The sequence below is a fragment of the Acinetobacter sp. CAU_H_78 genome, assembly GCF_058599365.1.
Genome location: NZ_CM178652.1, coordinates 2,648,218 through 2,705,888 on the forward strand (window position 1 = coordinate 2,648,218; position 57,671 = coordinate 2,705,888).

Here is a 57,671-nt window from a genome sequence, read left to right on the forward strand (position 1 = left end):
AAAGACAATATTGCAACTTCTGTCAGCCTTTCGGGTCGAACCTGTTAATCAAAATCAGTCATAAAAAAACGCAGCTCAAGGCTGCGTTTTTTTACATGAAACTAATGAGTAACTTAGTTCAATGCAGTTACAACTGCCTGACCCATTTCCACCGTACCCACTTTAGTCATGCCTTCAGACATGATGTCAGCAGTACGCAGACCTTGGTCTAGAACATTCCCTACTGCATCTTCAATGGCTTTTGCGGCTGCTTCTTCACGGAAGGTATAACGCAGCATCATGGCTACAGACAGAATGGTTGCCAATGGGTTTGCCAGGTTTTGACCTGCGATGTCTGGTGCAGAACCATGGCAAGGTTCGTACATGCCTTTACCATTTTCATCTAATGATGCTGATGGCAACATACCGATTGAACCAGTCAGCATTGCAGCTTCATCAGATAGAATGTCACCGAACAGGTTTGAAGTCACAATCACATCAAACTGCTTAGGCGCACGTACTAATTGCATCGCAGCATTGTCTACATACATATGAGACAGGTTAATGTCCGGATATTGCTCTTCTTTCAGTGCAGTCACGGTCTGTTTCCAAAGCTCAGTCACTTCAAGTACATTGGCTTTATCGACTGAACATACTTTACCACCACGCAGACCAGCAAGTTCGAACGCAACCTTGGCAATACGCTTGATTTCAGACTCTGCATAAACGTCAGTGTTGAAACCTTGTTTTTCGCCATTTTCCAGTTCACGGATCCCGCGTGGCTGACCGAAGTAAATACCACCAGTCAATTCACGTACGATCAGGATATCCAGACCAGAGACGATTTCCGGTTTCAAGCTAGAGGCATCAGCCAATTGCGGATAAAGAATTGCTGGACGCAAGTTCGCAAAGAGATTCAATTCACTACGTAGTTTTAACAGGCCACGTTCTGGACGGATTGAACGCTCAATCGTATCCCATTTTGGACCGCCTACAGCACCGAGCAGAATTGCATCTGCTTTTTTCGCCTGTTCAGACGTTACATCTGGATAAGGTGAACCGTGTGCATCAATCGCAGCACCACCCAACAGACCTTGTTCCCATGTTAAACCCAGATTGAATTTTTCATTAACTCGTGTAAGCACCTGTTCTGCGGCTTTTACAATCTCAGGACCAATACCGTCACCAGCTAAAATCAAAATTTGTTTAGACATGAGCTTTTCCATTTATAAGGTCAGGCATCCACCTGACTAGGTTAAATTTTTTTTTCTACAAACTCTGCAATGCCATTGATGACATTATAGGGTTTGCAAAAACGACGAATCACTTTCTGCTCTTGCAACAGGTCCACACACAATGGATCAGGTGCAGAGGCATTTAATAAACTGGTGCTACGTGCATTTCGGTCACGGAACATTGTCAAGGTATAGCGTTTATTCGCCTTAAACTGCTGGAACAGATGCAAGGTCTCAGCCTTATCCTTGCTAATCGGATAGAAACGCACCACCAGTTCATGCTGCCCTTCCGGCACAGATAAATAAATCGGATTATCCTGTTTCAGGTTTTTGGCCTGCAAACGAACCAGACGCTGATCCAGCGCTTCTGGGCTGATTCGCTTGGTGGACTCATCCACAATCATGGTCCGATCTAAACGTTCAAACTGACAATCCGGTGTGCCTGCACAATAAATCAAGGCATTGGATTTGCTTTCTGCATCTTCTTTGGCGTGTTTAAGTTTGAAGGTATCAATGCTTTGACACGCGGTCATCAGCACTGATACTGCACTTAGAGCAAGCCACTGTTTCCAATACGTTGCCATGATGTCTGTATTAACCTATCAAAAAAAATTAATAATCTTCTGATATTAGCAAGGCCTTCGCAGTCATGCCATGACAATTTTTGCTGTTTTATGAATGAATTTCAGCAAATACCCATGGGCGTGATTGTTTGGTTTTTTCTTCGTAGGCACGAATATCATCTGCTGCCTGCAAAGTTAAGCCAATATCATCCAAACCATTTAACAAACAATGCTTACGGAATGGGTCCACTTCAAACTTGAAGCTTTCGCCATTTGGTGTACGAACTTCCTGCGCTTCCAGATCAATCGTTAACTGATAGCCTTCAGCTGCTGCACATTCCTTGAATAACTGATCAACCGTTTCTTCCGGCAAGATCACCGGCAACATGCCATTTTTAAAACAGTTATTAAAGAAAATATCAGCAAAGCTTGGCGCAATCACAGTACGGAAACCGTATTCATTCAATGCCCACGGCGCATGCTCACGACTTGAACCGCAACCGAAGTTAGCACGTGAAATTAAAATCGATGCACCTTGATAACGTGGCTGGTTTAACACGAAGTCCGGGTTAATCGGACGAACCGAGTTATCCTGACCCGGATAACCTTCATCCAAATAACGCAACTCATCAAACAGGTTTTCACCGAAACCGGTACGTTTGATCGATTTCAAAAACTGTTTTGGAATAATTAAATCTGTATCGACATTGGCACGGTCTAAAGGTGCAACAATACCTTGTTCAACGGTATAAGCTTTCATATTTCTGCTCCTGCGTACCAATTAAAATGAACGGACATCAACAAAGTGACCGGCAATCGCTGCCGCCGCCGCCATGGCTGGACTCACCAAGTGGGTACGACCGCCATTACCCTGACGACCTTCAAAGTTACGGTTTGAAGTTGAGGCGCAATGTTCGCCTGGCTGCAATTTGTCAGCATTCATTGCCAAACACATAGAACAGCCTGGTTCACGCCATTCAAAACCAGCTTCGATAAAGACTTTATCCAGACCTTCAGATTCTGCCTGCTGTTTCACCAAACCAGAACCCGGAACCACCATTGCCTGTTTAATGCTAGAAGCCACTTTACGGCCTTTGATCACTTCAGCCGCAGCACGAATATCTTCGATACGTGAGTTGGTGCAAGAACCGATGAATACACGATCTAACTGAATATCTGCTAAAGCCTGACCTGCGGTTAAGCCCATATATTGATAAGCACGGTTCCAGTCATTGCGCTGTACATCATCTTTGGCCTGTTCCAAAGTTGGAACCGCTTGAGACACCGGAATCACCATCTCAGGAGAAGTCCCCCAAGAGACTTGTGGTTCAATCTCTTCACCTTGCAACACCACGACTGTATCGAAGTGCGCGCCTTCATCAGAATGCAAGGTATTCCAGTACGCAACCGCCTGATCCCATTGCTCGCCTTTCGGTGCATATGGACGGTCTTTGACATACTCAATGGTTTTTTCGTCGACTGCAACCATACCGACACGTGCGCCCGCTTCGATTGCCATGTTACACACGGTCATACGGCCTTCGATCGACATGTCACGGAACACCTGACCACCAAATTCAATCGCGTGACCTGTACCGCCAGCAGTTCCAATTTTACCGATAATGGCTAAAACAACGTCTTTCGGTGTTACGCCCTGACCTAATTTACCGTCAACGCGCACCAACATATTTTTCATTTTCTTTTGAACAAGACATTGGGTCGCCAATACATGTTCAACTTCTGATGTTCCAATCCCGTGTGCCAAGCAGCCAAATGCACCATGTGTTGCAGTATGTGAGTCACCACATACAACGGTCATACCTGGTAAGGTTAGGCCCTGCTCAGGACCTACCACGTGCGCGATCCCTTGACGAATATCGTTAATATCAAATTCAACAATATTGAACGTCTTACAGTTGTCATCCAGGGTTTGTACCTGGATACGTGAAGTATCATCTTCAATCCCAGCCACACCCTGCTCACGCTCTTTTTTAGAGGTCGGTACGTTATGGTCAGGTGTTGCGATGTTGGCACTTAAACGCCATGGCTTACGGCCAGCAAGTTGCAAGCCTTCAAAGGCTTGTGGTGAAGTCACTTCATGCAATAAATGACGGTCGATATAAAGTAGAGCTGAACCATCATCTCGTTGTTTTACTAAATGGTCATCCCATAACTTATCGTATAATGTTTTTGCTGTTTGGGTCTCGCCTGCCATGTCGATGTGCTCCACTGGACTGGGTAAATTCTTTCGCTAATTTTGATTATATCGCTGCATTCACATAAATCTAATTTATCATTTTTATTAGTTAAAAAACTTTTTGGAATCTTTTAAAACTTAAATTAAATCATGGTTTAGCTCTCTTTTCAAAAATCTAATTTTCCGATTAATTTATCAAGAATATTCGTTTTTACAAATTAAATGAGAGTTATTATTATTTCCTCATCGGCACAGATCATTTGTTTTGAGGAAGATCAACATGGCACATATTCAACGTTTCGTAGACAACAATCAGCGCATGTTCAAAAAGACATTTAGCTATTACATCATGCACATCACTGTCGCGATGTTAGTGGGCTATTTTGTCACAGGCAGTTTAACCATGGCGATTGCCTTGAGTTTATTAGAACCGACTGTACAGGCGGTTGCTTTCTTCTTCCACGAGAAAATCTGGGAAGCAAAAAGCCAGCAACAGGATGAGGAAATCACCGCATAAATTTTTGTCGATCTTCCTCTTTTAGCCACCTACCCTCGGTGGCTTTTTTTATGACATAAAATAAAACATTTAAAAATGTGTATTAATTCAACATTAAACCAATAGTTCTATATTTTTACTTTGATTTATTCTTAAATTATTACAATAATAAACTTAAGCATAAAAAAACTTTATAGGTGATCAAGATGAATCTCGCAGCTTTTGAAGCCTTTGTAAAAGTCATGGAAACAGGTTCGATTTCTTTGGCTGCAGATCAGCTTTTTATTACCCAACCAGCTGTGACCAAACGTATTCACAGTCTGGAAGAATATTTCGGGGTGAAATTATTTGAATCTGCGGGCCGTGGTGTACAGGCCACTCATGCAGCACATTCCCTGCTGCCTAAAGTAAAAAACTGGCTGAACGAGCTGGGTGATATTCACTATACCCTGAGTCATGAACAAGGTCAGGTACAAGGCAAACTGAAAATTGGCACCAGCCATCATATTGGTCTGCATCATTTACCGAGCCATCTGCGTGAATATGTACAGCAATATCCGAATGTGACCCTGGATGTACATTTTGTAGATTCTGAACAGGCACATGAACAGGTCATTGCCGGTGATCTGGAACTGGCTTTTCTGACGCTACCGCCGCATGGGGATGAGCGCCTGAAATATGTCACTATCTGGAATGATCCTCTGGTTTTTGTGGTAGCACCGTTCCATCCGTTGGCTCAGCAAAAAAACCTGTCTCTTGAAGATCTGGTGAATTACCCAAGCCTGCTGCCTTCTGCGCAGACCTATACCACGCAGATTACGATGGCTGAGTTTGAAAAACAGGGTATCAAGCCGAAAACGACCATGAGTAATAATCCGCTTGAATCGATCCGGATGCTGGTTTCGATTGGTTTAGGCTGGTCAGTCTTGCCCAAAACCCTGGTCAATCATGACCTGCAAGAACTGGATCTGAATCTGGAAATGAACCGTCAGCTCGGGATGGTCTGGCATCCGGGTCGTACTCAATCGAAGGCGGCTGAAGCATTGGTTCAACTGATGCAAGGCCCGTCAATTTAAAATTAATTTTCACATTTCTCTGCTGCAGCCATATGGATGCAGCATTTTGTTACCTAAAAACATCGCATCAGTTGCTTCCTTTCAAGTACTTTTAAAAGTATCAAATTCATTTTCCTGAAGATGAAAAATTAAAACGTATTCAAGGAAGCAAAGAATGCAGATCAAATCTTCTGACTCCAAAACTTTATTATCTTCTTCTCATAAACTGCTCGAAGAAATGGGTTTATGGAAACCGCTTAAACCAACGCTACACCCGACTCCCAATCTTGATTTTGAAGATGAACCGACAGCGCGTGCCGTATTACGTGATTATTTCCTAAATACCTTTGACACCTATGAGCAACTGTTTGACTGCCTGAAAAATGAAGAAGCCTTTTATGTCAAACCGATTGCCTTACGTCATCCGCTGATCTTTTATTTTGGTCATACTGCCACTTTTTTTATCAATAAGCTGTTGCTGGCTCAACTGATCCCGGAACGTTTGAATCCGCATCTGGAAAGTATCTTCGCGATTGGTGTAGATGAAATGAGCTGGGATGATCTGGATGAACAGAATTATCACTGGCCTAGCATTCAGGCGGTACGTGATTACCGGCATCAGGTACGTGCCCTGGTCTTGAAAGTGATTGAACATGCGCCGCTACAACTTCCACTGAACTGGCACAATCCGTGGTGGACCATCATCATGGGCATTGAGCATGAACGAATTCATCTGGAAACGTCTTCGGTTTTAATCCGCCAGCATCAGTTACGTTATGTACAGAATCATCCGCAGTGGCGTGCCAATGTCATTACCAGTATTGCACCTGAAAATAGTCTGGTAAAGGTACCGGCAGGTCAGGTCAATTTACATAAAAATTTCGAACATGCTTTTTATGGCTGGGACAATGAATACGGCCACCATCATGCCGAAATTGCAGAATTCGAAGCCTCCAAATATCTGGTATCCAATAAGGAGTTTTTAGCCTTTGTAGAAGCAGAAGGTTATCAGACAGCTGACTACTGGACTGAAGAAGGCCAGCAATGGTTGGCATTTTCTCAAGCCACACATCCTACCTTCTGGGTCAAAACGGAACTGGGTTGGTCATTAAGATTGATGCTGGAAGAAGTTCCGATGCCTTGGGACTGGCCAGTCGAAGTGAATTATCATGAAGCCAAGGCTTTCTGTAACTGGAAATCAGCACAGACCGGAGAATCCATTCGTCTGCCAACTGAAGATGAATGGTATCGACTATATGCAGTTTCAGGACTGGATCCCAAATTGCCAAGTCCTGAGCAAGCCAATATTGAATTAAAATATGGCCCTAGCTCTTGTCCGGTGGATCATTTTCAGCATGGCGATTTTTATGATGTTCAGGGCAATGTCTGGCAATGGACCGAGACCCCGATTTATCCTTTCGAAGGCTTTCAGGTCCATCCCTTCTACGATGATTTTAGTACCCCTACTTTTGATGGCCAACATCATCTAATTAAAGGCGGTTCCTGGATTTCAGCCGGTAATGAAGCCCTGCACAGTTCACGCTATGCATTCCGGCGACATTTTTTCCAGCATGCCGGTTTTCGCTATGTTGCCGCGGAAGAGACATCACCGCAGTTTCACTCGCAATATGAAAGTGATCAGCTGATTTCCCAATATCTGGAATTCCAGTATGGAGCAGAATATTTTGCTGTTCCAAACTTTGCCCAAAGCCTGATTCAATTAGCTCGTCCTTATTTTCAAAACATTCCGTGTCATAAAGCGCTGGATATCGGGTGTGCAACCGGACGCGCCAGCTTTGAACTGGCCCAAGATTTTGATCAGGTCACCGGTCTAGATTTTTCAGCCCGTTTTATTCAGCAAGGTGTGGTGCTGGCGCAAGGAGAGACCCTGCGCTATAGCATTCCTGTTGAAGGTGAACTGGTGGAATATAAATCCTGCTCACTGGCAGAACTTGGACTTGAACAGGTTGCCAATAAGGTCGAGTTTTATCAGGGCGATGCCTGCAACCTGAAACCGCAGCTTAAAGATTATGATTTTATTCTGGCAGCTAACCTGATTGATCGTCTGCATCATCCTAAAGCTTTTCTGAGTGAGATTCATAATCGCCTGAATATAGGCGGCATTTTGATGCTGGCCTCGCCTTATACCTGGCTGGAAGAACATACAGCACGCAGTGAATGGATCGGCGGATTTAAGCAGGCGGGAGAAAACCTGAGTACCTTAGAGGGCATCAAAGCTTTACTCAGCCCACATTTTGAAATGCTGGACGAACCTGTGGATATGCCTTTTGTGATCCGGGAAACAGCGCGTAAATATCAACATACCCTGTCCCAAGTAACTTTATGGAAACGGATACAGTAATGCCCCAAATGAAAAAAGCCAATCAGTTGATTGGCTTTTTGTTCACTACTCAATTCCGCTAGTGGCATCCTCATGCAGAGATTCATTGAGCTGATCCACCACAATGGCCCATTCTCCATCTGAAGCAATTTTTTCAGCCAAGAACTGGCGCTGCGCATCTGACCAGTACGGCGCCTCCATCAGGTTCACATCTTTGGGTAATTGATGCTCATGAATAAATTGGGCAATCCCTTCTGCACTTGAATCCAGACCTAACTGTGCAAATAAATGAGTCATACGCGGTCTAACTTGGGTCATTTTCATTACCTCAGCGCTTGCTATCGTTATTGTCGACTTGCTTTATTTGTTCTAAGCATAGCATGTTTATTCAGCAACGGGCATGTCAAAAAGTACCCTCTTCTGCTTATAAAAAAGCACAACCGAAGTTGTGCCTGATTAAATCGAAAGAACTGCTTAAATCGACCAGTCCTGAATTTCCCAGCCCTGTTCTTTGGCCAGTGCTTCCAGACGATCATCCGGATTCACAGCAATGGCATGATCTGCATGTTCCAGCAGAAAACGGTCATTGATTGAATCTGAATATGCCCAAGACTCGGTCACGTCACGACCTGCCAGCCATTGTTCCAGACGGGTCAGTTTACCTTGCTGATAGCAGGCAATATTGGTCACCTTACCGGTATATTTACCGTCAATGACTTCAGCATTGGTGGCAATAATTTCAGTAATGCCAAACTCACGGAAAATCGGTGCGGTAATAAAGTCCGAGGTTGCAGTAATGCCGACAATGTCATGTCCCGCATCTTTATGGCGCTGAATCGCTTTAAAACCTTCCGGACGCATCTGTGGGCGAATGACTTTTTGCATGAACAGTTGATGTAATTCGGTCAGATAATCATGGTCATGTTGGGTCAAAAACTGGAACACAAATTCATTATAGGCATAGGGATCCAGTTGACCCTTTTTATAGTCCTCATAGAACTTGTCATTCATGGCGCGGTGATGAACGGGATCCACCAGACCTTCATTGACCAGGAATTCCCCCCAGGAATGATCCGAATCGGTGTTTAACAGGGTGTGATCGAGATCAAATAGCGCCAATTTCATGAAAATACTCGTAAAAACTGAAATTTAAGAAAAAAATTGTAAATCTATCTCCGCTAGTCGATAGAAATTCGTTAAGATCATAGCAATTTTAACATTTTTAAACTTTGCTTTTTTTCGAGTTGGATAAAGAAATAATATTCCCCGAAAGCAAAGGCATAAATTAAACAATTTTAGGTAGCCAAATGATCGACTCAGAAGGTTTCCGACCGAATGTCGGGATCATTTTGGCAAACGATGCTGGACAGGTTTTATGGGCAAAACGCATTGGTCATAATGCATGGCAATTTCCACAAGGAGGTATCCAATATGGAGAAACCCCTGAGCAGGCACTTTATCGTGAGCTGAGAGAAGAAGTTGGCTTACTGCCTGAACACGTCCAGATTATCGCGCAGACCAAAGGATGGTTGCGTTATCGTTTGCCGTATCGATACATTCGCACGGATTCAGATCCGGTATGTATCGGTCAAAAACAGAAGTGGTTTTTACTCAAACTGACGGCGCCCGTACAGAACATTCAACTTGATCTGTCCGATCCGCCCGAATTTGATCAATGGCAATGGGTCAGTTACTGGTATCCATTAGGCCAAGTGGTGAATTTTAAACGCGATGTTTATCGCAAGGCCATGATTGAACTCTGTCAGCAATTACCACAACAAAAACCTTAAAAAAATCGCGTGCATGTGCAGATTTTTTGCTCGGCTATTGTTATAAATAAACTAAATTACCGGACTTCTAAAAAAATACGGAGCAGCTCCCATGTCGAATATGCAACTGGATGCCCTGAGACGCATTGTCCAAGAGATTAATGCGTCTACCAGTTTGCATGAATCACTCGATATTATGGTCAATCAGGTCGCTGAGGCCATGCATGTGGATGTTTGCTCCATTTATCTGCTCGATGAACGCAACCAGCGCTATCTGTTAATGGCATCTAAAGGCCTGAAGCCTGAAGCTGTCGGTCATGTTTCTCTACATACCGGTGAAGGCCTGGTTGGTCTGGTGGGTCAACGAGAGGAAATCGTTAACCTCGACAATGCCCCTAAGCATGATCGTTTTCTGTATTTACCGGAAACGGGCGAAGAAATTTATAATTCCTTTCTGGGCGTTCCGGTCATGTATCGCCGTAAGGTCATGGGCGTACTGGTTGTCCAAAATAAAGAATCCCAAGATTTTAGTGAAGCGGCTGAATCGTTCCTGGTTACGCTATGTGCCCAGCTTTCGGGCGTAATCGCTCACGCCCATGCAGTCGGCAATATTGATGTATTCCGCAAGCCAAATAATTTACCGGCATATAAAACCTTCCAGGGTGTATCCGGTTCTGGCGGTATCGCACTCGGCCGCGCCATTGTGCTTTATCCACCTGCAGATCTGGGTGCCGTTCCGGATCGTGAAGCAGATGATATTAGCGAAGAACTGGCTTTACTGGATAATGCCTTAAATTCGGTACGTGAAGAAATTCAGTTCCTGGATGACAAAATGCAGGATGCGCTGATGGCCGAAGAACGCGCCTTGTTCAGTGTGTTCCTGCGTATGCTGGATGAAAATGCTTTGCCATCGGAAATTAAAGCCTTGATTCGTGATGGTCACTGGGCGCAAGGTGCAGTTCGCATCGTGATTGATAACCATGTCGCGCAGTTTGCGCAGATGGAAGATGATTACCTGCGTGAACGTGTCGCTGATCTGAAAGATCTAGGGCGCCGTATTCTGGCCAAATTACAGGAAGCTGATGAAAGCCATCGCGAACTGACGGATGAAAGCATCCTGATTGGTGAAGAAATTTCAACAGCTGCGCTGGTGGAATTACCTGTCGATAAGATTGCAGCAATTGTCACCACTGAAGGTGCCATGAATTCACACATGGTGATTGTGGCACGCGCGCTGGGTATTCCGACTGTCGTGGGTGTGACCGAACTGCCAATCAACACCTTGGATGACGTCGAGATGATTGTCGATGCACATCAGGGCCGCATCTTTATTAATCCACCACGCCGTTTGCGTACCCGTTATAAAGAGATTCAGAAAGAAGAAGAACAGATTGCCAAAGATCTACGTCAATACGAGACCAAAGATGCAATTACACCGGATGGGACTGCTGTACGTCTGTTTGTAAATACCGGCTTGATGATTGACGTGGTTCGTGGTGTACAGCGTGGTGCCAAAGGTGTTGGCCTGTACCGTTCTGAAATTCCCTTCATGTTGCGTGACCGCTTCCCGGGTGAAGAGGAACAACGTGCCATTTACCGGCAGCAGCTCAGTCACTTTGCCAATAAACCGGTGGTGATGCGAACACTGGATATTGGTGCAGACAAAGACCTGCCATATTTCTCGATTGAGGAAGAAAATTCAGCATTGGGCTGGCGCGGTATCCGCTTCACCCTGGATCATCCTGAAATCTTCTCTTCTCAGATTCGTGCCATGCTAAAAGCCAGTATCGGCCTGAATAATCTGCATATCCTGTTGCCAATGGTCACCAGCGTCAGTGAAGTTGAAGAAGCACTGTATCTGTTAGAACGTGATCATCATGCCGTTCAGGAAGAAGAACAGGTCAAAATTACCAAGCCGCAAATCGGGATTATGGTGGAAGTACCAAGCGTACTGCATCAGATTGATGAGTTTTCTGAACTGGTCGATTTCTTTTCGGTCGGTTCTAACGATTTGACTCAATATTTACTTGCCGTAGACCGGAATAATCCGCGTGTGGCCAACGTTTATTCACATTTGCACCCAGCCATTCTGCGCGCCCTGACCCGCTTGGTAGAAGACTGTCACCGTAATAACAAACCGATCAGTATCTGTGGTGAAATGGCTGGTGATCCTCTATCGGCCGTACTATTAATGGCCATGGGATTCAATACCCTGTCCATGAGTTCCAGTAATATATTGAGAGTCCGAAAAACGATCTGTCATGTACCGATGCCTGATGCACAGGAATTACTCAAACATGTACTAAAACTGGACAATCCACTCATGGTAAAAAGCTGGATGGAGCATTATTTTAGAACACATGGTTTAGGAGATATGGTGAAATCCACCACCCGTATGGTCAGCGCTTAAGGAGGAACTTTTCCAGGTTCCTCTGCATCAGTCGAGGTACTTATGGAATTTGTGCTTATCCTGCTTATGCTAGCTGCAGCGTTTTATTTTATTATTGTTGCACCAGCCTTACGTTCACAAAAATCCAGATATACATCTTCTCGTGATCGTAATAATGTCAGCTCGAGTCACCAGTATATCCGTGAAACTGAACGTCCTAAAGCCTGTCCCTTATGGGGAATTGAAATTTCTCGTACCCAGCAATGGCGTTTAGGCAAGAATGATCCATCGGTCATTGCGGCGAAACTGTATCGGCAACAGCTAGGAAAATTTGCCAGTTTTCAGCAGACTCGGCCTATGGCTGATGCTGATCCAAATAGATCTTCGAGTTCTGCGACCCTGCCCCGTTTTTTTCAAAATATGTTTCCCGAAGAAGCTTCTTCAACTACCCGACAAAACTCACCGCATTCTTCGAAAAGAAATTCATCTTTTAACTATACCCCACAGAATCCCTTAAAATCAGCTCCCGTCCAGAACAGATCCACTTCTTCCTGGCCGCCCTAAGCTGCCCATAAAAAAGGGCGATCATCTTGTTGATATCGCCCTTGTTTGTGCTTGGTATAACCACGTTTTGCATTTTTCTTCCGATCTACAAAAACCTGGCTTTTATTGACTTCATGCATATGTTTGGCCACGAAGTTTGGCATGACTGCCTCTACAGCTTTTTTCTTTGCCATCTTGCTCTCTGTTTAATTTGGGCTAAGGAAATGATCCGCTCGGGATGTGAAATGATTATAAGGGCGACTGGCCAATTTTCAAGCAGATCAGCACTTAAATATTTTCCAGAAAATAGATAATTTGGTAGATATTCTTGCTGTAAAAATCAGAAAATTGTGAGCAAGAGAATGCTGATTTAACTACCTGTTTAATCTTTATATTTTAATCTTAAATCTAGCTACTTTAAAAATATTTATATAATTAATAACTTACTCAACAATTTATAAAAAATAAAAGAAATATTGAAGCATTTTTCTGACTTAGAGAAGACATCTTAAATTCTGATTTTCTTATTTAATCATTTTAAACTGAGTGAAAAATTTGCATATTTTAACATTGTCACATTTCTAGAAATATCTTATGTTCAAATTAGATTATTTATTTTCAATGACTTAATTTTTATTCATTTAGGCAGTATTTTCTGAAGTTACAGAAAAACCAAACTTATTGCCAAAACACCCAATTCAACAACTCACTTAATTAAAAATCTGTTGGAAATAAAGCCCCTAATGTTATTCCTGCGCTTATAGATGATTTTTTTGAATGCTGGAATAACGAATAAAATTCTCAACGCTTGGAGAGAAATATGAGCCAAGATATGAAAAAGTGCCCTGTCACCCATCTAACTACTGAAGCTGGCGCACCTGTAGTCGACAACCAGAACAGTATGACGGCAGGTAGCCGTGGCCCATTGCTGGCCCAAGATTTATGGCTGAATGAAAAACTGGCTAACTTTGTTCGTGAAGTGATTCCTGAGCGCCGTATGCACGCAAAAGGTTCAGGTGCATTTGGTACCTTTACCGTAACCAATGACATTACTGAATACACTCGAGCGAAAATTTTCTCGGAAGTTGGCAAAAAAACCGAAATGTTTGCCCGTTTTTCGACCGTCGCCGGTGAACGTGGTGCAGCTGATGCAGAACGTGACATTCGTGGTTTTGCCCTGAAGTTCTATACTGAAGAAGGTAACTGGGACCTAGTCGGTAACAATACACCTGTATTCTTCCTGCGTGATCCACGCAAATTCCCTGACTTAAACAAAGCAGTAAAACGTGATCCGAAAACCAATAAGCGTAGCGCCACCAATAACTGGGATTTCTGGACTTTATTGCCGGAAGCTCTACATCAGGTCACCATCGTAATGTCGGATCGTGGGATTCCGGCTGGTTACCGTCATATGCACGGTTTCGGCAGTCATACCTACAGTTTTATCAATGCCCAAAATGAACGCTTCTGGGTAAAATTCCACATGCGTACCCAGCAAGGTATCAAGAATCTGACTGATGCTGAGGCAGCAGAGCTAATCGCTAAAGACCGTGAAAGCAGCCAGACTGACCTATTTGATGCAATCGAACGTGGCGACTATCCAAAATGGAAAATGTACGTTCAGATCATGCCTGAAACCGATGCCGAGAAAGTGCCTTATCACCCGTTTGACCTGACCAAAGTCTGGCCGAAAGGTGATTATCCACTGATTGAAGTAGGTGAATTTGAGCTGAACCGTAATCCGGAAAACTATTTCCAGGACGTAGAACAGGCTGCTTTTGCTCCAAGTAATCTGGTGCCAGGTATTAGTTACTCACCGGATCGTATGCTACAGGCACGCTTAGTCAACTATGCTGATGCTGCTCGTTATCGCGTGGGCGTGAATCATGCCCAGATTCCGGTCAATGCCGCACGTTGCCCAGTACATTCAAATCACCGTGATGGTTTAGGGCGTATGGATGGTAACTATGGTTCATTGCCGCATTATGAACCGAACAGTTTCAGCCAGTGGCAGGAACAGCCAGAATTCAGAGAGCCACCACTCAAAATCACGGGTGATGCAGATTTCTGGGATTATCGCAAAGATGATAATGACTACTTCAGTCAGCCACGTGCCCTGTTCAACCTGATGAATGATGAGCAGAAACAGGCTCTATTTAATAATACCGCAGCCGCAATGGGTGATGTGCTTGATTTCATTAAGTACCGTCATATCCGTAACTGTTATGCCTGTGATCCAGCCTATGGTGAAGGTGTTGCCCAAGCTCTTGGGATGAGCGTAGCTGATGCCCAGATGGCTCGCGCAACTGATCCAGCCAAAGGCTTACCAAGCTTTCTCTAAGTTTTTCGGCTTGATTTGAGCAAATAAAAAAACCACCCGAGGGTGGTTTTTTATGGATATTAAATTAAAGCATCAGGAATATGAATGGCATTTCAATTTAAGCGGCTTCACGTTGATGTTTAACATCATAACGGTCAGCGTTCATGACTTTGGTCCAGGCTTTGATAAAGTCACGTACAAATTTTTCCTTATTGTCATCCTGAGCATAAACTTCAGAATAGGCACGTAAAATTGAGTTGGAACCAAAGACCAGATCGACACGGGTTGCAGTCCATTTCAGGTCATGTGTTTGACGGTCACGGATTTCATAAAGGTTTTCTTCTACCGGCACCCAGACATTATTCATATCCATCAGGTTCACAAAGAAATCATTGCTCAATACACCGACCCGATCAGTCAGTACGCCATGCTTGCTTCCACCATGATTGGCACCTGTACCCTTCAGCATAGGATTTAATCCCATAGAAATGAGAGTTCCTCTCTATGCTAGCTAACGACTCAATCGTTATACAGGAATGACCTGAAGCCCTTAGACAATAATCCGCTTGCCTTCACGAATACAGTAAAACGGGTTAATCAGCTTGGAGGAATGCTGGATAATATGCTGCAATTCATTTTCAGGCTGGTCACGTGCTTCATCGGTGAGCTGGAACGTTCGATAATGAATTGCCATTGAACACCGTGCCATTAAGTCCTGATGGGCATGGAAAGCATCTTCCGGATTCATATGAATATTGCGCATCAATTCACGTGGTTCATAGGCACCGATCGGTAACAGCGCAATTCGTGGTGGCCCCAAGCGTTTGCGAATTTCCTTGAAATGCGGTGCATAGCCGCTATCCCCGGCAAAATAGCAATGATCCTTGCCATTCAATAAGGAAAAACTGCCCCATAATGCGCAGTTCTGATCGCGCATGCCACGTCCTGAAGCGTGCTGTGCTGGCGAATAGACAATCTGAATATCTTCAAAAAATGCGTTTTCCCACCAGTCCATTTCAATGACATTATAGTCTTTAGGCAGGTACCAGCCATTGCCCAGACCGGTATAGATCGGCATTTGATAGGTCTGATGCAACCAGGCCAAGGTCGCCAGATCCATATGATCATAATGGTTATGGCTGAGCAATACGGCATCAATATGCGGCAGCTCATCCAGGGCAATGCCAGCAGGAATAACGCGCTGTGGCCCTCGGGATGCAGAAGGACTGGCATATTCACACCAGACCGGATCAGTCAGAAAATTATACGGCCCGATCTGGATCAGGGCGGTGGCATGCCCAATAAACCAGATTTGCCAGTCATCTAAAGTGGCTTCCGGCCGATTTTGTGGCAAGGCACGCGGACGTGAAAAAAACTCGGCATGTTCCTGTTCCAGATTCACTTCCCAGGTGCTGGATTTTCTGGTGAATAACCATTTATACAAGTCAAAGCGACTCTGCTCGAGCGAATGATGCTCCAGATTCTTAAACCGCTCACCATCAAAATGATCGGAATGTAGATAATCAAATACCGGCTTGGACCAGAGATGTTTCCAACTGGACTCAGTCTCAAGCTGAAATTTTTTAGTCTTGAAAAGATCTTGCATAAATATCCACTATTTATTATTTGTTATATGCAAGACAGCATCCACCTGGAATTTTCAAACGGAGCATCTCTTTAAATCGCATACAAACTTATATACTTCGGTATTTCAGCATAGTATGAAATACGTGCCTAAGATTCATTTATGTTTTTGTTATTTTTAGCAAAACATCGAGCCCATGGAAAGACTAAAACCGATGAAAAGCTTCTAAAAAAATGAATACTCGAGATCAAGTTTGTGCCCATTCTGCTTTCTAAAAAGACTGGAGAATGATCGATATTCATCCGATAATTCCCACTCCATACCTGACTGTACATGACTTCATGACCTAAATTTTTATCCCGTATTCATGTAATCACGCTTGATGCCCTTCTGACTATCCGACGAAAGTTATCTACTGAAATCTTCACTTCCTTAAATACGACCTTGAGTCCGTTCCAGCCATACCGCTTTGGTTTGAGGTTTCACAAACAGGGTAATAATTTCCGGGTGTAGCTGTTTGATCTGTGCTTCAATCCGGTTAACGCACGCTTCGATTTCATCGGAAGTCAGGTCATCTTTGAATTCCAGACTTAAGGAGGCAATCACCTGATGCGCGCCCATTTGCTCGGTTAATACACCATTGGCGCTATAGACCGCAGCATCCTGCTGGGCAATGTTAAGTACATTTTCACGCAGTCTAGGATCTGCTGTTTCACCCAGCAATAGACCTTTGGTTTCACGTGCCAGTAACCAGGCCGATACCGCCAACACGACACCAATCAAAATAGAGGCAGCACCATCCAGCTCAGGGATATTCAGTTGATGAGCCAGGAAAATCCCGATCAGGGCAATAAAAAGACCTACTAGCGCAGCAGTATCTTCAAATAATACGGTAAAGGTGGTCGGATCTTTACTGCGCCTAAAAGCTTCAAAATAGCCCATCTTCCCTTTCATTTTACGGAAGGTTCTTAAAGCCACTGTCCAGGAGAATCCTTCGCACAGAATCGCAATGCCCAGCACAATATAGTTGATCATCGGATCCTGCATTTCTTCAGGATGAATGATGTGCAGGATGCCTTGATAGATGGATACAATCGCACCCAGTGCAAAGACCATCAAGGCCACAATAAAGGCCCAGAAATACAGTTCACGGCCATAGCCAAAAGGATGGTGGGCATCTGGACGCTGCTCTGCCTTTTTCATGCCGTACAGCAACAGAATTTCATTCAGGGTATCGACCACCGAGTGAATCGCTTCACTCAGCATCGCAGAACTATTGGTAATATAGGCTGCGACGAATTTAACCAGCGCAATAGCCAAGTTACCAAATAACGCTGCATAGACCACAATTTTATTAGATTCAGATGACATTCAAAGTTGTCCTAGTTTTTCCTCAAACAGATGGATCTATTTGATTTTTCATTTTATCTCTTTGCATCTTAATAAACTGCTGCGATAAATTGTTTATTGTTTTGTTGTTCTCATTTTTAATCGGAATCTTCATGCCTGTGATTGTCCCTACTTCTGCCGATCAGCATCCTCAGCTCCTAGAATTGTGGGAGCAGTCCGTCCGGGCTTCTCATCATTTCCTGAATGACGAGAAAATCCTGAAGATTCGCCAGCAGATTATTCAGCATAGTTATTTTGATCAGGTGCAACTGTTCCATGTGGAACATCAGCAGCAGGTTCTGGGCTTTATGGGCATTGCCGGCCATAAACTGGAAATGCTGTTTATCTCCTCTGATGCTTTCCGGCAAGGCATTGGCAGTCAGTTATTGCAATATGCACTTGAGCTGGGTGTGACTGAAGTGGAGGTGAATGAGCAGAACCCTGATGCGACTGCTTTCTATTTAAAACATGGTTTTGAGATCATCAGACGCTCAGAAACCGATAGCGAAGGTAATCCCTACCCGATTCTGCATCTACAATTGAAAAACTAGAAAGGAAGCCAAAGCTTCCTTTTAGGTCTAAATTTAACTCGAACAATCTATTTTAAGATTTAGAAAAATACTGCTCGCGCCATTCTTTCCAGAAGTACATCACGATCCCGAACATCACCACGGCAATTCCGGCAAAGGCATGACTGCTGATCACTTCGTTATTCAGGGTTGCACCGAGAATCAGGGCAATGATTGGCGTCATCACATTGCTGAGGGATACGGTGGATGCGGCCAGACGGCGAATCAGCCAGAAATAGCACAGCATCGCCACAATCGAAGACAGGATCATGGTAAAACCAAAGCCGAACAGTGCCTGCATACTTGGCATTTGTGTTGGGAAAGATTGCCAGATAAAAGGAATGATTAGTAATGATCCCAATGAGGAAACAATCAAAGAACCGGTGGCTTGGGACATCGGTTTTAAAGGAGCATTGATCTGCTTCACCCAGAAAATCGAGCTAATATAAGACACCATGCTAATCAGCATCAGTACTACACCCCACGGATTCACCTTACTATCTGCTGACTCCGCAAAGACAAAACTTAAACCACCGACTGCCACAGCCATACCAGCCCATTGCAGCCAAATCAGACGATTGGTTTTCAGGATGACATGCCCGATCAGACCTGCAACTAGTGGTGAGAAACCAAAAATTAAAGCCATTAAACCTGAAGTTAAATAGTTCGCAGCCAGATAGATAAATAACTGCGCACCAATGAGGTTCAGACTACCTGCTACATAGCTCATCATGGAGGTTCGATCAAATGGCAATGGATTACGCATGGCAGCCAAGATCACCAAAGCCAGCACAGAAGCACCGAAATAACGAATGATCAGCACCCACATCGGATGAACTTCTGCAACGCTCCAGACAATCGCCAGTGGCGTCGCTGCCCAGATCAGCACCAGCAAGGCATAAATACTTGCCGTCACCAGCATGGGAGATGAATTTGAATTCATAAAAGACTCAATTAAATTTTAATCAGAAAGAATTGAACTAACTTCTCGCTCAAATCCACAATCAACAATACTGATGGCGGCAGGGATGCCGCCGCTAAACTGGGATATAGGGATATATCCTTAAATCATCAAAAGATTTTTGTTTTGCGAAGTCATACTTCTCATCACCTTTGAAAAGTAAGAATCACTTACTCAAAAAATACCCATTCATAATGTAATTAGCGACAGTAATTTTACTAAAACAATAGCCATAAAAAAGCAGACCCAAGTTGCCTAAGGTCTGCCCTTTTGTAAACTTATCAATAAAGCAAATTATTTCACAAGTTTACGAAGATCCTGGCTTAGATCTAAATATTTATCTGCTTCAAACGCTGCATTCTTGCTGATCAGCTTTTTCAGGTGACGCATTTCTTTTGCCGCATTTACAGTAATACCGCCAACAATAACGCCATCAGTCACACCAAACATCACGAATGATGAGTCAGCGCGAAGCTCTGGATTGATTTCACCACGAACTTGCCATTCAGCAGCCGCCATATCACCTACGAACTGGTAATTGATATCCAACTGATCTGTCCAGAACCAAGCTGGATTTGGAGTCGGATGTTCAACGCCCATCACATGACGCGCAAAGATCCCTGCTTGCAGATTGGCATTTTCCCAGGTTTCGACACGACGATGGTTACCACATTTACGAAGTTGAGTTGCTACATCACCCGCTGCATAAATATCTGCATTTGAAGTCTGGCAGTTTTCATTCACTTTAATCGCGAAATCAACATCAAGACCTGCTTCAACTGCCAATTGTGCATTTGGCACGATACCAATACCATAAACTACAGCATCAGCGCGAAGCTCTTCACCACCTTCAAGGGTAATCACAACTTCTTCACCGTCAAGTTTGCAATCTACAATCTTGGTTTCCAGGCGAACGTCGATACCAGCCAAACGTTGTTGTTCAAGCAGGAACTCGCTCAGAATACGTGGCGAACAGCGACCCATGACCATAGGACCCATTTCGATCACAGTTACCTGACACTCTTTGAAACGTGCAGAAGAAGCCAGTTCCAGACCAATCACACCACCGCCGATCAAGACAATACGACGGCCTGATTGCAATACTGGGACAAGTGCTTGTGAATCTTCCAGGTTACGCAGCGTATAAACGTGTTTGCCCAACGCATCGAAGTTTGGCAGACGACGTGCTGCGCCGCCTGTAGCAAGCAACAGTTTGTCATAAGCAACAACGTCACCATTTTGAAGTTCAACCGTTTTCGCTTCAGCGTTGATTTTTTTCACGCCATTGCCACGAATGGTTTCTACACCAAGTTCCGCCAGTTTTTCTTCTGACAAAATTTCAATCTTGGTTTCTTCAGGTTTTAGAATCACGTCTTTAGACAGTGGTGGACGCTCATAAGGAAGATGCGTTTCATCACCGATCAGAATGATTTTACCTTCGTATTTGTTGCCACGAAGTTCTAAAATCGCGCTTGCACCTGCCTGGCCAGCACCTACAATTACGATGGTTTCGATGTTGCTCATGTCTTTAACCTTTTAACTCTGCAGATACGATGCCGAAGCCCGCAATCCATTCACTGATTTCTTCATAACAGTGCGTTGTCATTTCGTACTCGCCCATTTCGCTTAAAGCAGCAAATGCCGCCATCCACGAACGAACTTCCTGCCCACCACGGCCACCATCACGGCGGATTTCAGCTTCAGTCATGGCTTCCAGTGCAGCGAAGTCGGCATTCTTGAATTTTTCAAGCAATGCGATATCCCATTCGGCATTCAGAGGAACTGCAACAGAGGTGTCGCCTGCTGCCAGTTTCTGGCCCACAGCAATGATTTTTGACTGACGCGCGTTACGTGCTTCAGGTGTCGGGTTACGACCAGCAATCAGGAACTCTTCCACTTCTGGTGGTACAGAGCCCATTTGTGGTGTCGGTGGATCATGTGACAGACCACCTGTACCCAGAACAAGTACACGCTCATTTTCAAGGTTCAGAGATTTGATGAACTGACCTACAGCACGGCCTAAAGCGATCGTACGCTTAGTCGTTGGCATTGGTGCTGCAGCGCCATTAATGAAAATTGGAATCGTGGGATAACGATCCAGTTTGCCGTCGCACAGGAAGTGCAATGGCTGAGTCACACCATGGTCGGCTTGCATACGGTAAGAATACGCAACGTCCACACCTTCATCGAGTACACGACGCACTAAGCCCAGTGCTTTGTCTTCTGGTACATCAATGTGGTCATTGTCTTTACCGTAGTCCCAGTCCCCTGCAGCAGTCGCGCGAATCCCCACGCAGAAGCTTGGCATCAGATCATAGAAGAAACCATTGAAATGGTCAGGACCAAAGGTAATGATCAGGGTTGGGTCGTAAGCTTTTACTTCAGCAGACAGTTTTTCAAACGCTTCACGAACGGCCTGTTCTTTGCGTTTTTCCTGCGGCGAAGCAAATTCCATTAAAGGACTGTGCGAAGCACAAATAAGTTTAACGGCCATGAGAGACTCCTTGAAAGGAAGGCAGCCAAGAACAGGCTGCCGAAAAGTCCATTTCAGACTAGATTTTTATTCGTCAAAGAAACCGGCACGTGGCTGACGTAAGCCGCGAATACCCAGACCGCATTCTGCATTGATCAGAACACCAGTCAAAGGACGGTTATTTTGACGAGATGCCAAGAGCACATATGAACCTGTCATATCTTCTGGCTCAGGTAAGAAATTCAGTGGCATGCCACGTGCGATTTTCTCAGGATCACGTGCATCTAACAGGCCAAGATTTTCCTGACCTAAAGATGCAGCACCTTTGATATTCACATTCATACCCGATGGCGCAACGGCATTGACTCGGACTTTAGGTGCAAGTTCGTAAGCCAGTTCTTTCATAATGCCTACACCCGCATGTTTCGATGCAGTGTAAACCGGACCGCCACCTGCAGAATACAATGCAGAATTTGACAGTGTGAAAATGATCGAACCTTCAGATTTTACCAACTCATCAAGTGCAGCTTTCGCACCTAAGATCAGAGATTTGGTATTGATGCCCATAATCTCATCAAAGGCTTTTTCCAGCTGCTCACCAGAAGTATTGACGATATCTGCATAGTGATCCCAGATACCGGCATTACCTACGAAACAGTCGAGTTTACCGTAACGCTCTACAGTCGCTTTAACAGCACGGACGTTGTCTTCATAGTTGGCCACATCACCGGCAATCGCAAGCACGCGGTCACCGAAATGTGCGTTCAGTGCATCGACTTTAGACTGTGAACGTTGAAGAACTGCCACTTGTGCACCCTCTTCAAGGAAACGTTCTACCAGTGCCCAACCGAGGCCTGAACCACCACCAGTGATCAGTGCAACTTCGCCTTGTAGCCAACCCATGATTACTCTCCTGCCATCTCTACGTATAACGCACCATCTTCAAGTACAACCGGGAATGTTTGAATTGGGTCAGTTGCTGGTAAGCAAAGTGCCTGACCTGTTTTCAAACAGAAACGAGCTGCATGAAGTGGACATTCCACTGTACCGTCGTCTTCAAGGTAGCCTTCAGACATAGAAGCATTACCGTGTGAACAGCGGTCGTTCATTGCGAAGAATTCGCCACCGTTGTTGAATACTGCAAGCGCTTCGATACCGTTTACGCCGCAATCCACTTTTAACGCTTCGCCTTCGTCTAATTCGTCAACTTGGCAAACAAAAATCTTATTCATTAGAAGAACACACTCAGGTTATGTGAGTTATAGGTAACTTGGTCAAGAGTGATCTTACGGTTGAAGATCTGGAAGCCCAGGCCGCCTTCAACTTTGCGGATCTTGTCATGACGTTTACCACAATAAATCGTAACGTCTTTCTCTTTCTGGGTACGGTACAGAAGGTATGTCACGTACACATCGTATTCGCCTTCAACTTCAGTCGGCTCAACAATCACGTTGCTCACCATGTGAGTGGTACGTGATGGAGGCTCTTCAGCCCAAGCCATACCTGTTTCCAGACGAGCAACACGACGTTCCAGAAGATCTTTCGTATCGTTGAATACCCAAGTTGTAGGTGGTTCAACTGAACGACGACGGTCACGCGTTTGAGCGTTTGGTGTAGTACGTAGCGTGTAAGAAATATCTTCAGCCAGCGTGTCTAACCATTCGCGGAATTTCCAGTCATCAAGAAGCTTGGCTTCTTGATATAGGAACTGACTAATTTGGTGATGAAGTTCTAAACTGATTTGACTCATTTCATAAGCTCCTTCTCATATTCGTCAGCCGCAGCTTCAACGTCTTCCCATTTTTCATGAATCAATAAATCTGCCCAACGGCGGTACATACCACGTGCTGCAGTTTCAGAGAAAATATAGTTAGTGATACCCGGGATACCATCTTCACGTACTTTCTCGTTACCTTTACCCATTTCCATAATGAGTTTGTTTTGACGCGCTTTGTAACCACGTAAAACTTTTTGGATTTCGATCCAGTTTTCAGAGTCATCTTGCTCCAGGAAGCCTGCAGGACCGAAGGCACGAGTTGCAGAACGTTCAAATGCTGCTTGTACATCTTCTGGCGCGTCCGCATCACAGATACAGAATGCCCAAACTTCAGTTTTGTTTGGACCACGTGGGTGCCATACGCGAAGTGTTGCAGTACCGTTCAACCAAGACAATGTAGGGAACATGGTGTTATGACCAGCTAGACGCAGTGCACGAGTTTCACCTAGGCGTTCTTTCACTTCTTCGTAAGTTTCGCGGAAGTAGTTTGCAACTTCACCATCAACCCATACGTTTGCATCTGGTTTCTCTGTGAAGAAGAAGCCTGAACCGTGACCGCGTGAACCGTATTGGATCGCGTCTTTGGCAGTTTCCCAAACTGGGCGAGCAGTTTGTGCAGCACCTAATTTCTTAGAAGATTCGTCGTCTGGTTTCGCACCAAGCACCTGAATTGCAGATGCGTGAGAGAACAACGCGTGATATTGGTCAGATGCGAACTGTTCAGCTGCAAATTTCCAGTTACACTCGATTTCCCATTTGTGTACACCACCCACAATCACAGTACCGCCTTCACGACGATCTACAACACCGTCCAGGTACCAAGCGATATCGCCCATGTATTCTTCTAGATCTGGAGTCGTTTCATCCCAGCATCCGAAAATCAGGCCTTTGTATGATTTAACACGGTTAACTTCTACCAGACCCCATTGCTCTTTACATGCACCATGTGGGTAAGCACGATCTTCAAGCGGGATGTCTTTTAGAGAACCGTCAATACCGTATGACCAGCCGTGGTATGGGCAAGTGAACGCACGTGTATTACCACAGTCTGCGAAGCTTACGCGCATAGAACGGTGACGGCATTGGTTTAAGAATGCTTTGATTGAGCCATCTTTTTGGCGTGCCACGATGATTGGATCTTCACCCATGTAGGTATTGAAGAAATCGCCAGCCTTAGGAATTTGGCTTTCATGGCAAAGGAATAACCATGTACGACCGAAGACACGTTCAAGTTCTAATTCGTAAATGTCAGGATCTGTATAGATAGATGGCGTGATACGTCCATTTTGTGCATCGACTAAAGCGTCGATTTCGCGCACATCAATTTTTCCACTCATGAAAAGCTCTCCTGTGACCAGTTATGGCACAAAGTAATAGACTCAACTTTTCAACGATGATGGATTTTAGGGCGGTTTTGGGGAAATATTTTTTTTGTTTCAATTAATAGTTTTAAGCAATTATTCTAGGCGTGTATTTTTATATTAAAACACTAATCAATCCCTCCAAGGCATTTACTTTCTAAATGACAAAATAATCTTCACGACATAGTTGTTTATAGATTATACTCTTCTGAAATTATAGTAAGACATTTTTTGGATTACTCGACGGGCTGATGATATGGAATTACGACACCTCCGCTACTTCATTACTGTGGCTGAAGAACTTAACTTCAGTAAGGCAGCACTCAAACTTTACACGGCTCAGCCATCACTTAGTCAGCAAATCAAAGATTTGGAAGAAGATGTCGGTGTAAAACTGTTACACCGTACCAAGCGTAAAGTCGAACTGACCGAAGAAGGTGCTGTATTCCTAGAACAGGCCCGCCTGACGCTGGCACAAGCTGACAAGGCGATTGCCATGGCCCGTCAGGTCTCACAAGCCAAGCAGCAGATGCTGCGCATCGGTTTCGTCCCTGTCGCGGAAATGAAAATCTTCCCGTATATCCTGCCGAATCTGCGCGTGCAAAACCCTGATTTAAAAATTGAATTGCTCAGTCTGAACAATAATGAGCAAATGCGATTATTGAAGAAAGGCGAACTGGATCTAACCTTTACCCGTCACAATTTCCATAGTGATGAAATTGAAAGCCAGTTTGTGATTCGTGAGCCATTGATCTTCATTTTGCCGAAGGATCATCCTTTAGCAAAATACGACCGAATTCCAGTTAAATTACTGAATGGCATAGATTTTATTATTCCATCTGCAGAACAGTCACAGACTCTGCATCATACTATTCTGGATTTTGCCAAAGCCAACGGGATTGAATTTAATATTGTCCAAAAGGCGGATAATATCCTGTTCAATATCAACTCGATTGGAATGGGCTTGGGTTGTACCATCCTGCCAGGCTATATCGCGCCATTGACCATGAACAATACCGTGATCCGCCCGCTGGATGTAGAACTTCCCTTTTTAGATCTGTATGTTAGCTATCGCAAGGATACTAATTCAGTTGCAGTGAAGAAGTTCCTGGAACTCCTGACTCGCGTATTCTACCTAGACATTAACCGCGACGAACCACATTAATTTTCTATTTTTATAGCAGCACACGTAATTTCCTCTAAGAATACGTGTGCTTTTTTGTTTTTATTTTTTCTGATCAAAATTTCATTTTATATTCATTTTTCCTATGACAGATCACGTTTAGCTTGGCTTCCACTATCTCCGACCATGGCTTATTAGGTTTAATTTTTGCTCAAATTAGGCCTCTTTTACAACTTAAGTCTAATAAGAAGTCTAAGGCCCATTTTAATTTTCGAAATTCTGATTAATAGCTAAAAAGCATTAAAAATATTCAAAAAATTCACTTAATGAAATGATGCTCATTTGGCAGCTGTAAATTAAATATTTTAGAAAGAAAAAAGGATGACCGAAGCCATCCTTTTTTTAAACTGAGTACGACTTATTTTACGCCGTGTACAGCCAGGTAGTTTTTGATCACAGTGTTGAACTCATCTGATTTTTCAACTTGAGACCAGTGACCACATTGGCTGAAGATGTGTGCATCAGCATTTGGCACAATGTTCAGGATATCCCAAGTACGAGAAACTGGAATCACCACGTCTTGAGTACCGTGAATCAATAATACAGGTACAGTGATATCTTTCATTTTTTCGAAGTCTAACGGGAATTCGAAACGGTCACGGTCACGTGCGCCCACTACATCCATCAAACGGTTTGATGCATAGTCATTTGCAGCAGAAGCAAAACGTACTTTCACCAGTTCGTCAGTGATCAGATCTTTGTTCACGACAAACATAGAAAGTGTTTTCTTGATGCCTTCTTCAGTTAATACAGGGTTTGCGTGTGCTTTTAGTGCAGCAGTCTGTTTTGCACCGCCAGTACCCATAGACACGATACCTAGAACACGTTCAGGATAATCAAGTGCCATCTGGAATGCCAACCAGCCACCCAGAGAGTTACCCACTAACCAGGTTTTTTCGATACCTAATGCATCTAGAGTACGTACAGCATGATCCACCCATGCACGGATACCATAAGCAGTACCTGGTGCAACCACAGTTTGACCATAACCAATGGTATCGATTGCGATACAACGTGCTTGTTCACCAATTGAAGGCAGGTTTAACCACCAGTTTGCAGCAGCAGATACACCCGTACCTGAACCGTGCAGGAACAGAATAGGCGTACCTTCACCAATTTCATGGTAGTGAGTCAACTCACCTTCTGCAGTTTCAATCCATTTGTCTTCTAAGCCGAAGAAAGGATCTGTTTTATAATCAGGGATTTGAACAGTGCTCATCATGATTCCTCTTACAGTTTCTTGCTTGCGTGTTCCTCGATGACGAGAATTCGACGTCAAGTTGACTCATTAAAAATGATCTTTTTACCGTCTTATATTAACCGCTCTACTGTCTTCAACTGATATAAAATTACGATTGCATACTACAAAAATTATATTATTTAAGTATTTGTTTTAATTAATTATTTTAAATTTAGAACCCTGTTTAATTTAAGGTTTTGACTAAATTCTCAATTCAAAAAAAAGCAGCCAGACTACTGACTGCCTTTAAACTGCGCTTAACTTAGAATTTATGGGTATAAGTCGTCGCTACGCGGTATTCTTGAAGATCTGGTTTAGTAGGATTAGCAAAATTCACATCGATATACATCCCCTGTATGCCTAAACCTTTTAATTTACCTTCTGGCACAGTGTAGTTGATGATCGCATTCACCTCATCGGTATTGAAATTCTGACCTTGATAGGCCCCAGTACCTTTCTGATCGTATCCTTTAAAATAAATCGCTGTAGCATTCAGGCCCTTCAAACCGACTTCAGAGAAGTCATAGCCATAAGAAACATTCCATGACTTTTCTTCTGGTGCAGTAAAGGTTGCAACGCCCCAGTTCACCAGATAAGGCTGCGGCACCCAGCCGCCAAGTGTTGGAAATGCAGTATCACCAAACATTTGCTGATAACCCAGACCTACGGTATGCGCACCATGGTTAACTTTTGCCCCTACTGACAATGCCTGATTATCAATATCACCATACAGTTTGTCACCTGAATCTGAGTTATCAAAATAACGCACATGGCTATCTAATTTGGTTTTTTCGCCTAGCGCAGTTTTGTAATTCACACCCAAGTAATGCTGTTGGTAGATGTCTTGAACATCTGCATACCAGTAGCTACCACCAATTTCAGGCGTGAACTGGTGATCTACACCGGCAATCCACATACCATCAGATTCAGGACCTAAGTCATAATGACCTTGTGTACCATCAGGTAAAGTTCTACTAGGAGAAAATAAAGCTAAATCACGGAACTGATTGTCGTAACGGTTATTAATTTTATCAATATAAGCCAAAGTCAGTTTGGTATCTTTAATCTCTTTAGATTCTAACCATGCACCGCTATAAGTAGTGATGAGCTGACGGGATGGATCAAATACCAGCACTGGAGATACCGGCAATAATTCACCTACTTTCAGCTCAGTCTCAGAAACTTTAGCTTTTAAGGTTGCGCCAACTTTACCAAAATGATCTTTAGATTCTTTACCATCGTGAGGCAACACCCAATCCGGATTTTGATCACGGCCGTTGAGTTTAACTGCATGTTGAACCAGAACATCTGCACCAACCTGCACCCCACCACCGATATCGTGATAGCCTGACTTCGCATCCAAAGTCACACCTTGTGACCAAGAACCCCAATTACGTGAAGAAAAATCATCTTGATACTGACGATCTAGATAAAAGTTTTTAAATTTTAATTGAACATTACTGTCGTCAATAAAATCTGCATTCGCTGCAGTTGTTCCTAAACTTGCTGTTGCAGCAAGCATTGCTATCCATAAGTTTTGACGACGCATGGCTTATTCCTAGTAATCAAATTAAGCTATGCCGCTATCATGCTCAACTCTAGTTTTTTTAAAAATCCGACTACAGTATTAAAATTTTTCTATTAATCTCTATAGATAGAATAAGTATGCTGAAATTTGAAAAAGACTTATATTTATAAACAATTAACTAAAATAAAAAATTAACCAGATAATCAATATAAATCCATGTTTTCTCTTATATAAACAGCCATTATTTTTTTATAATTTAAAAATAACTTTTTATTTATCGTTTTTATGTTTAAGGAAATGTGTTTGATTATTTTCGTAAAATAAATAGTAATAATTAAAATATCTTACTCCATCGTTTTAATATCTTATTAATTTTATTCAAATAAATAAAAAAGCGCCCTTCCGGACGCTTTTTTTAAAATTTAGCTTTTGACTATTAAGCTTGAAGCTCTTTCGCTTTAGACATAGTCAATGCTAAATCTTCAATCATATCTTCCTGACCACCAACGGTACCACGACGACCAAGCTCAAGCAGAATTTCACGAGCAGATACGCCATATTTCGCTTCAGCACGTTTAGCGAACAGCAGGAATGAAGAGTAAACGCCAGCATAACCTAGAGTTGCAGCGTCACGGTCTGCACGGATCTGGTGTGTCATCATTGGGATGATCAGATCTTCTGCAACGTCTTGTACTTTAAACAGGTCAACGCCAGTTTCCATTTGCATACGATTGGCAACCGCAACAAACAGTTCAAGTGGCGTATTACCTGCACCAGCACCCAGACCGGCAGATGCCAAGTCAACACGTGTTGCACCCGCTTGTACAGCAGAAACAGAGTTAGCAACACCCATACCCAAGTTATGGTGACCATGGAAACCGATTTCGATATCTGAACCTAAGTTAGCACGTAAGATACCAACACGGTCAGTCACGTCTTGCGGAAGCATATAACCAGCAGAGTCAGTCACATAGATACAGTTAGCACCGTATGACACCATTTTTTGTGCTTCTTCAAGCAATTTTTCAGGTGTTGCCATGTGAGCCATCATCAGGAAGCCCACAGTGTCCATACCCAGTTTACGAGCAGCAGTAATGTGCTGTTCAGAAACGTCTGCTTCAGTAGAGTGAGTTGCAACACGAATAGTTGCCACACCTACATCATGCGCCATTTTCAGGTGATCAACCGTACCAATACCAGGAAGTAAAAGTGCAGAAACTTTTGCTTGTTTCAGGTTTGGAATCACTGCTTTCAGGTATTCTTCATCAGTTGCAGCCGCGAAACCGTAGTTCACAGAGTTACCGCCAAGGCCGTCACCGTGTGTTACCTCGATTAAAGGTACACCTGCATCATCCAGAGCAGTTGCAATCGCAACCATTTGCTCAGGTGTAGTTTGATGGCGCATTGGATGCATACCATCACGTAAAGTCATATCATTAATAATAATCTTAGACATGAAGGTGCTCCTTAAGCTTCAACTGCATTTAAAACACGTTCTGCGAACATTTCTGCGGTACGTGCAGCTGCTGCAGTCATAATGTCGAGGTTACCTGCATATTTAGGCAGGAAGTCACCCAGACCTTCAACTTCAAGGAAGATCGATACGCGGTTGCCATCAAATACTGGACCATTCACCAGTTTGTAACCTGGTACGTATTTTTGAACCTCGAGGATCATCGCATGTACAGATTCAGTGATCGCTGCCTGATCTGGCTCACCTTCTACTAGACAGTGAACAGTGTCACGCATCATCAGTGGTGGCTCAGCAGGGTTAATAATGATGATCGCTTTACCTTGTTTCGCGCCACCCACTTTCTCAATCGCACCAGCAGTAGTACGGGTGAATTCGTCGATGTTTTTACGTGTACCAGGACCGACTGATTTAGTCGATACAGTCGCGATAATTTCGCCATAGTTCACAGGCTGAACGCGAGAAATCGCAGCAACCATAGGAATAGTTGCCTGACCGCCACAAGTCACCATGTTAACGTTTGGCACTTCGCCTTGTTCAAGCAATGCTTCAAGGTTCACTGGTGGTACGCAGTAAGGACCGATTGCAGCAGGTGTTAAGTCAATCATTAACACGCCAAGTTCGTTCAGCTTGCGGCTGTTTTCAGCATGCACATAAGCAGAAGTTGCATCGAAGGCGATTTTGATGTCATCTTCAACTACGTGAGGCAGCAAACCGTCTACGCCTTCAGCAGTGGTTTTTAAACCCATTTTTGCTGCACGTGCTAGACCTTCAGAAGTTGGGTCAATCCCCACCATCCATACTGGTTCTAACCATTCGCTGCGTTGCAGTTTATAAAGCAAATCAGTACCAATATTACCTGGACCGATCAATGCACATTTAATCTTTTTCATGAATGTACTCTCTTGTATTCCCTTATTCAGCAGCAAAAGCAGCTGTTACTGAACCAAAGCCTTCAATTTCAACTTTGAATTCATCGCCCGGCTGAGCCACGACCATTGGACCCAAAGCACCAGTCAAAATAATGTCGCCTTTCAGCAATGGACGGCCACGGCGTACCATTTCGTCAGCTAGCCATACAGCAGCGTTTAATGGGTTCGCCAGACATGCTTTACCTACGCCTTGGGAAACGACTTCGTCGCCACGTGTCATGACCATCTTGCAGTTCACAAGATCAAGGTTTTCCAGTTTGACCGGCTTAGAGCCTAGAACGAATGCAGCAGAAGATGCGTTATCAGCCACAGTATCGATCAGGCTAATTTTCCAGTTTTCAATACGGCTATCGACCACTTCTACAGCAGGAAGTGCATAGTCAGTCGCACTAATGATGTCTGCATACGTGTGTTTTGCTTTGGTCAGGTCTTCTTTGATGACCAATGCGATTTCAGCTTCAACTTTCGGTTGAATCAGCAAACCTGCAGGGATTGCTTCACCATCGCCATAGGCCATGTCAGCAAACAACATACCGAAGTCAGGCTGATCTACGCCAAGCTGTGCTTGAACCACTTTCGATGTCAAACCAATTTTACGACCTACCAGACGGCGACCTTCCGCCAGAGCACGCTCGGTATTTACTTCCTGAACGGCATAGGCAATATCTACGTCAGCACTTTCACCACCAAGTTCCGGGTGAATCGGTGCGATCGCAGTTTTTGAGAGTTCAGCAGTACGTAATGCTTGTGCAACTGATTCAACAACAGCAGAATTCGACATCAATGTTTCCTTAAACTGCAAAAATGAGGCTTATGCCGAGAACTAAGACAGGCAAAATGTTCTGACCTGATCATTTCGATCATTCCAATAAACAATTGCGCCTAGTACGGGCATATGAATAAACAGTTTTAGGATGAGAAAAATACGACGTGAATGCCAATAGTTATTTTATTTTTTGCAATAGCTATTATCTATAAATTAAATTTATAAAAATTAATTAAAAACATAATCTTATAATTATGAATTAAGTTATATCCCACTAAATAACTCAACAATCATGACAGAACAAAACCACTGTAATCACAACTTTAGACTAAAAGATAAGACCAGTTGTTTAAATCTACAGCATTGATCCGCATCTTCCTTTTCAGAAAATGCCGGATCTTGAATAATGACTAAGATACTGAATTAAATGGCTTCTTTCCATTGGACTTTAGCCAATAAAAAGTCATGCAAACTGCTGACGTCATCCACAATCGACAGTGGATTAAACTGTGCCAAAGTTTCCGGTGTATGTACGCCATAAGTCACGCCTACACTTGGCATGGCAATATTCATCGCCATTTCCAGGTCATAAGATGTATCCCCCACCATAATCGCTTCATGCGCATTAACACCAGTTTCAGTCAGAATTTCAGCCAGCATTAAAGGATCAGGTTTGGAGCGGGTTTCACTGGCAGCACGAGTGGCATGGAATAGTTCCAGACTATTCGTTTGTTTGAGTACCCGGTCTAAACCTTTACGACTTTTACCGGTAGCGACTGCTAATTTAATGCCTTCATCCTTTAATGCATAAAGCATTTCAGACACGCCATCGAACCAGGCATCATTCACTGAATTCGCCACATAATGATCTGAATAGGCCTGCAAAATATCGGCATGTAATTCTGGTACAGTTGGGAACAGGCGCTGCGCTACTTCCGGTAGACCCAGCCCGATAATGCTTTTCGCATCTGCATCAGTCAGCGGTTGCTGAAACTGCTGCGCGGCAAACTGCAGGCTCGACACGATCTGACCTACTGAATCAAATAAAGTGCCATCCCAATCAAAAATGACCAGTTTTACAGATGAATTCATATAAGGTTCCTAGTATTTGATTCAGTGGAGGAAGATTCGTTACTTCTCGCATGGAATTTCAAAACATGAATAAGCTTTCGTAATATCCCCTCTCCTTCTAGGAGAGGTTAAATTAATTCATAACCTCGATCAGCTTCAATGACGAACTGTTTTCGTATAGGTATTATCTACTTTTCAAGGATGAAAAGTAGCAAAAATCCTTTGTTACGCTGATGGTACGTCTCTATACCACAGCGCAACGGCGACATCCATGTCGCCTTTCATTTATTTAACAATTGGCTTGAATTCCCTAACCCTCCTTAATAAAAAGAGGAATTCCCCCACTCAAGTAAAGCAAGATAAGACTCATTAAAAAGCTAAAAATTACTCGTCATCTTCTACAGGCGTTACCACCTTATCTGCCTTTTGTGCACGAAGCTGAGCCACAAGACTCTGCATATCTTCAGGCAAAGGTGCTTCAATCGTTGGATAACCCGGAATTTCCAGACGCATCGCATGCAGACATAAACGACGTGGTTTTGGTCCACGATATTCAGTCTCGTGACCATATTTCTCATCACCCACTAACGGATGACCAATACTTAAACCATGTACACGAATCTGATGGGTACGACCAGACAATGGAGAAGCATACACCAGTGTCGCATGCATAAAACGCTCTGCCACATTCCACTGAGTTTTAGACTCTTTGCCTTCTTTAGAGACACGTACACGACGCTCACCATTAGAAAGTTCATAACGGTGTAAAGGTGCATCAATGAGTTGCTTATCCAGCGTTACCTGTCCTTTCACGACAGCGGCATAAGTTTTTTTAATCTTATGTTCACGTAATAAATCTTGTAGCGTTTTTAAGGTACTACGCTTTTTCGAGATCATCACCAGACCAGAGGTGTCACGGTCAATACGGTGAATCAGTTCCAGGTATTTTTTCCCCGTTGCAGCACGCAAACCTTCAATCAGGCCATACGCCACACCGCTACCGCCATGCACGGCAATACCCGATGGTTTATTGACGACCATTAGGCCTTCATCTTCATATACCACACGGGACAGAAGACCTTGAGCCACCTTGTCCGAAATCGGCGCTTCTGACTCATCTTTTTGTTCATAACGAATCGGTGCCACACGAATCTGGTCACCAATCGCCAGTTTGGTTTCGGCCTTAATGCGTTTTTTATTGACGCGAACCTGTCCTTCACGAATCAGACGATAAATCCGACTTTTAGGCACCCCTTTCAGACGACTGAACAGGAAATTATCGATTCGCTGTCCATCTTGATGTTCATCCACTTCAAACCAAGTGACGCTTTGCCATTGTTGTGTAGAATTCATACAGTTACTATGACCCAAAAATTACTAAAATTGATTAAAAACTGATCACTTAGGTTATGCTTTACACAAGAAACATAAGCTTAGCCCATAGGCAGATGATGCAAGGTTTGATATAGTCAGCGCACGGAAACCATCGTTTGTGAGTAAAAGTTGAAGCATTTCAGATTTCTCTGAACTTGATTATTCAATTAAAGACTCACATGATACGGGAAGGTCCCAAAAGAATTATGCCGACGCCGAAGGCTTATTATATCGGCAAACAAAGCAAACTGTTGCGTTTAATTGTACCTCAGGTACATAAATCAGTTTGTCTGAAAAAATATGTCGCCAACCTAGTTGGTTTTTAAACGTAAACTGATACACATCAGATTAGTCGCACCCTGAAGACGACTTCAGGCTACAGCGTTTGATGCATTGGATCTGCACAGTTTGTAAAGATACGACGACAATTCCGTATCAAGACACTTTCTATAAAGAAGGGATGATCTTCGAGCAATGTGACAGTGAAAGTTACTCACATCTAATGCACCGCTTGTCCGCCAGTGAAACGTTCAGGTGACTTTAATCGTTTAAAGATTGAAGCCGTATTGCCATCATCAATACGTGAATCAAAATACCGAAGCTGATCTATATTCAAGTAGACGCTGGGAATAAAAGACTCAGACCACAATGAAACTCATTGGAGATCTGGGCCATTGATCCGTGATGTGTGATGTTCGCTACGTGAATAGCGATTTTTTGCTGTGTATCACTATAAGGTGTTACACCCATGAAACGTATGTTGATTAATGCAACACATGCCGAAGAAATTCGCGTTGCACTTGTCACTGGTCAGCGTCTTTACGATTTCGATTTAGAGAATCGTACCCGTGAACAAAAAAAATCTAATATCTATAAAGGTCACGTGACTCGCGTTGAACCTTCTTTAGAAGCTGTATTCGTTGAATACGGCGCAGGTCGCCAAGGCTTCCTGTCTATGCGTGAAATCGCAAACTCTTATTACAAAGCCGATCCTCGCCAAACTTCAAATATTCGTGAACTGATTACTGAAGGAACTGAACTTCTGGTTCAGGTGGAAAAAGAAGAGCGCGGCAATAAAGGCGCTGCCCTTTCAACTTTCATCTCTTTAGCTGGTCGTTATCTGGTTCTGATGCCAAACAACCCGAAAGGTGGCGGTATCAGCCGTCAGATTTCCGGTTCAGTACGTGAAGAACTGAAAGAAATGCTTGCATCTTTAAATGTGCCACGTGGTATGAGCGTCATTGTTCGTACAGCAGGCATTGGCCGTTCTCAAGAAGAATTACAGCTTGATCTGCAACATTTGCTAGACCTTTGGGCACAAATCCAAAGCACTGCAAATTCAGGCCCGTCACCTATGCTGGTCCATCAGGAAGCAGGTGTGGTAACTCGTGCGATCCGTGATTACCTGCGTGATGATGTAGCAGAAATCCTGATTGACTCTGAGCAGGCCTATAACGAAGCCTATAACTTCGTTAAAGCAGTAATGCCGCTTCAGTTAGACAAACTAAAAACTTATACATTGAATGAGCCTTTGTTTGCGCATTTCGGTATCGAAAGCCAAATCCAAACTGCTTATGAACGCGAAGTAAAACTGCCTTCAGGCGGTTCGATCGTGATCGACCAAACTGAAGCTTTAGTTTCAATCGACATCAACTCGGCAAAATCAACTCGTGGTCAGGACGTTGAAGATACAGCGTTAAATACCAACCTTGAAGCCGCTGAAGAAATTGCTCGCCAATTACGTTTACGTGATATCGGTGGTTTAGTTGTCATCGATTTCATCGACATGACCAAAGACCGTAACCAGCGTATGGTAGAAGCAAAACTGCGTGAAGCAACACAAAGCGACCGTGCACGTATCCAGTTTGGCCAACTGTCTCGTTTCGGCCTGATGGAAATGAGCCGTCAACGTCTGCGTCCTTCACTAGAAGAAGCAACTGGTTATGTCTGCCCACGCTGTCATGGTACGGGTATGGTCCGTGACCTGCGCTCTCTTTCACTTTCAATCATGCGTAAAGTGGAAGAAATCGCCCTTCGTGAACGTCATGGTGAAGTTCAGGTTGAAGTACCAGTAGAAATTGCAGCATTCATGCTGAATGAAAAACGTCATAGTCTGGTATATCTGGAACAAACTTCAAATACACGCGTAACTGTACTTCCACATCCACACTTGGAAACACCTCATTACGAAATTTCGTATAATCCTGAAGGTTTCGCACCGACAAGTTACGAGCGTACTGAAGCAACCCGTTCAAGCGAAAAAGAACTGGGTTATGAGTCTTCTGAGTGGCATTTAGAAGAAGAACATACGCATACCGCTGCACCAGCACCTGCACAGCAGCAAAACAACGGCAAAAACAATAAACGCCGCAATAACCAGAATCAGCAAAACGTACAGCAAGCACCTGTTGCACAACAGGCACCTGCTCAAGTTGCAGCACCTGCAGCAAGCCCATGTGCATGGTTAGAAAACCTGTTTGTACAAAAACAGGCAACTACTGTTGATCAATCTCGCACGGCGAATAATGCAGCTGCTGCCATCGAACAGATGGTGAATGGCGGTGCAGTGAGTCGTGGTCAGTTCGGCCAGGTTGCTCCTGTAACACCAGCAGTATCTGCACAGCCAGCAACTATTGCAGCACCGGTAACTACCGGTAATGCTTATCTAGCGCCTTCGACCGTAGCTCATAAACCAGAGCGTGATCAGTCTGAAAAAGCTGAACGTGAAGAGAAATCACAGCGTCATAACAAGAAAGCACGTAGCAACAAGCACAAAGAGCCACGTGAACAGGCACAGTCTGATAATGCATCACAACATCAGGTGCATGAAGAAGTGGTTCAGGTTTCTCGTCAGGAACAACGTCAGGAAGCGCGTGAAAACAAACGCAACTCTCGCCGTCAGCACCACAACGAGTCTGCACAGCAAAACGAAGCTCACGGCAATGAGCAACAGCAAAACGTGCCACGTCGTGACCGTCGCAACCAGCAACGTCCAGAACGTCCAAATCGCCACCGCGATCCAAGTGTTCTGAATGAACAAGCTGCACCTCAAGCACCTGCTGCCGTTGAAGCGCCAGCAGTCAATGAAAAGCAAGTTCGTGTGGAACTGGTCGATGCTCCTCGTAAAGAAGTGATGCCAACAGCAATGGTGGTAAATATTGACGAGGCGAAAAGCGAAATTGTGGCATTGAATGACACTGCTCCAGTCGCAAAACCTGCTGTTGAAGTGACTGCCCCTGCCGATGCTCCTGTAGAAGCACCCGCTGCGGAAGAGTTCCTAGCTGAAGTGACTACATCTGCTCCTGCAGAGAAAGCACCGGAAGCTCAGTCATCATCAAAACAGCGTGCCAGCAATGACCCACGTCAACGTCGTCGCGACCGCCGTGCTGCACAAGGCCAACAGGCGAAAACTCAGCAATTGACACCATCACAGGTGCCAACACTTGGCCAATACACTATTGGTAGCCTGATTCGCCATGTTTATGGTGAAGACTGTTCAGTCCTGATTGAACAGTTCGGTCTGTTACCAACATTTAACCGTGCATTGCAAAAGTTCACGCAGGAATATAATGCGACTTTAGCAACGGTTTCGACCGCGGCCACAGAGAAAAAACCTGTAACTCGCGATGTAGAAGTCAGCAAAGCGCAACCTGAAGCAGAACCTGCACCTGTGCTGGATTTAACTCCGCCTGCACCGGTTTCAGAGAAACGTGTGGCGAATGATCCACGTGAGCGTCGCCGTCTTGCTAAACTGGCTGCCGAGCAAGCGTTACAGCAGGCAAAACAGCAAGCACAAGCTGAAGCAGAATCTACTGCGGTTGAACCTGTTCCAGAAGCAACGGCTCCAGCAGAAGAAGCGAAAGCTGAAAGTGTTGAAGCTGCACCTGCTGAAGCTCCGGTAGCTGCAGTAGAAAGTGCTGATACAACTGAAGCGACTCAAACTCCTGAGCCAGCTGCTGAAGCATCTGTAGAAACTGCGAAAGCTGAACAAGCTCCCGCTGAAGAAGTCACTGAAACGACTACAGTTGAAGTAACTCCAGCAGAAAACGAAGCTACGCCTACCGAAACTCCGGAAGCCGATAAAGCTGAAGAAACTGTAGCAAAAGCTGAAAAACCGGCTACCCGCCCACGTCGCCCACGTGGCCGTCCACCGAAAAAAACCAATACTGCAACTGAGTCATAATTCGCCCAATTGCAGTTAACTAAAAAAACCTAGTCATTTCGGTGGCTAGGTTTTTTTTGCTAGATTTTGTCAGAATAGGTTGATTACTCTAGTTTCAACACGCTAAAAGATGGCTATCATCCGTTTATTGCATATAAATTAAACGCATTGGATACGAAAAATAATAGGACGCCCATGACCCAGACGAACCAACCCGATCTTATTGGCATTGCAGATGTCGCAGCCAAAATCCCTGCCTTCATCAGTAAGGTCCCTAATCTGCTGAACGGACTGCGACAGGCTTATTTACGTACTCCCAATACGCCCGCAGGCCTGGGTTTGGCTTTTGAAAAAGCAACGCAGCGTAATCCTGAAGGTATTGCATTACGTTTTGAGGATCAGTCCTATACCTATGCTCACCTAAATGGCTGGGCGAACCAGATCGCACATTTCTACCTCTCTCTCGGTGCACAGAAAGGTGATGTGGTGGCCGTGATGGTCGAGAACCGTCCGGAGTTTATTGCCAGCGTGATTGGTCTAGCCAAGCTGGGCATCACGATTGCGCTGGTGAATACTTCTCAGGTCGGCAAAGTCCTGACACATAGTATTAATCTGGTGAAACCGATTGCGGTCATTGTCGGTGAAGAGTGCCGGGCTGCGGTTGATGAAATCCGTCATGATCTCAATATTGCTGCTGACCGTTTCCACTGGTTTGCCGATCAGAATACGCAAGAAAATATCGGACAGGCACCTGAAGGTTTTATTAACCTGGCAGAGCAGATTGACCAGTTCCCGAAATTCAATACACCGACTACGCATTCGGTACAGGGTAAAGATGGCCTGTTCTATATCTATACTTCAGGCACCACCGGCTTACCTAAAGCGGTGGTCTTTACCAATAGCCGCTGGACACTCGCCTATGGCACCTATGGCCACGTCCTGAACCTGAATAAAGATGATGTGATGTACTGCACCCTGCCGCTTTATCATGCGACAGGCATTGTGGTGTGCTGGTGTGGAGTCATTGCCGGAAGCAGTACTTTTGCCATCCGCCGTAAATTCTCTACCTCTTCCTTCTGGAAAGATGTCAAAAAGTTCGATGCTTCTGCGATTGGTTATGTCGGTGAACTTTGCCGCTACCTGATGGATGCACCACCGTCTGAACTGGAAAAGGGCCACCGCGTTACTAAGATGATTGGTAATGGCATGCGCCCGAACATCTGGGATAAATTCAAATCCCGTTTTGGCATCAAGGAAGTACTGGAACTGTATGCCTCGAGCGAAGGTAATGTCGGTTTCAGCAATGTCTTTAACTTTGACAATACTGTTGGTTTTTCACCAACACCTTATGCCATTATCGAATTTGATAAAGATAAAAATGAGCCTGTGCGTGATGCCAAAGGTCGCTGCAAACGGGTGAAAAAAGGTGAAACCGGTTTATTGATTGGTAAAATTACCCGCCGCTCCCCTTTCGATGGCTATACCGATCCGGAAAAGAACAAGGCAGTCATCATGCATGACGTGTTCAGCAAAGGCGATTCCTACTTCAATACGGGCGATCTGGTGCGTAATATCGGTTTCCGTCATGCCCAGTTTGTCGACCGTCTCGGTGATACCTTCCGCTGGAAAGGTGAAAATGTTTCAACGACTGAAGTCGAAAACATGCTGACCGAGTATGACAAAATTATCGAAGCTGTGGTTTATGGCGTAGAAATTCCGAATACCAATGGCCGTGCCGGCATGGCTGCGATTACCCTGCAACCGGGAAGCACCTTGGATGAGCAAGACCTGAAAAATATGGTCAGCACCTTTAAACGCTGTCTGCCTGCATATGCAGTTCCGGTTTTTTTACGCATTCAAAAGCAGGTAGAAACGACCGGTACCTTCAAGTATCAGAAAAACAAACTGAAAGAACAGGCTTTTGATCCAAACAAGACCGATGAACGCCTGCTGGTTTTATTGCCAGGGAGCGATGCATATTGTGAACTGACTCAAGAAATTTTTGAGAACATTCAAGCCTATCAATATCGTTTCTAAGTGCTGAAGTTGCCTATTTTTTGTTTAGATAAAGCAGAATTGTTGTATTTATAATCAAACATAGGCAACTTTGTTATTTTTTACTTGCGCTGCAATGAGATCTTGCTACAATACGCTCCATCAAACAAAGTGGTGCTTTCAGAACTTTTTAGTTTCTCTTGCACTGCACGATTAAGCCTTGCTTAATTGTTGGTTCAGGGCCGTTAGCTCAGTTGGTAGAGCAGTGGACTTTTAATCCATTGGTCCCGCGTTCGAGTCGCGGACGGCCCACCATTAAATTTGATATCCCCTGATGGGCCGTTAGCTCAGTTGGTAGAGCAGTGGACTTTTAATCCATTGGTCCCGCGTTCGAGTCGCGGACGGCCCACCATCATTTCTAAAATCTCTTTTTAGAAACTTCAATCAAAGCTACTTTGATTACCCGAATGGGCCGTTAGCTCAGTTGGTAGAGCAGTGGACTTTTAATCCATTGGTCCCGCGTTCGAGTCGCGGACGGCCCACCATTCTCCCCTCTATATTTATTTTCTTCTTTCAATATTCTTATAATATTTCCTATATTATTCAGTTCATTCTTTTTATTTAAGCGCAGTTCATCCTGACAATTTTAAAATCGCCATTTTCATTTATGCTGTTTTTAAATTCTTTAGAGACTTTATCGCTTTTATTCAGTGATTTTAAATTCAGAATCTTTGACCAGCTCATACGCTTTAGAAGGCGCAGGATAACCCTGATCAAATAATTGCTGGTTTGCCCGTTCTTTTTCGTCATAAATTTTTTCCAGATTCATGACCAGATGGGTTGGGCTTTTAATCATATAGTAGAACTTTGCTCCTTCTTTACGGTCCACGATCAGTTCAGTTTGTTCCGGATTAATCGTCCAGCGATCCTTACGATAGGTCACATTACTTTCGGTCTGAACCCGTCTGGAATTATTCACAAAGACTTTGCCATAATGCACGATACTGCGATGCACTGTACCATCTGGCAATAAAGTCAAAATAAACACCGACTTCCCTTCCGTACAAGGTGCAAACCGCCCGTCACAATCAATCTGGGTAAGATAACGCCCGACATAGCTTTTGGCATAATCCGGTACAGGTTTAGGATCGACATTTGGTTCTACAGGCAATGCATTATAGGTTGCAGTCTGGGTGAGCGATTTAGCATTACGGATATCATAACTTTCGTTGGCAGCGGAGATGACTACGCCATCTTGTGCCAAAGTTTTCGTAGTATCAGGTAAGGGTTTGCTTTGATGGTCATCACAGGCAATCAGTCCTGCAACACTTCCCAGCACAAATCCAAGCCGGCATAAACCACTTAAATGATGCGATACATTCGATTTCATTTTAAAAACATACCTGAAGGGGTGCACATCTATATAGGCAGACGACTCACTGAAAACTTATAAATTTTAATAATGAATTCAATGGAATTTTTATGATCTTAGTGATTTTTTAAGGATTATTTAATCTCCCGTAACATTACTTAACGAATTTATTTTCAATAGATACTTTAAAAATTCAGATAAAACTCCATTCTTATAAATACGAGTCATTTTTTAGACTCAACCTTATTTTTTCTATCAGGAGACTTGGATGGCCAATGTTGGTTTATATCGCTCTAACCGCTCAAACATGATTGCAGGTGTAATGGGTGGTATTGCTGAACGTTTTGGTTGGAACGCAAATTTATTACGCTTGATCTTCGTGATTATTTCGGTCATGAGTGCTGCTTTCCCGGGTATCTTAGTTTATCTGGTTCTATGGTTAGTGATGCCAAAAAAGAATTCTATGCCTGATTATGCCGCGAGTAGAACTGATTATGAACATCCTGTGCGCACAGTAAATCAGGATAAAGACTACCGATAAAATCGTTTCCTCTTTCACCTAAATATTCATATGGTGAAATTTTTATGCCACGGTCCTTCCCCCAAAAGATCGTGGTTTTTTTTGCCTGATTTTTAGGTTTTGGTCTTATTACCATTTTATGCTTTACCCTGCTCGCCTATTCAGGATAAGTTGATGCTTTATTCTTGAAATGGATTTCAGATGACGCAGGCAGAATGGATTGTGCTTTGGCTGTGTGCGATCGCGGCATTACTGCATGGGGTCAGTGGCTTTGGCTTTCCTATGCTGAGTACGGCTGCCTTATCCAGTGAATATGCCTTAAGTACAGCAGTCACCCTGGTGATTCTCCCCTGCCTGTTATTGAATCTTTGGATGCTCAATAGTGATCCAAAACATAGCCTGTTGCAGAGCATTCGCTATTATGCCTCACGCTATTGGCCACTCATGCTCAGCAGTCTGGTCGGTAGCGTGATAGGGGTTAAACTACTCATCTGGATCAATGAAGGCTATCTTAAATTATTGCTGGGTCTGGTGATTATTTTCTATGTACTGGATCAGTTACGTTCTACTCCGCTTCGGGTCAGTAGCAGCCAGCTCAGTATGCTGGGATTCGGTTTACTGGCTGGCATGATCGGAGGCGCAACCAACGCCATGGCCCCCTTCCTGATGATGTATCTGCTTAGCTGTCAGCTCTCCAAAACCGATATTGTGATTATCAGTAATCTCAACTTTATTGCCAGCAAGCTGGTTCAGCTGACCTTACTTTTCCCGATCCTCATTTCTTTGCAAACCCATCAGCGACATATCCTGCTCGGAATCACATTATTTGCACTCATCGGCGTCTGGTTAGGGGGAAAAATACGGCATCGACTTTCCCAGCAACATTTCAAATATCTAGTGCTGTTTTTTCTATTTGGACTGGGGATTTACGCACTTTGGCAAAGTGTGGGATTATTACAACACTCTACTATACTGTTTAAATAATATCTTTTTTAATCAAACCACATATTTACTTTTATAAGAATTTCAAAAACGCTTTTTAAATAAAAAAGTTGAGCAAGGAGGTTGTATGAACGACCCTTTACGCACCCCGACTGATGCCATACCAAAAGGAATTCGCAAAGGCTGGATTTTAATTGTGATCGCTGCAGTGATCTCTTATGGCTTGTATCATATTTTGCCTTATGACGAAAATGCCAATAAGGGATTGGCCTTACTGACCTTTATCGCCATTTTATGGCTGACCGAAGCGATTCACATCACCATTACTGCCCTGTTGGTACCCATACTGGCAGTCGTCCTCGCCATGCCCATGGCCAAAGGCGATGAACTGGAACCAATTACCACACAAGCAGCACTGACTACTTTTGCAGACCCCACTATCTTCCTGTTTTTTGGTGGTTTTGCCCTAGCCTCGGCGCTACATATCCAGAAACTGGATAAGAAAATTGCCACATGGATTATCTCGCTTTCCGGTGGACATCTTGGTGCTTCGGTACTGGCCATATTTTTAGTGACTGCTGCACTGTCGATGTGGATTTCCAATACCGCCACCGCAGCCATGATGTTGCCCCTAGCGCTGGGTTTACTTTCGCATCTGGATGTTGAAAAAGATCGTAAAACCTTTGTGTTTATTCTGCTCGGGATTGCCTATTCGGCCAGTATTGGTGGCTTGGGCACTATCGTTGGTTCTCCACCAAATGCGATTGCAGCCAAAGCCCTCGGTTATGACTTCGCTGACTGGATGAAAGTCGGCCTGCCAATGATGTTCATTATCCTGCCGGCAATGTTAGTAAGCCTGTATCTGGTGCTACGTCCAAAACTGAATCATAAGGTGAATTTTGTCACTGAAAATATTCCCTGGACCACGACCCGTATTGCCACCATGATTTTATTCCTTTGTACCGCGACTGCCTGGATTTTCAGTAAAAAATTGACTGAAAATTTCGGCATTTCACAGCCCGATACCTGGATCGCGATTCTGGCAGCCTGTATGGTAGTGATTCTGGGTACGGCTACATGGAAACAGGTTGCTGAAAATACCGATTGGGGTGTGCTCTACCTGTTTGGTGGCGGCTTGACCTTAAGTGCTGTCTTGAAGGATTCAGGCAGTTCTCTGGTTTTAGGTCAAACACTGGCAAATGCTTTTGGTGATGCCTCGCCTTTAATGATTATCTTTGTGGTGGCAACCTTCATCATCTTCCTGACCGAACTGACCAGTAATACTGCCTCGGCTGCCTTACTGGTTCCGGTCTTTGCGGCCATTGCCGACCAGATGGGTATGCCTAAAGAAATTCTGGTAATTGTGATCGGGATCGGTGCTTCTTGTGCCTTCATGTTGCCTGTAGCCACCCCACCGAATGCGATTGTATTCGGTAGCGGCCATATTCCTCAAAGAGAGATGATGAAAGTCGGCTTTGTCCTGAATGTGATGTGTGTGGTGCTGGTTTCCCTGTTTATTTACTGGTTCTTTATCTAAGTTGAGATAAATCCAGATTCCAAATAAAAAAGCACCCGAGGGTGCTTTTTTTAGGACAATCCCAAACAGTTTTAAGCTCTCATTTTAAAATGGTTCAGTTCCTGATTCAGGGCAGCGATAATATCTGCGCGGCTAATAATTCCGACCAGACGCTGCTCGCTCACTACCGGAATATAGTTAAAGGAACGCTCCACAAAATAGGGCACCAGATCCTGAATCGGCTGCAATGGCTGCACAGTGACCACTTTACGGGTCATAATATGTTTGACCTGATGTTCCCAGCTGCTGCGCACATCTGCAGCACGTTTAAACCATTCTACCACCTGATACATGGCCAGCGTTCCTACCAGCTTACCTTCCGCATTAACCACTGGCAGGCTCATCAGATTCATCTCTTTAAATTTATCCAGTGCATGCTGAATGTCATCATTGGCATTCAGGGTCACCACATCTTTGGTCATAATGTCCTGACAGGTGAACTGGTTGACCGCACGGGCATTGGCTCGGTCCTGCGCTTCTAGAATAATCTTTTGCAGGTCATATTCACTGATGTCCAGCAGCTCGGTTTGCTGATCCAGTACTTCCTGAATATCCTGTGGCTGGATGGTGACTTTCTGGGTCGGGGTCGGATCTTTGGAACGGGTATTTAATTGCGCCTGCTGCGGATAACGCTTGCCAATCATTCGGTTAAAGACAATCGCAATCACCATCAATAAAATTGAATTTAGCAGCACCGGATAGAAAACGAAAGCATAGCCGAGTTCATGGACCGCATTGCCGCCGAGTACCGCGGTAATGGCCACAGCACCACTGGGTGGATGTAGGGAATCTGTGGTCATCATCAGGATAATGGCCAAGGCCACCGCCAGACTAAAAGCTTCAGTTGGACTGGCAATAAACAAGGCGCAGGTTACACCGACTACAGCCGCAATAGTATTACCTACCAGAATATTCCAGGGCTGTGCCAAAGGACTGGCCGGAACTGCAAACAGCAGCACAGACGAGGCCCCCATCGGCGCGATATACCAGGCTTCAAAATCACCCAGAATCCATAAACTCAGTAATGACGATACCGTGAGACCCAGTAGTGCCCCAATACCGCAGAGTAAACGGTCTTTGAGTGGAAGAACTTTAAAATTTGGTTTTAAGGTATTGAGCCAGTCGAGATTGGAATGGAACACGGCGCGCCTGATTTTAATGTTTACAGATTTTGCGCATTATAAAACTAGTCGCTTTAAAGATGTATTCATTTTATATCTTTTAATCAAACTTAAATGGATGCTGTTTAAAAAGCCAAGTCTCTCTCCAGGCGACAGTCATCCATCTAGTCCTATTTTACTGTTCAATCTCTATAGAGGATTTTCAATAAGATAATTCATGTCAGGTGATTTTAGTCTCAACGCGACTATCGCATTCTGGTTTAATCAGAGGTTCGATTTTGAGCAGCTCGACCTGTCCATAATAGGTTGAGAAAGCCACATCTCCGGCATCTACCCCGGTGCCAATGCGAATCAGCTCGTCGACCGGAGCTAAACGGGTCGGATCAAACTGCACCCATCCTCCTTCCAGATAGGCTTCAAAAATGGCATGAAAATCAGGTAAAAACTTTTCAATTTCCACATAACCGACCACCATGCGTGCCGGAATGCCCAAAGCACGGCACAGCGCAATGCCTAAATGGGCAAAGTCACGGCATACCCCCGCCCGGTGGACCAGCACATCTGTCGCAGTCGTAAACTGGTCAGAACAGCCAGAGACATAAGAAATATTGTTATAAATCCACTGTTCAATGGCTTTTACACGCGTATAGCCGGGCGTCATCCAGCCAAATGAACGTTTTGCCATTTCTAGTAATAAATCTGAATTGCAATAGCGACTGGCCAGCAAATAAGGTAGGACTTCATCCGGCAGGTCTGGAATTTTGACTTCACTCAAGTTTTGCCTCAGATCATTCGGAATGCTCGGCTGACGGGTAACTGTCGCGCTATAATTCAGTTCAAATGCTTTACAAGGTTCGAGTTGCAACCGGATATGGCGGTTTTGATGCTGAGCATCCCGAAATTCATGCCACTTGACCGGCATATTTATGGTGAGCTGTTCTTCTAAAATATTTTGATCGGGATGATGGGCGACCTGAACCATAAAAATAAATTCGGTAGGTTGCACAATCTTGTATTTTAAATGGCACTGAATTTGGTAAGTGGTCATGAAGTTCCTTATTATTAGGCATTATTATATTGTGTGAAGATTAAACTAATTCTAAGACCGCAATCGTATGAGATCAGTTTAACTTTATCGCGCTTCAGTGAACAGGATGCTATACATCTGATTTATTCCTGATTTTTAGATCTCACTCCATTGCTATTCCAGCATAAAATTGCAGCAAAGCCGCGCAATATCTGGCATGAATAAAGACCATTTTAATTTTTTCCAAAATATTTTCAGCGTATTAACCCTTTGCCACTCCCCTGTAAAATCCTTATAATCAAGCACAATTTTTCTCTAATTTTAAGTGGATGACCATGAGTCGCGCCATATCGCATATTGATACCTTCCAAGGCTTAATTCTTGCCTTACAAAACTACTGGGCGGAGCAAGGCTGCGTTGTGTTACAGCCTTACGACATGGAAATGGGTGCAGGGACATTCCACACTGCAACATTCCTTCGTGCGCTAGGTCCTGAAACCTGGAATGCCGCTTATGTTCAGCCATCACGCCGTCCTAAAGATGGCCGTTATGGTGAGAATCCGAACCGTCTGCAACATTATTACCAGTTCCAAGTTGTGCTTAAGCCAAATCCGGACAATATCCAGCAGTTGTACCTGGATTCTTTAAAAGCAATCGGTATTGATCCTTTAGTTCACGACATCCGTTTCGTGGAAGATAACTGGGAATCTCCAACACTGGGCGCTTGGGGTCTAGGCTGGGAAGTTTGGCTGAACGGTATGGAAGTGACTCAGTTCACTTACTTCCAGCAAGTCGGTGGTGTTGAATGTTACCCGGTAACAGGTGAAATCACTTACGGTCTGGAACGTCTGGCCATGTACCTGCAAGGTGTAGACTCGGTTTACGATCTGGTTTGGACCAAAGGTCAGTTTGGTACTGTGACTTATGGCGATGTGTTCCATCAAAACGAAGTAGAACAATCGACTTATAACTTCGAATATGCACCAGTAGAAAAAATGTTCGAACTGTTCGATTTCTACGAAGCTGAAGCAACGCGTTTAATCGAAGCTGAACTGCCACTGCCAGCTTATGAGCAAGTAATTAAAGCATCACACAGCTTTAACCTGCTGGATGCGCGTGGCGCGATTTCCGTGACTGAACGTCAGCGTTATATCCTGCGTGTGCGTACTCTGGCACGTTCAATTGCGACCAGCTATGTGGCTGCACGTGCGAAACTTGGTTTCCCAATGGCAGAACCTCACCTACGTGACGAAGTCCTGGCTCAGCTTAAAGCTCAAGTAGAAGCAGAAGCGGCTCAAGCAGAAAAATCAGCGGAGAACAAATAATGTCTAAACATACAGTTTTATTTGAACTTGGCTGTGAAGAACTTCCACCAAAAAGCCTGAAAAAATTACGTGACGCTTTAAAAGCTGAAACTGAAAAAGGCTTAAAAGATGCGGGTCTGGCTTTCGACGCAATCGAAGCTTATGCCGCGCCACGTCGTCTGGCACTTAAAATCGTAAATGTTGATGCAGCTCAGGCCGATACGCAAAAACGTTTTGACGGCCCTGCTGTTCAAGCGGCTTATGATGCTGAAGGCAAACCGACCAAAGCGCTTGAAGGCTTTATGCGCGGTCAAGGCATTACGGTTGATCAGGTTTCTACTTTCCAGGCCGGTAAAGTTGAAAAAGTCTGCTACCTGAAAGACGTGAAAGGCCAAAGTCTGGACGTTTTACTGCCACAAATTCTGCAACATGCTCTGGATCAATTGCCAATCGCAAAACGTATGCGTTCTGCTGCTAGCCGTACTGAATTTGTTCGTCCGGTGAAATGGGTGGTGTTGTTAAAAGATAGCAATGTGATTGATGCAACCATTCAGGATCACAAAGCAGGCAACGTGACTTATGGTCACCGTTTCCATGCGCCTGAAGCGATTATCCTAGCCAATGCAGATGTTTATCTGGATGCCCTTCGCGCTGCGAAAGTAATTGCTTCTTTTGAAGAACGTCAGGCGATCATCGACCAGCAAGTCAAAGCACTGGCTGATGAAGTGAATGCGATTGCCATTGTTCCTGCTGATCTGCGTGACGAAGTAACGGCTCTTGTTGAATGGCCTGTAGCTTTACGTGCCAGCTTCGAAGAACGCTTCCTTGCCGTTCCTCAAGAAGCGCTGATCACTACGATGCAGGACAACCAGAAGTACTTCTGCTTGGTAAATGCTGAAAACAAATTACAGCCTTACTTCATTACCGTTTCAAATATTGAGTCTAAAGATCCGACTCAAATTATTGAAGGTAACGAGAAAGTGGTTCGTCCGCGTCTGTCAGATGCAGAATTCTTCTTCCTGCAAGACCAGAAACAGCCACTGGCTTCTCGTAAAGAGAAACTGGCAAACATGGTATTCCAGGCACAACTGGGTACTTTGTGGAACAAGTCTGAACGTATTGCCAAACTGGCTGTCGCACTTGCGCCGATTACAGGTGCAAAAGCTGAAGATGCTGAAAAAGCGGCTCTTCTTGCTAAATGCGACTTAACTTCTGAGTTGGTGGGTGAATTCCCAGAACTTCAAGGCATCGCGGGTACTTACTACGCCCGTCTTGAAGGTGAAAATGATGAAGTGGCTGAATCTTTAGGTGAGCAGTATTTACCTAAATTCGCAGGTGACGTTCTGCCTAAAACCAAAACGGGTACAACGATTGCGCTTGCTGACCGTCTAGATACTTTAACTGGTATTTTCGGTATTGGTCAGGCACCTACAGGTTCTAAAGACCCATTTGCGCTACGTCGTTCTGCCATTGGTATCCTGCGTCTGGTGACTGAAAATGAGCTTGATGTTTCAATCGAAGACCTGATCAAGCTGGCTTTAGCTGCTTATGGCGATGTATTAAAAGACCACGACAAGACTTTGGCAAATGCAGTTGCATTCCTTGAAGGACGTTACCGTGCGAAATACGAAGACCAAGGCGTTGATGTTGACGTAATCCAGGCTGTTCAAGCGTTGTCACCAAAATCTCCGCTTGATTTTGACAAGCGTGTAAATGCGGTAAATCACTTCCGTGCATTGCCTGAAGCTGCTGCACTTGCTGCGGCGAACAAGCGTGTGGCGAATATTCTGGCTAAAGAAGCTGCGCCTGAAGGTGCTGTGGTTGAAGCAAATCTGGTGGAAGATGCTGAAAAAGCATTATTCGCTGAACTTGCGAAAATCGCACCAGTGGTTGAGCCACTATTTGCTTCTAAAGATTACACTGCTGCGTTATCTGCATTGGCTGCCCTGCGTGCACCAGTTGATGCGTTCTTTGACGGCGTAATGGTGATGGCGGATGATGCTAACCTGAAAGCAAACCGTTTACGTCTGCTTGCTCAACTACGTGATCTGTTCACTAAAGTTGCAGATATTTCAGTGCTTCAACACTAAGTTCTGATTCATTAAAAAACCCGCTTTAGAGCGGGTTTTTTATTATGGTGGTAATAATTTCTTATTCATCCTTATCCTGATTTTTATTGTCCTTAATATCAAATGTTCCACCTATTAGTAGTGCGAAGAATACAAAAATAAATAGGATAAAAAAGCCCATGACGAATAATGGTCCTAATGGGATAACACCATCGGCATGCGTAATGATAGGTAAGGAAAGCAACAAAGATGCTGCAAAAAATTGAGTAAAACTTTTCATATTTTTCTTTCTAGTTTTTTATATTTTGATTCTACCCTAAGGTTAATCATGCCTTGAGATAGAATATTTTTCACATAGGCTTATTATTATTTTTCTATAGAGTTAAAAATTTTTATCAAGATTCTGATGTCTCAGTATCTCATCATCAACTTTTATTTGCTTGAAATTTAAACAAAACCTCGCTATAAGTGAGTAGGTTTTTATTTTTGAGTAAATATGAGTAAACAACTTGAAAAAGGCGAAATTGCTTTATTTAAATATAATAAACTAAGATTTTCTTTCGCCAATTTAAGAGCTGGAGATCAACAAATACTAACAAGTGATCCTTGGTCTTTAATTAATTCACATCTGCAACAAAAAATTTCAAGAAGCAGAGGCGATAATAAAATTTTCTTAGAGCGTTCCTTATATTTCTCATCTCTTGCTGAATCTTTTTATAAAGCCGCTAATAGTATTCTTTTACCTACTCGAGCTACATTACTCTATTATGGAATGCTTAATCTCGTAAAATGCTTTCTATCCTTTAATAAAATTGAATTAGAAACCGTACATGAACATCATGGTTTAAACTTACCTCTTGGCACAGATTACACTATTCAGGTAAAACCAAAATCTAATGAAGGAGTAAATATATTTGCTACTTTCTCAGAAATTCTAGGCAAAAAGATTACTCAACCTTTTAATATTAATTTTCGTCAAGCAGTAACTAATATTCCAGAAATTCACAGCCTTTGCCATAGCTTAGAATTAATAAACAAGAGGAAACTCCTACCCATCCACATCGAAATATTAACTAATCATGAACATAATAAATTATTTACAGAAGTAATTATCGAGAATGAGCAAAAAACAAAAGTCGATATAGGTAAATTTCTGAAAAATAAAAGACTAAACTATTTCAAAGATGGTTTTCCACGTGAAGGAAAAATAGTATATCGATCAAAATCTCGTAAGCCGTATACGAAAGAAAATATTAATACGATTTATCAGAATATCTTAAAAGAATATTGCAAATTTGATATTGCACCAATTCTTACAAATACAGGGTATCGTTATTACGTTGATTTAAAAACAGCCGAGTTACCGCATTTATCATATACGTTACTATGTATGTTTTATTTAGGAACAGTGGCCAGATATAGACCAAATGAAGCTAATGAATTATTACAAGGCACATTGAGACCAGTAGTAAGTGAGTTTGTAAATATTTCGCCTAACCAGTTTCTCTACCAATTATGTTCTATTCTATTAGAAAAAGAATGTGTTATGCCCTTTTCTTCAATCACACCAATGAGCACTATCTAATTGAAACAAGTACTGTTAAAGATACTATAGGCATATCCCTATATATTTCATATACTCACCCTAACAACACTCAACAAGAAAGAAGCGCATGAAATTTCAAACACTCATTATGACGACTCTTGCGGGTATCGCACTTACAGCATGTACATCTCAACCGACCATTCCACAGCTGGAACTGGGTGTATTACAGGAAGTACAAAATCTCGAAGTTATTCCAGAAACAACCAACAATAAGGCGAAACTGACCAAGTTCCTCGACAAATGCGTGATTGAATTTACTGGCGACATCGGCAACAACCGTTCAGTTGAACAATGGTCATTTAAAGGCATGACCCTGATTGATGCCGGCTCAGCAACTTTCCAGCGCGACGGAACCAGCACCGCACAAAAATTTGACCTGCATGATGCGGCGGTACAAAAGAACTTTGTGACCCTGCGCAATCATTTTGCTAAAGATGCCCTGACTCAATGTGACTAAATAAACTCAATGTGACTAAATAAATTGCCCTGTTTTTATGATGAAAATGGGGCTATTTATTTGAATGAATAGAAATTTAATCTTTCTTCTGATTTGACCTAATTTTTCTTCCTCTTAAAAATTATAAAATCCTCGCATCAAACTACGCTGAACCTATACTCTCTTCACAGCTTATTCATTGTTTTTGGCTGATTATCCGTTACACTGAAAACCAAACTCAGACCGCTCTTTGACGAATTCGAGGTCGATCCATAATGAATATCAAAACCCCAATTATTTTAACGACAGCTTTAATGTTCTGCGCACCTGTATTTGCACAGACCGAAACCACTCAGACCAACAAACCGATTGCACCTTATGGTGAGAATCCGAACCTGCTGCATGTGTTTGCCTATAAAGCACAGGAAGGCGTTATCAATACCGCTGAAAAAGTAGGTGAAGTCACTGAAAAAGGCATTGCCAAAATCAAACCGGGTGTAGACCGTGCCTGGGGCAATACCAAGTCTGCGGCATCAGATACCATCCAGAAAGTAGATCAGGGTGCGACTCAGGCAGCACAGCAAACGGGTCAGAAAATTCAGCAGACCCGTGAAGTCTGGCGCAGCAATTCACAACAGACGCCAATCGTGCAACAGCCTTTGAGTCAGCCATCTACCGCAACTCAAAATTCATCGGTATCACAATCCCAATCAAGTTCCGGTACAGCAACCAGTTATGCAGTAGATGATCTTTAAATCATCGCATTGAAAAAAGCCCATTACGGGCTTTTTTTTAAGCATTGAAGATAGTTGAGTCTTTCTTTAGACTGAACTCAAGTAAAATCATGAGAAGATAATAAAAATGAAAAAAATCTCCTCAGCTTTATCGCCGGCATTCTGTGTGGCGTAGCTATTCTATACATCACTTTACTGGTTTCAGGTGAAACCGTGACCTCAATTGCTGCGATTGATGACGAATTATCCTCCATCCCGAGCCTGTCTAGTGCCGCCTCTTATAACCATAAAACCGAAGGCGAAAAAATCCAGCATATAGAACACTTGGAGGAAGCTGAATTTAAGCCCGCCTCTGGCAATAATGCCGACCTGTATCGGATCAAGGATATGTGTAAATTAAGAATCGGGGTTCAGGGAGATGACATTTATAGTTATCGAACAGCTTATTTTTCGCAGAATCATCTGATCTATATGTTTGAAACCCATTATCGAACATCTTATGACAAGCGTCCCGATGAACGAGTCCCCGAATTTAAGCGGGTCTATCAGGAGATTATATTTAACCCCCGGTCTGCACTGGTTCAGAGTGAATTTTTAAAACTATTAGATAAATACATTACGCCAGAAAACCGAAAAAAATGCTGATCGAATTTGATCAGCATTTTGTTTTTATTTAATAATTTTTAATTTACCTGACGGATGGGCTGACCCTGCTTAAAGGCTTCTACATTTTCCACCATCTGATCCACAATGCGTTGACGGGCATCAACGCTGCCCCAGGCATTGTGCGGTGTGACAATCAGGTTGGGAATTGAGGCATCGAGCAATACATTGCCCTCTTTCGGTGGCTCAACAGTAAGCACATCCGTCGCAGCACCGGCAATTTTGCCTTCGCGTAAGGCCTGAGCCAATGCCTGTTCATCGACGATTCCGCCACGTGCACAGTTAATTAAAAATGCACTTGGTTTCATCGCGTCCAATTCGGCATGACTGATTAAATGACGGGTATCTTCCGTTAAAGGGCAATGCAAGCTTAAAAAATCCACTTGTGGCAATAACTCTGCAAATGGAATACGAGAGTCATCTGCTGGACGGTTGGGCAAAGCTGCAATCAGTACTTTCATGCCAAAGGCTTCTGCCAGTCTGGCAACTGCATGGCCCAGCTCGCCATAACCAACAATACCTAAGGTCTTGCCTGCCAGCTCCACAATAGGTGCACCCAATAGACAGAACTGGCTGGCTTTTTGCCATTCACCCTGCTGTACTGCACGCTGATAGGTTAAAAATGAAGTGGCCAGATTGAGCATCAGCATCAGGGTATGTTGAGCGACGGCAGAGGTGCCATAAGCCTGACAGTTACACACCACAATACCACGTGCCTTGGCCGCAGCCAGATCGACATTATTGGTGCCTGTGGCAGAAATCAGGATCAGTTTCAGTTGAGGGCATTGCTGGATAGTTGCCGCGTCAATCATGACTTTATTGGTAATAATGACATCGACATCGGCTACACGAGACTGAATCTCAGCAGCCGATGTGGCCGGGTATAAGACCAGCTGGTCAAATACTGCATGAAGTGCCTGAAAGTCCAAATCCTGTTGGTCTAAAGAAGCATAATCTAAATAAGCGGCTTTCATGGCTTTACCCTCAACCTTGTTTGACAATTTATTTTGATTGCCATTTAAAACAAGTCCTGCAGGGTTTTCAAGCAACTTACTGTCAGAAGTGGTTAATCTACAGGCTTATCAATATGGTTACGCAGAGAACGGCGCACCTTATAAATCACATATACACTCAGAAAGATCAGAAAAATAAGAGAAGAACTGAGCAAGATCACTGCAGGATGCACACTTTCTGCGTGTGCAAAATTAGGCAGCATCAGTCCAAGAATAAAACAAATACTTGAAACGCGTATGGATTGCATATATTTACTCCCTTGTCATATAAACAATCGGGAGCGGTGTGACTATTTTTCATACCGCCTAAGACCATATTAGGCTTTAGCAAACATAAGTCAAATATTTGTTTTTTAGAAAAATTTTTCGTTAGTTCATTTCACTTCGTGTCACAAACTGTGTATTTTTGTCACTTGCGTCAACGAAACCGGAAGCGCCGTATTCATCTGTATGCAAATTCAGATGCTTATAGCTGAACATATAAAAATCAGCATAGCGTTTCATGATAATCGGATGCATGCCTACATTTAATTCGTCCTGTTCCTTGACCAGTTTCATGATATGCCGGTCATTCATTACCACCAGATAGCGCTCATCATTCAGATTGATGGTCAGCAAGCCATTACCTTTGGCATAAATTGGAATCAGGAATTTATGGTTCAGTGCAATCGCATCACCGGTATAGCTTTCGATCTTGTTGCTGATGACGTTAAAGACCAGTGCATGTCCATAGGCATCCAGCAATAACTGACGCTTTTCCTGCGGCAAATTAACGTGAATCCCAAGCTTGAGCAGATCCTGCTGATCCACCTGTTTATTACTCAGCAATTCACGCAAAATCACCTGTTTCTGGGCTGCATCAAAAAATTGAGTATCCAGCAGCAGATCATTATTTTTCAGGATACGCCCTAAAGCAAAACGATGCCTCGGCAAGATATTCTCAATTACCTTGCGATAATAGAACTTGCTGTTTTTCTTGACCCGACGCATTTTCTGGTAGAAATAACTTTCATCATATTCATGCAATAAAAAGTCATACAGCAGCTCGGAGCTGGCCAGAACAGCGATGGCGTCATGGCCGGTAAATGGCAGATGCAGTACATGATGCTGCGGAAGTACGGCTTCCAGTTTCAGGTAATGTGCCCGGTCTTCGGTGCAATACGGATCATAAACCAGAATATATTCCCGTTCCGGACTGACATCTTCTGCCTCAATCCGCATGCCTTCATTCAGCTCAGGCTGGTAAAACATGTTGTAGCGGGCATCTTCGACATCTTCCGGATCAATCGAATATTGCGGCACCATCGCGACCACTCGCTGAACATTCAGAAGATTGGAATATTTAATCGCCGCATAACCGCCCATGGATCCACCATAGGCAATGCGCTGCTGAAACGGCGCAATCAGCTCGGCAATGGCTTGCAACATGTTCCACATGGAACTTTTTGGAAACCAGGATTTATGTTTGGGCATGATTCCCAAAACATTAAATTCAAATTTCGCTAATGATTTTTCGGCATTGATGCTCAAGCCCTTGGCACGGGTAATCAAATCTCCAAATGAAAAAATCAATTCTGAAGATGACCCCGGCATAAAAATTGTGCGTATATGCTCATCTTCAAAAACAATCTGCTTATCCATAACTTTCCCGTGCTGGTGAATCTAACTTTTCGGCAACAATTCACTCAATGAATAGGGCCGAAAAAGTGAATATGCTATTTTATATCGATGAAAAAGATTAAAAAGCGCAAAATATGACACAATCACTGCATCCTGCAGCTCAACAGGGGTTTAGTGCAGCGGCTGAGCTTTATCAGCAGGTACGCCCTGACTATCCGGCAGATCTTAGCCCATGGCTTGCCGAGACACTGTCATTGCCTGTAGATGCAGATCTTGTCGATTTGGGAACAGGAACAGGTAAATTTATTCCCTATTTGCGCCCACTCAGCAGCCACATCACCGCTATTGATCCTGTTCCTGAGATGCTGGCCCAGTTAAAACTGGCACATCCGGATATTCATATCCTCGAAGGGATGAGCCACCAGCTTCCCCTGCCCGATCATAGCGTGAATGCCGTGTTTTGTGCACAGTCATTTCACTGGTTTTCCAATCTTGAGACCTTAAAGGAGCTGGATCGGGTACTTAAACCTCAAGGCTTTCTGGTACTGGTCTGGAACCAACGAGATATTACAGTCGACTGGGTCAAAGCCCTGGCAGATTGCATTGCACCACTGGAAGGTGATACGCCACGCTATCATAGTGGTGCCTGGCGTGAGGTATTTGAAGAACAGAATCTCTTTCAGCCTTATGCTGAAACGCAAATGCGCCAGCTACAGCATGGCCCTGTCGAACAGGTGGTTTCCAAACGCTTATTGTCGACCAGCTTTATTGCCGCACTACCAAAAGAACAGCAACAGCAGCTCAAGCAGCAATTCGAACAAATTATCAAAAACTATACGGACAAGGGTGCAGAAGATATGATTAATTTCCCTTATATCACCTATGTTTATGTATTCAAGAAAAATAATTAGGAACAGGATTCAATCATGCACACGATTCAATTG

The 57,671-nt window shown here is 43.7% G+C and carries 53 protein-coding genes, 3 tRNA genes and 1 pseudogene (2 of these 57 only partly in view); 26 read left to right on the forward strand and 31 right to left on the reverse strand.

All coding sequences use genetic code 11. The features are described 5' to 3' along the window. Window positions 1–48: the end of a hypothetical protein gene (locus AC4MCD_RS12575; protein WP_312307389.1), read on the forward strand. 366 nt of this gene lie to the left of the window's left edge; 48 of the gene's 414 nt are visible here — the last part of the coding sequence; the start codon falls outside the window, past its left edge; the stop codon is at window positions 46–48. A 65-nt stretch (window positions 49–113) separates the two neighbouring features. Here AC4MCD_RS12575 and leuB read toward each other — a convergent pair whose 3' ends face one another. The 4 genes from leuB to leuC form a co-directional block, all read right to left on the reverse strand. Further along, a complete protein-coding gene (leuB, locus tag AC4MCD_RS12580) occupies window positions 114–1,193 on the reverse strand; it encodes a 3-isopropylmalate dehydrogenase (protein WP_004781852.1) in 1,080 nt (359 codons plus the stop codon). 41 nt (window positions 1,194–1,234) lie between these two features. Then, a complete protein-coding gene (locus AC4MCD_RS12585) occupies window positions 1,235–1,798 on the reverse strand; it encodes a hypothetical protein (protein ID WP_419363729.1) in 564 nt (187 codons plus the stop codon). Between the two features lie 88 nt (window positions 1,799–1,886). Then, window positions 1,887–2,537 (reverse strand): 3-isopropylmalate dehydratase small subunit, encoded by a 651-nt coding sequence (leuD, locus tag AC4MCD_RS12590; protein ID WP_005232352.1) that lies wholly within the window; start codon window positions 2,535–2,537, stop codon window positions 1,887–1,889. A gap of 21 nt (window positions 2,538–2,558) precedes the next feature. Next, window positions 2,559–3,992 carry a 3-isopropylmalate dehydratase large subunit gene (gene leuC / locus AC4MCD_RS12595; RefSeq protein WP_419375021.1) on the reverse strand — a complete coding sequence of 478 codons (1,434 nt, stop codon included), beginning with the start codon at window positions 3,990–3,992 and terminating at the stop codon, window positions 2,559–2,561. Window positions 3,993–4,254: 262 nt separating this feature from the next. On the opposite strand from leuC, the gene AC4MCD_RS12600 reads away from it, so the two are divergent. From AC4MCD_RS12600 to ovoA, 3 genes are all read left to right on the forward strand, one after another. Next, window positions 4,255–4,491, forward strand: a complete 237-nt coding sequence (locus tag AC4MCD_RS12600) for a DUF2061 domain-containing protein (protein WP_159123642.1) — start codon at window positions 4,255–4,257, stop codon at window positions 4,489–4,491. Window positions 4,492–4,676: 185 nt separating this feature from the next. Further along, a complete protein-coding gene (locus tag AC4MCD_RS12605; RefSeq protein WP_004781845.1) occupies window positions 4,677–5,546 on the forward strand; it encodes a LysR family transcriptional regulator in 870 nt (289 codons plus the stop codon). A 154-nt stretch (window positions 5,547–5,700) separates the two neighbouring features. Continuing rightward, on the forward strand, window positions 5,701–7,887 hold the full coding sequence (gene ovoA, locus AC4MCD_RS12610) for a 5-histidylcysteine sulfoxide synthase (RefSeq protein ID WP_491876213.1): 2,187 nt from the start codon (window positions 5,701–5,703) through the stop codon (window positions 7,885–7,887). Window positions 7,888–7,932: 45 nt separating this feature from the next. On the opposite strand, the gene AC4MCD_RS12615 is transcribed toward ovoA, so the two are convergent. After that, window positions 7,933–8,184, reverse strand: a complete 252-nt coding sequence (locus AC4MCD_RS12615) for a DUF2789 domain-containing protein (protein ID WP_005232362.1) — start codon at window positions 8,182–8,184, stop codon at window positions 7,933–7,935. Window positions 8,185–8,340: 156 nt separating this feature from the next. Continuing rightward, the gene (locus AC4MCD_RS12620; RefSeq protein ID WP_419375024.1) at window positions 8,341–8,991 is read right to left on the reverse strand and encodes an HAD family hydrolase; all 651 of its coding nucleotides are present in this window, start codon (window positions 8,989–8,991) and stop codon (window positions 8,341–8,343) included. A 182-nt stretch (window positions 8,992–9,173) separates the two neighbouring features. Between AC4MCD_RS12620 and AC4MCD_RS12625 the strand changes: the two genes are divergently transcribed. The 3 genes from AC4MCD_RS12625 (at window position 9,174) to AC4MCD_RS12635 (ending at window position 12,588) form a co-directional block, all read left to right on the forward strand. Beyond that, window positions 9,174–9,656, forward strand: a complete 483-nt coding sequence (locus AC4MCD_RS12625) for an RNA pyrophosphohydrolase (RefSeq protein ID WP_004781838.1) — start codon at window positions 9,174–9,176, stop codon at window positions 9,654–9,656. A gap of 91 nt (window positions 9,657–9,747) precedes the next feature. After that, window positions 9,748–12,045 (forward strand): phosphoenolpyruvate--protein phosphotransferase, encoded by a 2,298-nt coding sequence (ptsP, locus tag AC4MCD_RS12630; RefSeq protein ID WP_491876214.1) that lies wholly within the window; start codon window positions 9,748–9,750, stop codon window positions 12,043–12,045. 42 nt (window positions 12,046–12,087) lie between these two features. After that, a complete protein-coding gene (locus AC4MCD_RS12635; protein WP_419363740.1) occupies window positions 12,088–12,588 on the forward strand; it encodes a hypothetical protein in 501 nt (166 codons plus the stop codon). On the opposite strand, the gene AC4MCD_RS12640 is transcribed toward AC4MCD_RS12635, so the two are convergent. Further along, window positions 12,585–12,761, reverse strand: coding sequence for a DUF7230 family protein (locus AC4MCD_RS12640; protein WP_004781833.1), 177 nt, complete (start codon window positions 12,759–12,761; stop codon window positions 12,585–12,587). The genes AC4MCD_RS12635 and AC4MCD_RS12640 overlap by 4 nt on opposite strands. 626 nt (window positions 12,762–13,387) lie before the next feature. Here AC4MCD_RS12640 and AC4MCD_RS12645 point away from each other — a divergent pair. Further along, the gene (locus tag AC4MCD_RS12645) at window positions 13,388–14,908 is read left to right on the forward strand and encodes a catalase (RefSeq protein WP_491876215.1); all 1,521 of its coding nucleotides are present in this window, start codon (window positions 13,388–13,390) and stop codon (window positions 14,906–14,908) included. A 97-nt stretch (window positions 14,909–15,005) separates the two neighbouring features. Here AC4MCD_RS12645 and AC4MCD_RS12650 read toward each other — a convergent pair. The 3 genes and pseudogenes from AC4MCD_RS12650 to AC4MCD_RS12660 all read right to left on the reverse strand — a co-directional run. Next, window positions 15,006–15,341 (reverse strand): annotated as a pseudogene (locus AC4MCD_RS12650) (catalase-peroxidase 2); the annotation flags it as partial. A 96-nt stretch (window positions 15,342–15,437) separates the two neighbouring features. Then, window positions 15,438–16,493: an MBL fold metallo-hydrolase gene (locus AC4MCD_RS12655; protein ID WP_491876216.1), complete on the reverse strand. Its 1,056-nt coding sequence runs from the start codon at window positions 16,491–16,493 to the stop codon at window positions 15,438–15,440. Window positions 16,494–16,904: 411 nt separating this feature from the next. Continuing rightward, a complete protein-coding gene (locus tag AC4MCD_RS12660) occupies window positions 16,905–17,843 on the reverse strand; it encodes a cation diffusion facilitator family transporter (RefSeq protein ID WP_034169853.1) in 939 nt (312 codons plus the stop codon). A gap of 131 nt (window positions 17,844–17,974) precedes the next feature. Between AC4MCD_RS12660 and AC4MCD_RS12665 the strand changes: the two genes are divergently transcribed. Continuing rightward, entirely contained in the window at window positions 17,975–18,412 is a 438-nt protein-coding gene (locus AC4MCD_RS12665; protein WP_491876217.1) for a GNAT family N-acetyltransferase, read from the forward strand. Window positions 18,413–18,464: 52 nt separating this feature from the next. On the opposite strand, the gene AC4MCD_RS12670 is transcribed toward AC4MCD_RS12665, so the two are convergent. From AC4MCD_RS12670 to hcaE, 7 genes are all read right to left on the reverse strand, one after another. Continuing rightward, complete coding sequence (locus tag AC4MCD_RS12670; protein WP_419363746.1) at window positions 18,465–19,373, reverse strand: DMT family transporter; 909 nt, start codon at window positions 19,371–19,373, stop codon at window positions 18,465–18,467. A gap of 312 nt (window positions 19,374–19,685) precedes the next feature. Beyond that, on the reverse strand, window positions 19,686–20,915 hold the full coding sequence (gene hcaD, locus AC4MCD_RS12675) for a 3-phenylpropionate/cinnamic acid dioxygenase ferredoxin--NAD(+) reductase subunit (RefSeq protein ID WP_491876218.1): 1,230 nt from the start codon (window positions 20,913–20,915) through the stop codon (window positions 19,686–19,688). Window positions 20,916–20,919: 4 nt separating this feature from the next. Continuing rightward, window positions 20,920–21,885, reverse strand: coding sequence for a 3-carboxyethylcatechol 2,3-dioxygenase (locus AC4MCD_RS12680; protein WP_491876219.1), 966 nt, complete (start codon window positions 21,883–21,885; stop codon window positions 20,920–20,922). A 66-nt stretch (window positions 21,886–21,951) separates the two neighbouring features. After that, window positions 21,952–22,767 carry a 3-phenylpropionate-dihydrodiol/cinnamic acid-dihydrodiol dehydrogenase gene (gene hcaB / locus AC4MCD_RS12685; RefSeq protein ID WP_491876220.1) on the reverse strand — a complete coding sequence of 272 codons (816 nt, stop codon included), beginning with the start codon at window positions 22,765–22,767 and terminating at the stop codon, window positions 21,952–21,954. A 2-nt stretch (window positions 22,768–22,769) separates the two neighbouring features. Further along, on the reverse strand, window positions 22,770–23,096 hold the full coding sequence (hcaC, locus tag AC4MCD_RS12690) for a 3-phenylpropionate/cinnamic acid dioxygenase ferredoxin subunit (RefSeq protein WP_004781817.1): 327 nt from the start codon (window positions 23,094–23,096) through the stop codon (window positions 22,770–22,772). Further along, a complete protein-coding gene (hcaF, locus tag AC4MCD_RS12695; protein WP_004781816.1) occupies window positions 23,096–23,614 on the reverse strand; it encodes a 3-phenylpropionate/cinnamic acid dioxygenase subunit beta in 519 nt (172 codons plus the stop codon). The genes hcaC and hcaF overlap by 1 nt, the downstream gene beginning before the upstream one ends. After that, entirely contained in the window at window positions 23,611–24,978 is a 1,368-nt protein-coding gene (gene hcaE / locus AC4MCD_RS12700) for a 3-phenylpropionate/cinnamic acid dioxygenase subunit alpha (protein ID WP_004781815.1), read from the reverse strand. The genes hcaF and hcaE overlap by 4 nt, the downstream gene beginning before the upstream one ends. Before the next feature lie 280 nt (window positions 24,979–25,258). On the opposite strand from hcaE, the gene hcaR reads away from it, so the two are divergent. Next, window positions 25,259–26,167 (forward strand): DNA-binding transcriptional regulator HcaR, encoded by a 909-nt coding sequence (gene hcaR / locus AC4MCD_RS12705; protein WP_419363753.1) that lies wholly within the window; start codon window positions 25,259–25,261, stop codon window positions 26,165–26,167. A gap of 376 nt (window positions 26,168–26,543) precedes the next feature. Here hcaR and AC4MCD_RS12710 read toward each other — a convergent pair whose 3' ends face one another. From AC4MCD_RS12710 to AC4MCD_RS12740, 7 genes are all read right to left on the reverse strand, one after another. After that, a complete protein-coding gene (locus AC4MCD_RS12710) occupies window positions 26,544–27,404 on the reverse strand; it encodes an alpha/beta fold hydrolase (protein ID WP_004781813.1) in 861 nt (286 codons plus the stop codon). A gap of 283 nt (window positions 27,405–27,687) precedes the next feature. Then, a complete protein-coding gene (locus AC4MCD_RS12715; protein WP_491876221.1) occupies window positions 27,688–28,974 on the reverse strand; it encodes an OprD family outer membrane porin in 1,287 nt (428 codons plus the stop codon). A 415-nt stretch (window positions 28,975–29,389) separates the two neighbouring features. After that, window positions 29,390–30,409 carry a 4-hydroxy-2-oxovalerate aldolase gene (gene dmpG, locus AC4MCD_RS12720; RefSeq protein WP_125279391.1) on the reverse strand — a complete coding sequence of 340 codons (1,020 nt, stop codon included), beginning with the start codon at window positions 30,407–30,409 and terminating at the stop codon, window positions 29,390–29,392. An 11-nt stretch (window positions 30,410–30,420) separates the two neighbouring features. Further along, window positions 30,421–31,317: an acetaldehyde dehydrogenase (acetylating) gene (locus AC4MCD_RS12725; protein ID WP_004781810.1), complete on the reverse strand. Its 897-nt coding sequence runs from the start codon at window positions 31,315–31,317 to the stop codon at window positions 30,421–30,423. 22 nt (window positions 31,318–31,339) lie between these two features. Beyond that, complete coding sequence (locus AC4MCD_RS12730) at window positions 31,340–32,137, reverse strand: 2-keto-4-pentenoate hydratase (RefSeq protein ID WP_491876222.1); 798 nt, start codon at window positions 32,135–32,137, stop codon at window positions 31,340–31,342. A gap of 408 nt (window positions 32,138–32,545) precedes the next feature. Beyond that, window positions 32,546–33,214, reverse strand: coding sequence for an HAD-IA family hydrolase (locus AC4MCD_RS12735; protein ID WP_491876223.1), 669 nt, complete (start codon window positions 33,212–33,214; stop codon window positions 32,546–32,548). A 363-nt stretch (window positions 33,215–33,577) separates the two neighbouring features. Further along, window positions 33,578–34,546 (reverse strand): RluA family pseudouridine synthase, encoded by a 969-nt coding sequence (locus AC4MCD_RS12740; protein WP_419363762.1) that lies wholly within the window; start codon window positions 34,544–34,546, stop codon window positions 33,578–33,580. A 769-nt stretch (window positions 34,547–35,315) separates the two neighbouring features. Here AC4MCD_RS12740 and AC4MCD_RS12745 point away from each other — a divergent pair. From AC4MCD_RS12745 to AC4MCD_RS12765, 5 genes are all read left to right on the forward strand, one after another. Continuing rightward, window positions 35,316–38,750 carry an Rne/Rng family ribonuclease gene (locus AC4MCD_RS12745; RefSeq protein ID WP_491876224.1) on the forward strand — a complete coding sequence of 1,145 codons (3,435 nt, stop codon included), beginning with the start codon at window positions 35,316–35,318 and terminating at the stop codon, window positions 38,748–38,750. 174 nt (window positions 38,751–38,924) lie between these two features. Next, complete coding sequence (locus AC4MCD_RS12750; RefSeq protein WP_491876225.1) at window positions 38,925–40,766, forward strand: long-chain-acyl-CoA synthetase; 1,842 nt, start codon at window positions 38,925–38,927, stop codon at window positions 40,764–40,766. Window positions 40,767–40,963: 197 nt separating this feature from the next. Next, window positions 40,964–41,039 (forward strand) — tRNA-Lys (locus AC4MCD_RS12755). A 21-nt stretch (window positions 41,040–41,060) separates the two neighbouring features. After that, window positions 41,061–41,136, forward strand: a tRNA-Lys gene (locus AC4MCD_RS12760). 57 nt (window positions 41,137–41,193) lie between these two features. Continuing rightward, window positions 41,194–41,269, forward strand: a tRNA-Lys gene (locus AC4MCD_RS12765). A 158-nt stretch (window positions 41,270–41,427) separates the two neighbouring features. Here the strand turns inward: AC4MCD_RS12765 and AC4MCD_RS12770 are convergent. Beyond that, window positions 41,428–42,114 carry a hypothetical protein gene (locus AC4MCD_RS12770; RefSeq protein ID WP_491876226.1) on the reverse strand — a complete coding sequence of 229 codons (687 nt, stop codon included), beginning with the start codon at window positions 42,112–42,114 and terminating at the stop codon, window positions 41,428–41,430. Window positions 42,115–42,364: 250 nt separating this feature from the next. On the opposite strand from AC4MCD_RS12770, the gene AC4MCD_RS12775 reads away from it, so the two are divergent. From AC4MCD_RS12775 to AC4MCD_RS12785, 3 genes are all read left to right on the forward strand, one after another. Next, window positions 42,365–42,637, forward strand: coding sequence for a PspC domain-containing protein (locus tag AC4MCD_RS12775; RefSeq protein WP_419363769.1), 273 nt, complete (start codon window positions 42,365–42,367; stop codon window positions 42,635–42,637). Between the two features lie 180 nt (window positions 42,638–42,817). Next, a complete protein-coding gene (locus tag AC4MCD_RS12780) occupies window positions 42,818–43,600 on the forward strand; it encodes a sulfite exporter TauE/SafE family protein (protein WP_419375038.1) in 783 nt (260 codons plus the stop codon). A gap of 85 nt (window positions 43,601–43,685) precedes the next feature. Continuing rightward, a complete protein-coding gene (locus AC4MCD_RS12785) occupies window positions 43,686–45,095 on the forward strand; it encodes an SLC13 family permease (RefSeq protein ID WP_491876227.1) in 1,410 nt (469 codons plus the stop codon). Between the two features lie 71 nt (window positions 45,096–45,166). Here AC4MCD_RS12785 and AC4MCD_RS12790 read toward each other — a convergent pair whose 3' ends face one another. Continuing rightward, entirely contained in the window at window positions 45,167–46,276 is a 1,110-nt protein-coding gene (locus AC4MCD_RS12790; RefSeq protein WP_491876228.1) for an HPP family protein, read from the reverse strand. A gap of 199 nt (window positions 46,277–46,475) precedes the next feature. Further along, window positions 46,476–47,303: a transglutaminase-like domain-containing protein gene (locus AC4MCD_RS12795; protein ID WP_419375040.1), complete on the reverse strand. Its 828-nt coding sequence runs from the start codon at window positions 47,301–47,303 to the stop codon at window positions 46,476–46,478. Window positions 47,304–47,617: 314 nt separating this feature from the next. On the opposite strand from AC4MCD_RS12795, the gene glyQ reads away from it, so the two are divergent. Beyond that, a complete protein-coding gene (glyQ, locus tag AC4MCD_RS12800) occupies window positions 47,618–48,607 on the forward strand; it encodes a glycine--tRNA ligase subunit alpha (protein ID WP_005232423.1) in 990 nt (329 codons plus the stop codon). Then, the gene (gene glyS, locus AC4MCD_RS12805) at window positions 48,607–50,676 is read left to right on the forward strand and encodes a glycine--tRNA ligase subunit beta (protein WP_491876229.1); all 2,070 of its coding nucleotides are present in this window, start codon (window positions 48,607–48,609) and stop codon (window positions 50,674–50,676) included. The genes glyQ and glyS overlap by 1 nt, the downstream gene beginning before the upstream one ends. Window positions 50,677–50,737: 61 nt before the next feature. On the opposite strand, the gene AC4MCD_RS12810 is transcribed toward glyS, so the two are convergent. Then, window positions 50,738–50,935, reverse strand: coding sequence for a hypothetical protein (locus AC4MCD_RS12810; RefSeq protein WP_312309718.1), 198 nt, complete (start codon window positions 50,933–50,935; stop codon window positions 50,738–50,740). A gap of 216 nt (window positions 50,936–51,151) precedes the next feature. On the opposite strand from AC4MCD_RS12810, the gene AC4MCD_RS12815 reads away from it, so the two are divergent. The 4 genes from AC4MCD_RS12815 (at window position 51,152) to AC4MCD_RS12830 (ending at window position 54,076) form a co-directional block, all read left to right on the forward strand. After that, entirely contained in the window at window positions 51,152–52,240 is a 1,089-nt protein-coding gene (locus AC4MCD_RS12815) for a YaaC family protein (RefSeq protein WP_416656243.1), read from the forward strand. Between the two features lie 88 nt (window positions 52,241–52,328). After that, the gene (locus tag AC4MCD_RS12820) at window positions 52,329–52,718 is read left to right on the forward strand and encodes a hypothetical protein (protein WP_125278836.1); all 390 of its coding nucleotides are present in this window, start codon (window positions 52,329–52,331) and stop codon (window positions 52,716–52,718) included. 254 nt (window positions 52,719–52,972) lie between these two features. Continuing rightward, window positions 52,973–53,452 (forward strand): hypothetical protein, encoded by a 480-nt coding sequence (locus AC4MCD_RS12825; RefSeq protein WP_491876230.1) that lies wholly within the window; start codon window positions 52,973–52,975, stop codon window positions 53,450–53,452. Window positions 53,453–53,644: 192 nt separating this feature from the next. After that, window positions 53,645–54,076 (forward strand): hypothetical protein, encoded by a 432-nt coding sequence (locus AC4MCD_RS12830; protein ID WP_491876231.1) that lies wholly within the window; start codon window positions 53,645–53,647, stop codon window positions 54,074–54,076. Between the two features lie 38 nt (window positions 54,077–54,114). On the opposite strand, the gene AC4MCD_RS12835 is transcribed toward AC4MCD_RS12830, so the two are convergent. From AC4MCD_RS12835 to AC4MCD_RS12845, 3 genes are all read right to left on the reverse strand, one after another. Continuing rightward, window positions 54,115–55,068, reverse strand: coding sequence for a 2-hydroxyacid dehydrogenase (locus tag AC4MCD_RS12835; protein ID WP_491876232.1), 954 nt, complete (start codon window positions 55,066–55,068; stop codon window positions 54,115–54,117). Between the two features lie 92 nt (window positions 55,069–55,160). Then, entirely contained in the window at window positions 55,161–55,355 is a 195-nt protein-coding gene (locus AC4MCD_RS12840; RefSeq protein WP_491876233.1) for a hypothetical protein, read from the reverse strand. A gap of 121 nt (window positions 55,356–55,476) precedes the next feature. Next, window positions 55,477–56,748 carry a hypothetical protein gene (locus tag AC4MCD_RS12845; RefSeq protein ID WP_491876234.1) on the reverse strand — a complete coding sequence of 424 codons (1,272 nt, stop codon included), beginning with the start codon at window positions 56,746–56,748 and terminating at the stop codon, window positions 55,477–55,479. Window positions 56,749–56,861: 113 nt separating this feature from the next. Here AC4MCD_RS12845 and AC4MCD_RS12850 point away from each other — a divergent pair, with 113 nt between their 5' ends. Both AC4MCD_RS12850 and AC4MCD_RS12855 read left to right on the forward strand, forming a co-directional pair. Continuing rightward, the gene (locus tag AC4MCD_RS12850) at window positions 56,862–57,638 is read left to right on the forward strand and encodes a class I SAM-dependent methyltransferase (protein ID WP_491876235.1); all 777 of its coding nucleotides are present in this window, start codon (window positions 56,862–56,864) and stop codon (window positions 57,636–57,638) included. A gap of 15 nt (window positions 57,639–57,653) precedes the next feature. Then, window positions 57,654–57,671, forward strand: the beginning of a protein-coding gene (locus tag AC4MCD_RS12855) for a hypothetical protein (RefSeq protein WP_419363788.1). Its footprint extends 561 nt past the window's final position; the window shows 18 of its 579 coding nt (coding positions 1–18); the start codon lies at window positions 57,654–57,656; its stop codon lies off the right edge, out of view.

Bases quoted from the DNA above. Each gene is read 5' to 3' on its own strand.
- AC4MCD_RS12710 (WP_004781813.1), bottom strand. From the start codon at position 27,404: ATGAGCACTGTTCAAATCCCTGATTATAAAACAGATCCTTTCTTCGGC.
- glyQ (WP_005232423.1), top strand. From the start codon at position 47,618: ATGAGTCGCGCCATATCGCATATTGATACCTTCCAAGGCTTAATTCTT.
- hcaE (WP_004781815.1), bottom strand. From the start codon at position 24,978: ATGAGTGGAAAAATTGATGTGCGCGAAATCGACGCTTTAGTCGATGCA.
- AC4MCD_RS12735 (WP_491876223.1), bottom strand. From the start codon at position 33,214: ATGAATTCATCTGTAAAACTGGTCATTTTTGATTGGGATGGCACTTTA.
- ptsP (WP_491876214.1), top strand. From the start codon at position 9,748: ATGTCGAATATGCAACTGGATGCCCTGAGACGCATTGTCCAAGAGATT.
- AC4MCD_RS12725 (WP_004781810.1), bottom strand. From the start codon at position 31,317: ATGAAAAAGATTAAATGTGCATTGATCGGTCCAGGTAATATTGGTACT.
- AC4MCD_RS12740 (WP_419363762.1), bottom strand. From the start codon at position 34,546: ATGAATTCTACACAACAATGGCAAAGCGTCACTTGGTTTGAAGTGGAT.
- AC4MCD_RS12670 (WP_419363746.1), bottom strand. From the start codon at position 19,373: ATGAATTCAAATTCATCTCCCATGCTGGTGACGGCAAGTATTTATGCC.
- ovoA (WP_491876213.1), top strand. From the start codon at position 5,701: ATGCAGATCAAATCTTCTGACTCCAAAACTTTATTATCTTCTTCTCAT.
- leuC (WP_419375021.1), bottom strand. From the start codon at position 3,992: ATGGCAGGCGAGACCCAAACAGCAAAAACATTATACGATAAGTTATGG.
- hcaB (WP_491876220.1), bottom strand. From the start codon at position 22,767: ATGGGTTGGCTACAAGGCGAAGTTGCACTGATCACTGGTGGTGGTTCA.
- AC4MCD_RS12775 (WP_419363769.1), top strand. From the start codon at position 42,365: ATGGCCAATGTTGGTTTATATCGCTCTAACCGCTCAAACATGATTGCA.
- AC4MCD_RS12825 (WP_491876230.1), top strand. From the start codon at position 52,973: ATGAATATCAAAACCCCAATTATTTTAACGACAGCTTTAATGTTCTGC.
- AC4MCD_RS12820 (WP_125278836.1), top strand. From the start codon at position 52,329: ATGAAATTTCAAACACTCATTATGACGACTCTTGCGGGTATCGCACTT.
- AC4MCD_RS12770 (WP_491876226.1), bottom strand. From the start codon at position 42,114: ATGAAATCGAATGTATCGCATCATTTAAGTGGTTTATGCCGGCTTGGA.
- AC4MCD_RS12660 (WP_034169853.1), bottom strand. From the start codon at position 17,843: ATGTCATCTGAATCTAATAAAATTGTGGTCTATGCAGCGTTATTTGGT.
- AC4MCD_RS12625 (WP_004781838.1), top strand. From the start codon at position 9,174: ATGATCGACTCAGAAGGTTTCCGACCGAATGTCGGGATCATTTTGGCA.
- AC4MCD_RS12615 (WP_005232362.1), bottom strand. From the start codon at position 8,184: ATGACCCAAGTTAGACCGCGTATGACTCATTTATTTGCACAGTTAGGT.
- AC4MCD_RS12640 (WP_004781833.1), bottom strand. From the start codon at position 12,761: ATGGCAAAGAAAAAAGCTGTAGAGGCAGTCATGCCAAACTTCGTGGCC.
- AC4MCD_RS12620 (WP_419375024.1), bottom strand. From the start codon at position 8,991: ATGAAATTGGCGCTATTTGATCTCGATCACACCCTGTTAAACACCGAT.
- AC4MCD_RS12585 (WP_419363729.1), bottom strand. From the start codon at position 1,798: ATGGCAACGTATTGGAAACAGTGGCTTGCTCTAAGTGCAGTATCAGTG.
- AC4MCD_RS12680 (WP_491876219.1), bottom strand. From the start codon at position 21,885: ATGGCCGTTAAACTTATTTGTGCTTCGCACAGTCCTTTAATGGAATTT.
- dmpG (WP_125279391.1), bottom strand. From the start codon at position 30,409: ATGTCTAAGATTATTATTAATGATATGACTTTACGTGATGGTATGCAT.
- AC4MCD_RS12850 (WP_491876235.1), top strand. From the start codon at position 56,862: ATGACACAATCACTGCATCCTGCAGCTCAACAGGGGTTTAGTGCAGCG.
- AC4MCD_RS12795 (WP_419375040.1), bottom strand. From the start codon at position 47,303: ATGACCACTTACCAAATTCAGTGCCATTTAAAATACAAGATTGTGCAA.
- AC4MCD_RS12605 (WP_004781845.1), top strand. From the start codon at position 4,677: ATGAATCTCGCAGCTTTTGAAGCCTTTGTAAAAGTCATGGAAACAGGT.
- AC4MCD_RS12665 (WP_491876217.1), top strand. From the start codon at position 17,975: ATGCCTGTGATTGTCCCTACTTCTGCCGATCAGCATCCTCAGCTCCTA.
- AC4MCD_RS12655 (WP_491876216.1), bottom strand. From the start codon at position 16,493: ATGCAAGATCTTTTCAAGACTAAAAAATTTCAGCTTGAGACTGAGTCC.
- AC4MCD_RS12745 (WP_491876224.1), top strand. From the start codon at position 35,316: ATGAAACGTATGTTGATTAATGCAACACATGCCGAAGAAATTCGCGTT.
- AC4MCD_RS12645 (WP_491876215.1), top strand. From the start codon at position 13,388: ATGAGCCAAGATATGAAAAAGTGCCCTGTCACCCATCTAACTACTGAA.
- AC4MCD_RS12840 (WP_491876233.1), bottom strand. From the start codon at position 55,355: ATGCAATCCATACGCGTTTCAAGTATTTGTTTTATTCTTGGACTGATG.
- AC4MCD_RS12750 (WP_491876225.1), top strand. From the start codon at position 38,925: ATGACCCAGACGAACCAACCCGATCTTATTGGCATTGCAGATGTCGCA.
- AC4MCD_RS12785 (WP_491876227.1), top strand. From the start codon at position 43,686: ATGAACGACCCTTTACGCACCCCGACTGATGCCATACCAAAAGGAATT.
- AC4MCD_RS12715 (WP_491876221.1), bottom strand. From the start codon at position 28,974: ATGCGTCGTCAAAACTTATGGATAGCAATGCTTGCTGCAACAGCAAGT.
- leuD (WP_005232352.1), bottom strand. From the start codon at position 2,537: ATGAAAGCTTATACCGTTGAACAAGGTATTGTTGCACCTTTAGACCGT.
- hcaD (WP_491876218.1), bottom strand. From the start codon at position 20,915: ATGAGCAACATCGAAACCATCGTAATTGTAGGTGCTGGCCAGGCAGGT.
- glyS (WP_491876229.1), top strand. From the start codon at position 48,607: ATGTCTAAACATACAGTTTTATTTGAACTTGGCTGTGAAGAACTTCCA.
- leuB (WP_004781852.1), bottom strand. From the start codon at position 1,193: ATGTCTAAACAAATTTTGATTTTAGCTGGTGACGGTATTGGTCCTGAG.
- AC4MCD_RS12845 (WP_491876234.1), bottom strand. From the start codon at position 56,748: ATGGATAAGCAGATTGTTTTTGAAGATGAGCATATACGCACAATTTTT.
- AC4MCD_RS12730 (WP_491876222.1), bottom strand. From the start codon at position 32,137: ATGTCGAATTCTGCTGTTGTTGAATCAGTTGCACAAGCATTACGTACT.
- AC4MCD_RS12815 (WP_416656243.1), top strand. From the start codon at position 51,152: ATGAGTAAACAACTTGAAAAAGGCGAAATTGCTTTATTTAAATATAAT.
- AC4MCD_RS12810 (WP_312309718.1), bottom strand. From the start codon at position 50,935: ATGAAAAGTTTTACTCAATTTTTTGCAGCATCTTTGTTGCTTTCCTTA.
- AC4MCD_RS12835 (WP_491876232.1), bottom strand. From the start codon at position 55,068: ATGAAAGCCGCTTATTTAGATTATGCTTCTTTAGACCAACAGGATTTG.
- AC4MCD_RS12635 (WP_419363740.1), top strand. From the start codon at position 12,088: ATGGAATTTGTGCTTATCCTGCTTATGCTAGCTGCAGCGTTTTATTTT.
- hcaF (WP_004781816.1), bottom strand. From the start codon at position 23,614: ATGAGTCAAATCAGTTTAGAACTTCATCACCAAATTAGTCAGTTCCTA.
- AC4MCD_RS12780 (WP_419375038.1), top strand. From the start codon at position 42,818: ATGACGCAGGCAGAATGGATTGTGCTTTGGCTGTGTGCGATCGCGGCA.
- AC4MCD_RS12600 (WP_159123642.1), top strand. From the start codon at position 4,255: ATGGCACATATTCAACGTTTCGTAGACAACAATCAGCGCATGTTCAAA.
- hcaR (WP_419363753.1), top strand. From the start codon at position 25,259: ATGGAATTACGACACCTCCGCTACTTCATTACTGTGGCTGAAGAACTT.
- hcaC (WP_004781817.1), bottom strand. From the start codon at position 23,096: ATGAATAAGATTTTTGTTTGCCAAGTTGACGAATTAGACGAAGGCGAA.